The following is a 54,597-nucleotide window of genomic DNA, read 5'->3' on the forward strand; positions in this document are numbered from 1 at the left end:
GGTTTTGTACGTTCAAATTTTTCTTTAGACATTTAAAGAGTCCCTCTAAATAGACACGGTTATCGATGGGTAAATTAAACCACATTAACCAATAAAATCATTACTATTTAATAAGGAGAGAGGAATTTGGAAGGCTGGTGCTGATAGGCGGATTTGAACCGCCGACCTCACCCTTACCAAGGGTGCGCTCTACCAACTGAGCTATATCAGCGTTTGGAGCGGGCAGCGGGAATCGAACCCGCATCATTAGCTTGGAAGGCTAAGGTAATAGCCATTATACGATGCCCGCAGTCCTAAATTCATCTGTCCCATCAGAATTCATTTAGAAAATGGTGGAGGGAGAAGGATTCGAACCTTCGAAGGCTGAGCCAACAGATTTACAGTCTGCCCCCTTTGGCCGCTCGGGAACCCCTCCACGCTAAATGAATACTTGTTTACTAAAGGATGGTGCCGACTACCGGAATCGAACTGGTGACCTACTGATTACAAGTCAGTTGCTCTACCTACTGAGCTAAGTCGGCGTGTTGTAAGCAAGTGAGGCGTATTATATGGAAAATTTTATGCCTGACAAGTTTTTTTTATGAAAAATGCGTTTTTTTTAACTATTCGTCTAATTTACAAGCAAAAAGCCACATTCTTGCTTTAAAACTCACCACTTTTAATAAAAAACGATGATCACAACTCATTTATAGGGTATATTTTGTCCAATTTTTTCACTCTAGATATAAAGCACCGTGGAAATTACCGAACAACTAACGCCCTTTCTGAACTTTAGCCGTCAGCAATGGGCTGAATTAAGAAAATCTGTTCCGCTAAAATTAACGGAGCAAGATCTCAAACCGCTTTTAGGCTTTAATGAAGAGCTTTCTCTCGATGAAGTGAGCACCATTTACCTGCCACTTGCACGTCTCATCAACTACTATATTGATGAAAACCTTCGGCGCCAAACGGTTTTAAATCGTTTTCTTGGCGGACAAAGCCCTAAAGTCCCTTACATCATTAGTATCGCGGGTAGTGTTGCGGTTGGGAAAAGTACATCGGCACGTATTTTGCAATCTTTGCTAACCCACTGGCCTACCGAACGAAAAGTTGATTTAATCACTACTGATGGTTTTCTTTATCCATTAGAGAAACTTAAAAAAGATGATTTGCTACAGAAAAAAGGCTTCCCTATTTCTTATGATACGGCCAAATTAATTCGTTTTTTAGCTGATATCAAATCAGGCAAGCCATCTGTAAAATCGCCTATTTACTCTCATCTGACTTACGATATCGTTCCTGATAAGTTCGATATTGTCGATCAACCGGATATTTTAATTTTAGAAGGACTAAACGTTCTCCAAACAGGTTCAAACAAAGCCAATCAAACCTTCGTATCTGATTTTGTGGATTTCTCCATTTACGTTGATGCAGACGAGAATTTACTTAAAGAATGGTACATTAAGCGATTCTTAAAATTCCGTCAAAGTGCTTTCACCAATCCGGATTCCTATTTTAAACATTATGCGAATCTCTCTGAGCAAGAAGCCATTGAAACAGCCAGCAACATTTGGGATAACATTAACGGATTGAATTTAAAACAAAACATTCTGCCGACTCGTGAGCGCGCCAATCTCATTCTTAGAAAAGGTGAAAATCACGAAGTTGAATTAGTGAAATTAAGAAAATAAAAAAGAGCGGTCAATTTGACCGCTCTTTTTCCCTCTACCTTACGACATTCTTCCATTCTCAATGCCAATCACCTGATCGCAAATAGCCATGGTAGACTGGCGGTGACTCACGAGAATAATCAATTTTTCTGCCTTCACGTTCAACAATGATTTCAAAATCATCGCTTCGTTTAAGCTGTCCAAATTGCTGGTCGGTTCATCAAGTAAAATAATCGGTGCATTGTGCAAGAATGCACGAGCAATTCCAATACGTTGTTTTTCACCATCAGAGAGATTGCCACCCAATTCCGTCATTTTTGTTTGATACCCTTCTGGCAAGCTTAAAATGAAATCATGAATTGACGCTTTCTTCGCGGCTTCCATAATTTCTTCTAATGTTGCATCACGGCGTGCAAGGCGAATATTTTCCTCGATGGTTTCGTTGAAAATATAGGTTTGCTGAGTAATGTACGCCATATTGTCACGCAAACTACGGGTGTTGATGTTCGGTAAGGTTTCACCGTTAATTTTAATGCTACCTGATTTAGGATCGTAAAAACGCATTAGTAGTTTTAACAGGGTACTTTTACCACTGCCACTTCTGCCGTGAATACCTAAGATTTCACCTTTTTTTACTGACAAGCTGACATCCGATAAAATTTGTTCTTCACCATAGGCAAAACTTACATTCTCAACATCAATGCGAGAAACATCTTTTAAATCGACCGCACTTTCTACATCTTTTAATTCGGGCTCTTCTGCTAGCAAGCTCAATACACGCTCACCTGAAGCCAAGGTTTGTAACAAGTTGCTTGAAAGGTTACTTAACGCAATAACCGGGCCATAGCTCGACATCAATAAAATCACGCCGATTAAAAAGGCAGAAAAATCAATCTTATCTAGACTAAACAAAATTAAGCCGGTGAATAACATAATGATGTTAAACGCCGATACTGCCACTTCAGTGTAAACGCGAACTTTGGCTTCTTGGTCTTTAATGCGCTCAAAAGCCGTATCAATTTTTTGACTGCGTTGTTGAATTTCATCTAAACGCTGTTGTGCATAGCCAAAAAGTTGAATTTCTTTCATGCCTCGTACGCTGTCGAGGAAGAAATCATTCATTTCGCCTACTAATTCACGATAGCGTCTGCCATCTTCACGCGCCAATTTGGTGGTAATAATGGGTAGAATCACACCCACCGTTAAATAAGCAGCTAATGCCACAACCACAAACCAGCCAGAAAGATGAGCAAAGACCAACAATAAAATCGCAGAAGTAAAGAACGCAATCATAATCGGTGCAATAGTGTGCGCATAGAACACTTCGAGCAATTCAATATCATTGGTGACTAATGACACTAATTGCCCCGCTTGTTTATCTTGCAACTTCACAAAAGCCAAGCGACGTAAAGAATAAAACACTTTATCGCGCAATAATGCCAATAATTTAAAAGCAATGTAGTGCCCTGACATTTGCTCTAAATAACGCAATGCGCCACGAGCCACCGCTAACACGATAAGTGCGGTCAAAATGCCAGAAAAACTTAAATGGGTGTCAAAGTTTAATAAATTTACTAAACCCATCGCCCCAAGCACCATAATAAAGATGGCAGCTAGGAAACCGAGCGTTCCCATGGTGACAGTAAACGCCATGATATGAGCCAATGGGGTCACTAATTTCAACAAATGCCCCATCACAACAAAACCATTTTTACGCATTTGCCACCTCTCTAATTTGTTCTAAATCTTTTTGTTGTTGGAACATTTCAGCATACGCACCTTGTTTTGCCATGAGGTCTTTATGCGTGCCTTGCTCAATCAATTTGCCTTGTTCAAGCACATTAATGCAATCAGCATTCACGGCATTCGCCAAGCGGTGAGAAATCATCACAATGGTTTTTTGTTGTTTAAATTGCTGAATGAACTGCAAAATAATTTCTTCGCTTTCCACATCAATATTACTGGTCGCTTCGTCAAAGATATAAAGCGCCGCATTGTGTAATAACGCGCGTGCTAAAGCTAAACGTTGAATTTGACCGCCAGATAAATTTGCGCCACGACTTAATAACGGCATATCTAATCCACCGTTATCTCGAACGAATTGCGCCAAATTGACTTGTTCTAAACACGCGTAAATTTGCTCATCTGTGGCATCAATTTTCGCCATCGTCATATTTTCACGTAGCGTACCTTTAAACACATAACTGCTATGGCTCACCAAAGAGACTTTTTCATAAAACGAATGACGAGCAATCTCTTGAATTTCTTGACCGTTGAATAGAATTTTGCCTTGTTGCGCTTTATTAAAGCCCATTAGCAATGAAACTAAGGTAGATTTACCACAACCACTTTTACCTACAAATACCGTAAGCTGATTTGGTAAAATGCTTAAATCTAAGCCAACAATCGCAGGTTTCTCTTCGCTGTAAGCAAAATGCAGATCTTGAATATCCACTTGAATAGCATTTTTCGCTGCAAAATCGACCGCTTGTGTTTGAGTTTCCACTGGCGTATCTAACAATGTGAAAATCTTATCTGAAGCAGCTTTACCATTCATCGCTACATGGAAGAAAGAACCCAATAAGCGAAGCGGAATAAAGAATTCAGAAGAAAGCAGAATAAATAAAATGACACCTAATACGGTTAATTGATCCGCTTGGAATTGCAACAAAGCCGTTAAAATCCCGATTGCCGCACCGCCGTAAGCAAGTAAATCCATCAGCGATACTGAGTTAAGCTGCATGGTGAGCACTTTCATGGTAATTTTGCGGAAATGTTCCGCTTCTTCATCCATCGCTTTCGCTTTATAAGCATCATCTTGATAGATTTTCAGCGTAATTAAACCCTGTAGGTTATCTAAGAAACTGCTGCCTAAACCCACATAAATAGACCAATATTTTGCCAAGAGTTTTTTCGCAATTTTATTCACTGCAATGATCGACATCGGAATCAACGGCACACAAATCAGCAAAATTACGGCTGTTTTAAAGCTGAAAAAGATCAGAAAAGCGAAGAGTGTGAGCGGGGCAAGCAAGCTATAAAAAAGCTGAGGCAAATAACGCCCAAAGTAGATTTCAAGCTGCTCCACACCTTCTGAAGCCACTTGAATAATGCTTGAAGTAGATTGTTGATTCACTTGGTTAAGCGGCATTGAAGCCAATTTGCGATAGATGAGGCTACGCAGCTCATGTTTGACTTTCGTACTGGCAAAATAAGAGGCCTGCACCGATTTTTTACCTGCAAAGGCGCGCAACGCCAAAGCAGCAATTAAAACGATCCCCAAAATGACCGCACTTATTGGCCCCAATTCATTAAAATAAGCCGCCTGTAAAATATAAGAGAACACGACGGCACTAATAATCCCACCAATTAACGCCACCCAATTCCATAACACCGTGATGCCAATCCATTTTTTACTGTCGGCTACCGTGTTAATTAGGCGTTTATCTATCATCATAATGATTGCTCCTAAAAACAAAAAAGAAGTACGCACATTACTATGCGTACTTTGCTACCAATCTAACAACCAAAAAACGAGTCTATTTCGTATTATTGTCTTTAAGCGATATAAGTCGTAAAAATTATAGTCAAGAATATAAACAAATAATAGATCTAATTGAAAATTATTTTTATTTATATATTAAGTAAAAAAATACCGCACTTGGTTTCCCTAAGTGCGGTCATTTTTAGTGATATTTTTGAATGTTAGACTAAACGTCTAAGTTTGCTCGCAAGGCATTCATTTCGATGAATTCACGACGAGGCTCAACTTCATCACCCATTAATGTGGTGAAGAGTTGGTCTGCAGCGACAGCATCTTTAATTGATACTTTTAACATACGACGAGCATTTGGATCCATGGTGGTTTCCCAAAGTTGCTCAGCATTCATTTCACCCAATCCTTTATAACGTTGGATTTCTAAACCTCGGCGAGATTCTTTCATCAACCATTCAACAGCTTGTTCAAATGATTGAACTGGTTGAGTTTTTTCACCACGAGTGACATACGCCCCCTCTTCGAGCAAGCCATTGACTTGCTGGCCGAATGTAGAAATCTTCGCAAATTCATTGCCTGTCACAAAATCAAAGTTAATGAAGTAATCGGTATCAATACCATGTTTACGAACGGTAATGACGGCTTCATATACTTGACGCTCGCTGTTAAATTGCGTTCTTGCTGAATATAAATGTGCTTCCGTTTCTTTTTCAGTTAAGTACGCAACAAAAGCATTCGCCCAATTTTCGACCGCACTTTCATTACGCATTAACTCAACGGTTAATTGTGGTTGGTAAACCAAACCTTGCAATAATGGCTCCGGATAGTAACGACTTAAACGAGTAATTAATTTCTGAACATTGTTATATTCGCCTACTAATTTCTCAAACACTAAATCATTCATTGCTGGTACATTAGCACTGATATGTAACGCTGCGCCATCAAGTGCAAGCATTAACTCATATTGCACCATTTCGTCGTTATCTTTGATGTAACGCTCTTGTTTACCTTTTTTCACTTTATAAAGTGGCGGCTGAGCAATATACACGTAACCACGCTCAATTAATTCCGGCATTTGACGATAGAAGAAGGTCAACAATAACGTACGAATGTGTGAACCATCCACGTCCGCATCGGTCATGATAATGATGTGATGGTAACGTAATTTATCCGGATTATATTCATCACGACCAATTCCACAGCCAAGCGCTGTAATTAATGTGCCCACTTCTTGAGAAGAAAGCATTTTGTCAAAACGTGCTTTTTCAACGTTAAGAATTTTACCTTTTAATGGCAGAATCGCTTGGGTTTTACGATCACGACCTGATTTTGCCGAACCACCCGCAGAATCCCCCTCCACGAGATAAAGTTCTGAAAGTGCTGGATCTTTTTCTTGGCAGTCTGCTAATTTACCCGGAAGGCCTGCAATATCTAATGCGCCTTTACGACGGGTCATTTCGCGGGCTTTACGTGCTGCTTCACGCGCGCGCGCTGCTGTAATAATTTGATTTACAATGATCTTCGCATCAGCTGGATTTTCTAATAGATACTCCTGCATACGCTCATTCATTGCAGATTCAACCGCACTTTTCACTTCAGAAGACACTAATTTGTCTTTTGTTTGTGAAGAGAATTTAGGATCGGGCACTTTCACCGAAATAATTGCCACCAAACCTTCACGTGCGTCGTCACCTGATGTGCTCACTTTCTCTTTTTTCAGTAACCCTTCGCTTTCCATATAGTTATTTAAGCTACGCGTTAATGCGCCACGGAAACCGGCTAAGTGAGTACCACCATCACGCTGTGGAATGTTATTGGTAAAGCAATAAACGTTTTCGTTTACGCCATCATTCCATTGCAATGCGACTTCCACGCCAATGCCGTCTTTTTCAGCTGAAAAATAGAATGGTTTTGGGTGAATTGGATTTTTATTTTTATTTAAATATTCAACGAACGCTTGAATACCACCTTCGTAATGGAAGTGATCTTCTGTGCCATCACGTTTATCGATTAAACGAATTGATACACCAGAGTTTAAGAATGAAAGCTCACGTAAGCGTTTTGCTAAAATTTTGTAATCGAAAGTTGTAATTGCAAAGATTTCTGGACTTGGCCAGAAACGCACCGTTGTACCCGTCGTTTGAGTTTCACCAATAATAGTTAAAGGCCCTTGAGGCTCACCTAAGTGATAGAATTGCTCGTACACATGACCTTGGCGACGAATGGTTAATTGCAATTTATCAGAAAGTGCATTTACTACCGAAACACCCACGCCGTGTAAACCACCTGATACTTTATAAGAGTTATCATCGAATTTACCGCCCGCATGAAGCACTGTCATGATTACTTCTGCTGCAGAAACACCTTCTTCTGGGTGAATATCTACCGGAATACCACGGCCGTCATCTTGTACGGAAACAGAATTATCATCATGAATAGTAACGATAATATCGGAACAATAGCCAGCAAGCGCTTCATCGATCGCGTTATCCACTACCTCAAACACCATATGGTGTAGGCCTGTTCCATCATCGGTATCCCCAATATACATGCCCGGACGTTTCCGAACCGCATCAAGCCCTTTTAAGACTTTAATACTTGATGCACCATAAGCATTTTCTGTAACCGGTGTTTCTGACATAGTTTTTCTCTATTTTGTAATGAAAATTGTGCGGAATTATAGCAAAAAACTGACTATTTTGCGAAATAAAAGTGCGGTCAAAATTTTCGGTGTTAAAAAAATAAAATTACATAGCATATAAAACAAAAAGACGAGTTTATTATTTAGACTCGTCTTTTTTATTACATTAACACTTATTTCCAAATATGGTTATTTAACCCGAGTTCTTTCACCATATCTGTAAAGCCTTTGATACTCGAAATATAATCACGAATCGTATTGTCTTCTAACAATGACTTTTCAAAGGACGGTTCAAAACTATTCTTTCCTAAATTAAGTGCAATAATCACTTCTCGGTTACGAAGTACCATCGAAATAGGGCAATTAAATTTCTCTTTCAATCCACAAAAACGTTCCATTAACTTAGGCGATAAAGCATATCTGGCTAAGATTTGATCTTCAGTAAACACATCAAAGTAACGATTAAAAGACGGATTATCCATCAAGGCAATTTCACCTTCTTTTCTTAAACCTGCTTCTTTCTTATCACAAACATAAACCCAATGAGCCAGCTCTTTAGGGAAAGTGGCTTTAAATAAAATGCCTTGGAAATTCTGAGCACCTAATGCTTTAACGGATTTCTCTTTCAACGACATGTTAAATGCTGAAAAATCACAGATTTCAACTTCAGTTTGATTAAACTCACCAAAGATTAAATCCTCACTACGGAATGTCGCGGGACCACTATCATAAACGGAGAGGAAATCACTAATATTCAGTCCTCTATCTGCGCTAAAGTGGAAACCAAATTCCTGGACAATCGTATTAATCACGCGCGTTTTAAATTCTGCGATAAAACGCTTATATTTAAAAAATAAATGACGAAAAGAATAAATGAGCACACCAAGGATTAAAGCTGTACTTAATAGATACCCATTCCCTATCGTTCCAATGAGGAAAAATAACCCAACGCATAGCATAATAATCCATTTATTGATGAGGGATTTTATGGCTAAACGTTCCTCATCTAACTTTTCTAATCCCAGAAAACGAATCCCTTCAATCTCTTTTGGTGTATTCATGGTTTTTCCACTTATTGTTTAAATAAATTACCCACATTAGGGACTTCAGCTTCATTTTGAGGAATATCGAAAAATGTTCCTTTCTGGAAATTAAACAAATTTGCAATTAAATTTGACGGGAACATTTCCACTGCATTGTTATACTCTTCAACTGCTGAATTATAAGTACGTCTTGCTGCAGAAATTTGCTCTTCCACGTCACTAAGTGTGGTCTGAATTTGCAAAAGATTTTGATTGGCTTTGAGATCCGGATAATTTTCTAGACGAACCTGTAAATTACGCAACAAACCCGAAATCTCATTATTGAGTTGGAATTTCTCACTTGTAGAATCGGCTGATTTAGCACTTTCGCGTAACGTCACGATACGCTCAAGCAGGCTACGCTCATGCGACATATATTCCTTTGCGGTGGCGACAAGGTTTGGTAACAAATCATAACGACGCTTTAACTGAACATCCACACTGGCTTCAACACTACTCACCTGATTACGTTTTCTAATCAGTTTGTTATACATTGAAATAGTGAAAGCTAAACCTAGAAGGACAATACCCATAACTATATTCATCATTATTTCTCCATAGAAAATTTTCCCTACTCAGTATAGGGAAAAGCACAATAAAATCTATTCGCTTAGACAATATTTTGTTGATAAAAATCAATAAAACCAAGAATTTAGTTTTATCCACTTCCCCCATTCATATCACCCAGAAGTGCGGTCAATATTCATGAAGTTTTTCATAGCCCAAATCCTTACTTTATTATTATGATTTAGTGAACAAAAAATGCACTCTAAGTAAATATGACACCAACAAATAACAATCATTCTCAATAAACAAGTAAAAACAATCACTTACCCACTTATTTTGTAAGGAAAATAAGGGTATTTTTGATTACGATCAAATAAATTTCCTGCATCAAGGCATATCATAGTTAAATTAACCATACAAGTAACATGCCAATTGGAGTGATTATATGCAACGAAGTGATGGATTATTTTCTGCTTTAGCAGAAGTTTCCCGTCGGGATTTTATGAAGTTATGTACCGCACTTGCGGCGACTATGGGGTTAAGTTCAAAAGCGGGGGCAGAAATGACCGCTGCTTTAACCGAACCTAAACGTCCACCAGTTTTATGGATTGGTGCGCAAGAATGTACGGGTTGTACTGAATCCTTGCTACGCGCCACCCACCCAACAGTAGAAAACTTGGTATTGGAAATGATTTCCTTAGAATACCACGAAACCCTTTCTGCAGCCTTCGGGGAACAAGCTGAAGATAACAAACACAATGCAATTAAACAGTATTATGGAAAATATGTTTTAGTCGTAGATGGATCTATTCCGGTGAAAGACGGCGGCGTCTATTGTATGGTAGCAGGTAAACCGATTGTAGAACACATCCAAGAAGCTGCTAAAGGGGCTGCGGCGATTATTGCGATCGGTTCTTGTGCGGCATGGGGTGGCGTACCTTCTAGTGGTGGCAACCCAACTGGCGCAAGCAGCTTATCTGAAGTCTTACCAAAAGGCACGCCAGTGATCAATATTCCTGGCTGTCCACCAAATCCACACAACTTCCTTGCAACTGTCGCTTATATTCTTACTTATAAGAAACTACCCGCAATGGACAAATTAAATCGTCCATTATTCGCTTACGATCGCTTAATTCATGAAAACTGCTATCGTCGTCCTCACTTTGATGCAGGACGTTTTGCCAAAGAATACGGCGATTATGGTCACCGCAACGGTTGGTGTTTGTATCATCTTGGTTGTAAAGGACCAGAAACTTACGGCAACTGCTCTACCTTAGAATTCTGCGATGTCGGTGGTAATAACTGGCCGGTCGGTATCGGGCACCCTTGCTATGGTTGTAACGAAAAAGGCGTCGGCTTTACCAAAGGTATTTTCCAATTAGCAGGCGTAGAAAATCCAACACCACGCGTTGAAAAACCAGACGTCAACAACACCGAAGGTTCAGGTGCAACCATGACGGCTATTGGTTTATTAGGCGGTGCAGCTGCAATCCTAGCAGGCGTGAGTGTTGTGACCTTACGCGAATTAAGTGCTCAACATAAAGCCCGTTCTGAAGCTAAAGCTGCTGAGAAAGAAGAACATACAGGTAAATAAGATGGATAGACGAAAATTTCTAAAAGCGGGTATGCTTGGCGGAATCGCATCTACTTTGCCTGTATCAAATGTGCAGGCATCGGAAGCGGTTGAGCCTATTCCCGGCGCACTAGGAATGCTTTACGACTCTACCCTTTGTGTAGGTTGTCAAGCATGCGTGGCAGAATGTCAAAACGTAAACCACACTCCAGTAAATCCAAAAGGTGATCAAACTTGGTCAAATAACGACAAACTCACGCCATTTACTCGTAACGTGATTCAAGTCTGGAGTGATGGTGACGGCACAAACAAAGACAAAACAGAAAATGGCTATGCTTACGTGAAAAAACAATGTATGCATTGCGTTGACCCTAACTGCGTTGCCGTTTGCCCTGTTCAAGCACTCACCAAAGATCCAAAAACGGGTATCGTAAAATATGATCCCGATATTTGTACTGGTTGCCGTTATTGCATGGTGGGTTGTCCTTTTGATGTACCAAAATACGACTATGACAATCCATTCGGTGAAATCAGCAAATGTGAACTCTGTAACCAAAAAGGTGTTGAACGTTTAGATAAAGGCGAATTACCTGGTTGCTGTCATGTTTGTCCAACTGGCGCCATTATTTTTGGTACACGTGAAGAATTATTGGCAGAAGCGAAACGTCGTTTAAGCTTATTACGTGGTACTGAATATGATTACCCACGTCAACACGTCAATAGCACAGATAAATACCGTGCTACCGTACCGGCATATCAATATCACATCTACGGTGAAAAAGAAGGTGGTGGTACACAGGTGCTCGCCTTAAGTGGTGTACCTTTTGCTAATCTTGGTTTACCAGACTTAGATGAAGTCGCGACAGGTTCTCGTGCGGCGCATTTACAACACTTCTTGTATCGCGGTTTAGCCTTACCGTTAGTGGCACTTGCCGGTTTAACCTTTATGACTTACAAAAATATGCATGGCGATAAAATCGCTGAGCGTATTGCAGCACAAAAAGAAGCCATGCGTCAGGCACGCAAGGAAATCGAAGAAGCGGAGGATGAGCATCATGAGTAATCCACGTCCGGTAGGCGGTCGCCTTGTTTCTGCCGCTATTCTCTTTTTTGCACCACTTGCCGTGCTTTGCGTTTTATTAATTTTAAAACGTTTAGTGTTTGGTATTGGTTCCGTGACCGCACTTAATGGTGGTTATCCTTGGGGTTTATGGATTGCCTTTGACTTACTTGTTGGTACAGGATTTGCCTGTGGCGGTTGGGCTCTCGCTTGGACCGTGTATATTTTCAATAAAGGGAAATATCACGCTCTTGTTCGCCCAGCATTGCTTGCAAGTTTATTCGGCTATTCCCTTGGTGGTTTATCTATCACCATTGATATGGGGCGTTATTGGCATTTGCCATATTTCTACATTCCAGGTCAGTTCAACACGAATTCCGTTCTATTTGAAACGGCATTTTGTATGACGGTGTATATCATCGTGGTGACCCTAGAGTTTGCCCCTGTATGGCTTGGTTTCTTCGGCTTGAAAAAATGGTTTAATAAACTGAATAAAATCATGTTTTTCATTATTGCCTTGGGTGCCTTGTTACCAATGATGCACCAATCTTCAATGGGTTCCTTGATGATTGTAGCTGGTCACAAAGTCCATCCGGTATGGCAAAGCTATGAAGCACTACCAATTCTCTCCTTGCTGACAGCTTTCATTATGGGCTTCTCTATTGTGATTTTTGAGGGTTCTTTAGTTAAAGCGGGTCTTGCAGGAAAAACACCAGATGAACGTCATTTATTTACTCAATTGGCACGCGTTACCGCAGGATTAATTTTCTGTTTCTTAGCGGTGCGTTTTGGTGAGTTGATTTATCACGACAAACTGCAAATGGTTGTGGGTTTCGATAAATTAACTAAATTTGAAGCATGGATGTTCTGGATGGAAGTCTGGTTGATGGTATTACCATTACTAACCCTCTTCCTTGGGGAGAAAAAATCAGATTCCCGTTGGTTATTTATTTCGGCATTAAGCATGTTACTCGGTGCAGCATTATGGCGTATGAACTACTCGCTTATCATGTATAATCCGGGCAACGGCTATCAATATTTCCCATCTGCGGAAGAATTGCTTATTTCAATCGGTTTCGTTTCTATTGAAGTATGTGCCTATATTTTAATCATTCGTTTATTCCCTGTATTACCGGTATTTAAAGAAAAACATACCGAAGACTCAGAAAAAATTATTGCCGAAAAAGCGGCATTCAGCAAAAAAGTTAGCGGAGCAGAATAATGTCAGAAAAAAAACGTATCTCAATTGACCCAATTACCCGTATTGAGGGTCATTTACGTATTGATTGCGAAATTGAAAACGGTGTTGTCACCAATGCTTGGTCATCAGGTACCATGTGGCGCGGTATGGAAAATATCGTAAAAGGTGCCGACCCACGTGATGCATGGATGATTATGCAACGTATCTGTGGCGTATGTACCACAGTACACGCGATTATCAGCGTACGTGCCGTAGAAGATGCTATTGGTGCTAAAGTTCCCGTCAATGCACAGTACATTCGTAACATGATTCTTGCTGCCCACAGCATTCACGACCATATCGTGCATTTCTATCAACTCTCCGCAATGGACTGGGTGGATATCACCGCTGCACTAAAAGCTGATCCTGAAAAAGCGGCAGATATGCTAAAAGGTGTCTCTACATGGTCATTAAACAGTGCTAACGAATTCCGCAACGTACAGAAAAAAATCCAAGCATTAGTGGATAGCGGACAACTTGGTATTTTCGCTAACGGTTACTTCGGTCATGCAGCAATGAAACTTCCACCAGAAGTAAACCTCATCGCAGTCGCGCACTATTTGCAAGCCCTTGAATGTCAACGTGATGCTAACCGCGTGGTGGCATTACTTGGTAGTAAAACACCACATATTCAAAACTTGGCGATTGGTGGCGTAGCAAACCCAATTAACTTAGATTCTCAAGCAGTACTAAACCAAGAACGTCTCATGTTCGTGAAAGCTTGTATCGACCGCTTAACTGATTTCATTAACCAAGTGTATAAAGTAGATGCGGCAGTATTTGCCGCTTACTATCCTGAATGGTTAAGCTTAGGTAAAACATCAGGCAACTACTTATCTGTACCAGAATACCCAATTGATGCAGATAACTCTAAATTCATGTTGAAAGGTGGTTATATCGAAAACGGCGATTTATCGACTTTCCGTGCAATAGACCAACAAAAAGATGAGTTCGTTGTAAAAGGCATTAAAGAAAGTGGTAAACACGCTTGGTACGAAGATGATGAACCATTAGAACCTTGGGCGGGCTTAACTCGTCCGAAATATACCGGCTGGCAAGATGATGGTAAATACTCTTGGGTAAAAGCACCAACCTTCTACGGTAAAGTTGTCGAAGTGGGTCCTCTCGCCTATTTAATGTGTGGTTTAGCTTCAAATGACACGCCAACTGTTAACCACTTCAATGAATTAAAAGGCATTTATGAAAAATTGACTGGTAACACGTTAACCACCGATCAATTACATTCTACCCTTGGACGTATTATCGGTCGTACCGTGCATTGCTGTGCGATCAACGACATTCTAAGCGCTCAATGGCAAATGCTCATTGATAATATCGCTAAAGGTGATATGACGGCGTATATCAAAACAGATATCCCTGCAAGCGGTGAGTTCCGTGGTGTTGGCTTTGGTGAAGTACCACGTGGTATGCTTTCTCATTGGGTTGTCATCAAAGATGGCCGCATTGAAAACTATCAAGCCGTTGTACCATCTACATGGAATGCTGGCCCGCGTAACGAACAAGACCAAATGGGTCCTTATGAGCTTTCTATTATTGGTACACCGGTGGCAGATCCAACTAAACCATTAGAAGTGGTCAGAACCATTCACTCTTTCGACCCTTGTATGTCCTGTGCCGTACACGTAGTTAATACCGAAAACGGCGAAGTGACTGAAGTGAAGGTGTTGTAATGAAGCCGTTAATTCTTGGCGTTGGCAATATTTTGTTAAGCGATGAAGGTGTCGGTGTGCGCGTTGTGCAGGAGCTTGAAAAACGCCCTGAAATTCAACCGCACTTTGACGTCATCGATGGTGGTACTTGTGGCATGGAATTACTGGATGCGATGGCAAATCGCGAGCATTTGATTATTGTCGATGCCGTGCTTGCTAACAAACAGCCAGGCGAGATTATTGTGTTACATGACGAGCAGGTGCCCACCTTTTTCTCTCGCAAAATTTCACCACACCAACTCGGTATTTGTGATGTACTTTCTGCAATGAAATTAACGGACGAATTCCCAAAACACCTTTGTCTCATCGGCATCCAACCAGAATCGCTAGAATCTGGAATTGGCTTGACGGAAACAATACAAAACGTATTGCCAAAGGTTTTTGAAACGTTAAATCAAGTGATTGCTGAATATGGTTTGAATCTAGACTCCCCTCTTTAGAAAAGAGGGGAACTTTCTTTAAGATTTCACCTGCTATGCTTTAATCTTATTAATATTGAAAAATAAACCATGTATCGACACGAAAAAACACCTGAAAATTCTACCGCACTTTTAACCTCTGTCACTGGCTTTGAAGAAAACCCAACGGAGATTTTCCTTACTGAAATGCAAAACATTGTGCCTGAAATGCAAGATCTCCCTTTCTTTCATAAAGGCATCGAGTGTTTCTGCCCTAAATTTGTTTTATTTGAAGACCAATGGATCGGCACAGTATTAACGCCATGGATGATGAGTGTGGTGATTCTACCTGGCCCTCAACAACAATGGGAACCGCGTGAATTAGGTGATAAACTCACCGTACAACTGCCTTATAAGGCGCTCACTTTCACCGTCAGTAGCGTTGAAAATGTACCGCAATATTTAAGTTGCTCTTTACATTCACCACTCGACCCGAACCTAACTAACGAGCAAGCGGTTCAACTGACGCAAGACTGTTTGCGTATGATTTTATCCATACCAACCGCACAGCCGACATTTAATTCTGATCGCCGTAATCTATTTAAGGCGATGATGAAATAAATGTACGCTACAAACCGTTGTTAATAAAAATGGGCAAAGTAAGATAACCTACTTTGCCCATTTTACGTTCTATCCCACATAAAGTGCGGTTAGTTTTTGCTTAATTTATCAAATTAATACAGCACACGTGCTTTGATTGTGCCTTCAATCTCACGAAGTTTAGCTAATAACGGAGACGCATCATCTGTTTCGATATCAACGACGACATAACCAATTTTTGGATCGGTTTGTAAAAATTGCGCCGCAATATTGAGATTAGCTTCAACGAAAATTTGGTTCAATTTGTTTAATACACCTGGACGATTTTCGTGAATATGAAGTAAACGTTTTGTACCAACGTGTTCTGGCAAGGATACTTCAGGGAAATTCACGGAAGAAAGGGTTGAACCGTTATCTGAATATTTCACAAATTTACCCGCGACTTCAAAACCAATGTTTTCTTGAGCTTCCGCTGTAGAACCACCGATATGTGGGGTTAAGATCACATTATCAAATTTACGTAGTGGAGAAACAAACTCTTCATTGATTGATGCAGGCTCAACAGGGAATACGTCAACCGCTGCACCACGAACTTTACCTTGTTCAAGCGCAGCTGCTAAAGCATCAATATCCACTACCGTACCACGTGCTGCATTGATCAAAATTGAATCTTGTTTTAATTGCGCAATACGTTCAGCACTCATTAAATTACGAGTTGAAGGTAAATCTGGTACATGAAGCGAAATCACATCACAAGAGCCCAATAACTCTTCAAGTGTATGTAATTGTTTTGTATTACCCAATGGTAATTTATTTTCAATATCGTAGAAATATACTTCCATCCCTAGAGATTCCGCAATAATACTTAATTGCGAACCGATATGGCCGTAACCCACGATACCTAATTTTTTGCCGCGCACTTCATGAGAACCCACTGCCGATTTATTCCATAAACCACGATGCACATCGGCATTCGCTTGAGGAATATTGCGCATTAAGAGCAAAATCTCACCCAACACTAATTCAGCTACAGAACGCGTATTGGAAAACGGTGCATTAAATACTGGAATCCCACGCATTTTTGCTGCATTAAGATCCACTTGGTTGGTACCGATACAGAAACAGCCAATAGCAATAAGCTTCGGCGCAGCTTCAATCATTTCTGCAGTTAATTGGGTACGTGAACGTAAGCCAATAAAGTGCGCATCTTTAATGGCTTCTTTTAATTCATCACCATCTAAGGCTTTTTTGTAAAAGTCAATGTTGGTGTAGCCCGCCGCATGCAAGGTATCTAATGCACTTTGGTGCACGCCTTCTAATAGCACAAATTTAATTTTTGATTTGTCGAGTGAGACTTTGTTTGTCATGTTTGCTTCCTTATTTTTATTAATCAATAATTTTTGCGCCGTCTGGTGTACCAACAATCACAATATCCGCCCCACGTAAGGCAAAAATACCATTTGTTACCACACCGGCTATGTTATTCAATTCTTTTTCCATTTCCACTGGATTTAAAATGGCGAAGTTATGTACATCTAAAATCACGTTACCGTTATCAGTCACCACGCCTTCACGATATTCTGGCGCGCCACCAAGAGAAACTAATTTACGACCAACTTGTGAACGAGCCATTGGAATCACTTCTACTGGCAATGGGAATGTGCTGCCTAACACATCCACTTGTTTACTAGAATCCACGATACAAATAAATTTTTTCGCTAAAGCGGCCACAATTTTTTCGCGAGTCAGTGCCGCACCGCCGCCTTTGATCATCATTTTTTGTGGATTGATTTCATCTGCGCCATCCACATAAATATCTAAACTGGATACATCGTTAGCACTAAACACTTCAATGCCCTGTTTACGTAATAATTCTTCTGAGGCTTTAGATGCTGCTACCGCGCCTTGAATTTGATCTTTTAATTCTCCTAAGGCTTCAATAAAACAATTCACTGTTGAACCACTTCCCACGCCAACAATGGTATCGGGCTTAACATATTTTAACGCCGCACGTGCTGCTAATTTTTTCATTTCTAATTGGTCCATTTTTCTCTCCCTTTTAAATCATGGATAACAACGTAAACGTTTGCTTTACTTTAATACGACACTATTAAATAAACAAGTGTAAAAATTTATTCATGATGATGAAAAAATTTTATTCATCTAAAAAAAGCGCTAACAGCTCGTTCAAGAACAATTTTCCGTGTTCGGTGACTTGCCAAAAATCCAGTGTTTCCACGATATAATTTTGTTGAATAGCAAAATCAATTTGATTTTTGACCGCACTTTGCGAAAGTCCCGTGTAATACTCAAACTCTTGTTTAGGCACCGCTTCCAATAAACGAAAACGATTCATAAAGAACTCAAAAGCGCGGTCATTTTTTTCCACGTTTTTTTCTTCATAAAGGTATTCACCACGCAAGTAGCCTTTTGGATGCTTCGTTTTAGAAAAACGTAAAATATCGCCATCAGGAAAAGTAAGTTTTCCATGAGCACCGCAACCTATCGCCAAATAGTCTCCGAATCGCCAATAATTCAAATTATGCTGACATTGAAAACCTGGTTTTGCATAAGCAGATGTTTCATATTGTTGATAACCGGCTTCGGTTAAAAGCTGGTGGCCTTGCTCAAAAATATCCCAAAGCTCATCATCATCCGGCAACTTAGGTGGACGATAAGCAAACATGGTATTGGGTTCAATGGTGAGTTGATACCAAGAAAGGTGTGGTGGAGCAAGCTCAATGGCTTGTCGCAGATCATCTAAGGCTTCTTCAAGCGTTTGGTTTGGTAAGCCGTGCATTAAATCCAGATTGAAACTTTTCAAGCCCGAAACTTTCGCCAAACTGACCGCACTTTTAGCTTCCGCCACATTATGAATACGCCCTAAACGTTGTAATTTATCATCATTAAAACTTTGAATGCCCATGGAAATACGTGTTACGCCAGCATCCACATAACCTTTAAAACGCTCTGCTTCCACGGTGCCTGGATTGGCTTCCATGGTAATTTCTATATTCTCTGAAAAAGGAATGCGATGTTGAATTTCTGCTAATAACAACTTGATACTTTCCGCTGAAAATAAACTCGGCGTGCCACCACCAATAAAAATTGAATGAAGTGGACGATGTTGAATACTAGCCTGATATTTCTCTAAGTCTGCTTCAAGATCAGCGATCAGATGTTGCACATATTCTTGTTCAGGAATTGTGCCTTTCTGTGCATGCGAATTGAAATCACAATAAGGGCATTTCTGTACACACCAAGGAATATGTACATAAAGGGAAAGAGGGGGAAATTTTTGCATAATTAAAAGTCAAAAGGGCTTGTTTTCACAAGCCCTAAAAAATAAGTCATTAATTGACCGCTCTTGCTGTTTTAGTCGCAGCTTTACGGCGTGGTGCTTTCGCTTTCGTTTCCACTTTCACAAATTCAATGCCTTCTGGTGGATTCTCTAACGCTAAGCCTAACACTTCATCAATGGTTTCTACCGCATGAATCGCAAGATTTTCTTTTACGTTATCTGGAATTTCTTCCAAATCTTTCACGTTATCTTTTGGAATCAATACGGTTTTAATGCCGCCACGATGTGCCGCTAGTAATTTTTCTTTCAATCCGCCAATTGGTAATACTTTACCGCGTAGGCTGATTTCACCAGTCATCGCGACATCGGCAAGCACTGGGTTACCCGTTAAGCAAGAAACCAATGCGGTACACATTGCGATACCTGCACTTGGACCATCTTTCGGTGTCGCACCATCTGGCACGTGAATGTGAATATCACGTTTTTCATGGAATTCAGAATTGATACCCAATTTTTCAGCACGTGCACGGACTACGGTCATCGCTGCTTGGATAGATTCTTTCATCACATCGCCTAATGAACCAGTGAAGGTTAATTTGCCTTTACCTATCACTGAAGCGGTTTCAATGGTCAGTAAGTCACCGCCCACCTCTGTCCACGCAAGGCCTGTTACTTCGCCTACACGGTTTTGCGTATCTGCTTTACCGAATTCAAAACGTTTCACACCAAGATAGTCATGCAAGTTATCTGAATTAACGGTAATGGATTTTACTTTTGGATTGACCAATAAATTCTTCACCGCTTTACGACAGATTTTAGAGATTTCACGCTCTAACCCACGCACACCGGCTTCACGGGTGTAATAACGGATAATATCTAAAATGGCGTTTTCTTCGATGGTTAATTCGCCTTTTTTCAATCCATTACGTTCAATTTGTTTTTGCAACAAATGACGCATCGCGATATTCAGTTTTTCATCTTCGGTATAACCAGAAAGACGAATGACTTCCATACGATCTAACAATGGGCCTGGAATATTCATGGAGTTTGAGGTTGCCACAAACATCACATCTGACAAATCATAGTCCACTTCAAGATAGTGATCGTTGAAGGTGGTATTTTGTTCTGGATCAAGCACTTCTAACAAAGCTGATGCTGGATCACCACGCATATCCGAAGACATTTTATCGATTTCATCAAGCAAGAAGAGTGGGTTTTTCACACCAACTTTTGCCATTTTTTGAATCAATTTACCCGGCAATGCACCAATATAGGTTTTACGGTGACCACGGATTTCTGCTTCATCACGAACTCCACCTAATGCCATACGCACATATTTACGACCTGTTGCATTTGCAATAGATTGACCCAGTGAGGTTTTACCTACCCCTGGCGGCCCCACTAAGCAAAGGATTGGACCTTTGATTTTGTTTAAACGTGCTTGTACCGCAAGGTATTCTAAAATGCGTTCTTTCACTCGTTCTAAACCATAGTGATCTGCATCTAAGACTTGTTGTGCTTTTGCGATATCTTTCTTCACTTTAGTACGTTTATGCCATGGTACTTGAAGCATCCACTCAACATAGCTACGCACCACCGTTGCTTCCGCAGACATCGCTGACATCATTTTGAGTTTTTGTAACTCACTTTCTACTTTTTCACGCACATCTGCCGGCATACCTGCCGCTTCAACCTTTTGACGAAGTTGTTCAACTTCATCAATGGTATCTTCGCTTTCGCCTTCGTCCATTTCTTTGCGAATTGCTTTAATTTGTTCGCTAAGATAATAGTTACGCTGGCTTTTCTCCATTTGTTTTTTCACTCGGCCACGGATACGTTTTTCAACTTGAAGAATATCCGCTTCAGATTCCATCATGCCGAGCAAGTATTCCAAACGCTCTTGCACATCTGCCAGTTCTAACACGCTTTGTTTATGGCGAACGGTCACTGGAATATGCGCCGCCATGGTATCTGCTAAACGATCGGCATCATCAATGCGTTGAAGCGCACCTAAAACATCAGCAGGAATTTTTTTATTAAGTTGCAGATAGCTTTCAAATTCATTTAAAACGGCTGCCTTCACCACATCTAATTCTTTTTCATCGCCAAATGTGGTTTCAATCGGCGTGACTTCCGCAGAAAAATGGTCTTCACAATCATTTAATTGATTGATTTTTGCGCGTTGTTGACCTTCCACCAACACTTTCACTGTGCCGTCTGGCAATTTTAATAATTGAATAATATTCGCAATCGTCCCAACATCGAATACATCATCAACGGTAGGTTCTTCTAAATCAGCCTGCTTTTGTGACACCAATAATAATTGTTTGCCCTCATTCATGGCTTCATCAAGGGCGCTAATGGATTTTGCGCGCCCAACAAAAAGTGGCATCACCATATAAGGGAAAACGACGACATCCCGTAATGGCAATACAGGGAGTGTACGTTGTTGAGTTCTTTTGGCGTTCATAATTATCTCTCTTACATCAATTCTATAATTTTATTGAATATGGGGATGAGTTGCATAAATTCAAGGTAGGATTTGGCATATTAAGGAGAAATCGAAAAATAGGCAAGTAAAGAACCACCTTTATTGATGGTTAATTGGAAAAACTATGGAATACAGGTACAATAAGTGCGGTTAAAAATCAGCATGATTTTACCCAATAAAAAACGTTTGAAAAAATAACCGCACTTTATCCATTATGACAGCAAAACAAACTATTACTTTCGCGACCTTTCAAGAATTACTGCCCGATTCTTGTAATCATCCATTAAAAAAACAATTAAGGGACAAAGCCCGTTATTACGGACGCAAATTTTTATTTAAAAAACAATGTGATGCATTGGTTGATTTCTTGAATACTCATCAAACCTGGATTCCACTTTTTCAACAAAATCCATATCGTTTTAATGCATTGCTCGCGACCTATTGTGACAAACGTTTTTCTGCAACAGATCGACTCAATGCCATTACCAATAATCTGCTAATGCTTGAAGAAAAAATGGGCGTAGAATTTTGTAAAAAATTGCTACAAGAAAAATCCCTTTTATTAGCACAATTAACGGATCAACTTGGTATCTATTTCAATATCAACCAGATTGACCCTTTTGAAGGTTATTTTTCCATTAACTTAAAAGACAATGATGGGCGTAGCATTTATGATGCTTCTTTCACCTTCTTAAAGCCAAATAAATTACTTATCGCCTCAATTCAAGGCCCTTCTTATGAAGAGGCGCAAGAAGCTGTGAAACAAGCCACAAAAGAATTACACGGTGTTCGTCCAATGTTTATGTTGATGAATGTTTTTCGCTTGTTAGCTAAAAAATGGCAATGTGAATTAATCGGTATCCCTCACACTTCACAAGGTAAATACCGTTTATCTGCTCGCAGTAAAATTCTATTCAACTATGATGAATTTTGGCAGGAAAACCAAGGGCAATTAAAAGGTCAATATTGGCAATTACCGCTTGAAAGTGTCCGCAAACCGCTGGAAGAAATCGCCAGCAAAAAACGTTCCATGTACCGAAAACGTTATGAAATGTTAGATGATTTGAGTGAAAAAATTACTCAATTTTCCTAAATAAAATAGACTTAAGCCAGGCTTAACCAGATCTAGGCCTGGTTTAAGTAAACGATTGCCAACCTTGCTATTATTGCATTCTTTCAAAAATCACACTTTGCTTTTTTGCTCATTTTGTGTAGAATACGCGCTCGGCTTATTGATTAATCCGAACACAAGGAGTTCTCCATAATGGAAGCATCAAAGAAAAAGATGAAATTCCCTTCCGCATTTAGCATTCTCTTTATTATTCTTCTTATTGCTATTGGTCTTACTTGGCTTATTCCCTCAGGGTCCTACTCTAAACTTTCCTACGACACCACCGAAAATCATTTTATTGTCAAAACTCACGGAATTCCCGATCAAAGCTATCCAGCAACAGAACAAACCCTTAATCAACTCAATATCAAAATTCAACTTTCTAATTTCACCAACGGCATTATCAAAAAGCCAATTGCTATCCCCGATACCTATCAACGCATTGAACAACACGAAAAAGGCATTACCGATATGATTCACGCCATGGTGGATGGCACCATTGAAGTCGCGGATATTATGATTTTTATCTTCATACTCGGTGGAATGATTGGTGTGATAAACAAAACAGGAGCATTCAATGCCGGATTAATGTCTCTCACCAAAAAAACGAAAGGAAATGAATTCTCCGTTGTCTTTGCTGTCTGTGTGTTAATGCTGTTAGGCGGTACGGCTTGTGGTATTGAGGAAGAAGCGGTAGCCTTCTACCCAATTCTTGTTCCTGTCTTTTTAGCCTTAGGTTATGATTCTATTGTCTGTGTTGGTGCCATATTCCTTGCCGCATCAATGGGTACAGCCTTCTCTACAATCAATCCATTCTCCGTTGTTATTGCTTCAAACGCGGCAGGGATTCCATTTACTGAAGGGATGGGATTTCGCACACTGGGACTTATTCTTGGTGGAACCTGTGTAATAGCTTACATGTATTGGTACTGTAAAAAACTGCGTGCCAATCCTGAATTTTCTTATACCTATGACGATCGCCAAGCCTTCTATGATCTCTATATGAAAGATATTGATCCGAATGCAACCGTTGAATTTACCTTTAGAAGAAAACTGATTCTGATTCTATTTAGTGGCGCCTTTCCTCTCATGGTATGGGGGGTGATGTTTGGTGGTTGGTGGTTCCCTCAAATGGCGGCTTCCTTCCTGGCCATCACCATCATTATTATGTTTATCAGCGGACTGCCTGAAAAAGATGTCGTAAATGGCTTTACTCACGGTGCTTCTGAATTAGTTGGCGTCGCATTGATTATCGGACTTGCTCGAGCAGTTAATATCATTCTGGAACAAGGAATGATTTCAGACACGATTCTCGATTATATGACACATCTTGTCGGTGGAATGAATGGCGGCGTCTTTATTATTGGTCAGCTCATTGTCTTCATATTCTTAGGATTGGTTGTACCTTCATCTTCAGGTCTTGCCGTACTCGCCATGCCAATTATGGCTCCGCTGGCTGATACCGTTGGCATCCCAAGAGACATTGTTGTATCGGCTTACAACTGGGGACAATATATTATGTTGTTCCTCGCACCGACAGGATTAGTCCTTGTCACGCTACAAATGCTTGGTATTCCATTCAACAAATGGTTGAAATTTGTCATGCCAATCGTAGGTTGTCAGTTTGTTATCTCATCGATACTTCTCCTCGCTCAAGTATTTATGTATGCGCAATAAGCAATAAAATAAAAAGCCACGCAGTCTTGCGTGGCTTCTTTTTCTCATCTGATGTTATTTAACAAACTCATCAAACTCTAACTCATAATCATCACCATCTCTGGTGTATTTGATATAACGTGGAAATTGTTCACCTGAGAATTTCTTCACCATAATATCCTTATTACCTGTTTTAAATGAATAAGTGATTTCCGTGACAGTTTGCTTGTTATATTGAATCTGTTTTTCTACTTTCTTCACATTCACATTTTCCATTGGGTAAAGTTTTTTACCATTTGTAATTTGGAAACTGGTTGGCAATTTATCGTAATAACTCAACTGAAATGCCATGGTGAATAAATCAAAAGTTGGTAATTTTAACGGCTCGGTTTCTAATCCATTTTTCACTTTACCGTATTCAATTGTTGTTGGTGAAATTTTAGAAATGGCATAAGGCTTGCCATTACGCACATCTTGATAATTCACCATTTTAAATTGACTCGCAGTTTGTGAACCACGAGAAGTAAACACAATGTTGTACAACGGAATATTAATTTTCGCATTGACTGAATACTGTGAACCATCAGCTTTAAAATGCACATACGCCGGCATTAAATAATTGGAACTGTATTTAATATTATAATCCACCGCAGACCATGCTGTTGGCACATAAGCAATTAATGCAGCAAAAAGGATTTTAAATAACTTCATTGGTTGTCCTTATATATAAAAATAGGTTGCCCTTTAGAGTATCACAGCGAGAAGAAGTTCCCCATTAAAAAACCATCTTATCCGCAGACAAGATGGTTTTATTTATGTTAGCTTAATGGGAGATTATAAAACTGCACCCGCCATTAAGAAACCGAATAATACAGATAAGCTAATTGCAATCACACCCGGTACTAAGAATGGGTGGTTAAATACATATTTACCGATACGAGTTGAACCAGTATCATCCATTTCTACTGCTGCAATTAAGGTTGGGTAAGTAGGAAGAATGAATAATGCTGATACTGCGGCAAATGCTGCAATCGCGGCTTCCGGAGAAACACCTAATAAAATTGCAGTTGGGTATAATGCTTTTGCAGTTGCAGCTTGTGAGTAAAGTAAGGTACTTGCGAAGAACAAGATTACCGCTAAACTCCAAGGGTATTGTTGTAAGAACTCAGCTGATACCGCTTTAATTTGATCGATATGACCTTCAACGAAAGTATTACCTAACCATGCTACACCAAGCACACAAATTACCGCTGACATACCAGATTTAAAGGTTGCTGCATTGGTAATTTTTGCGGTATCCACTTTACATGCCATAGTGATAATAGCTGCAGTTGCAAGCATAAAAGAGATAATGGCGTTATCACGAGAAAGAATTGGGTTTTGAATTAAACCAACTGTTTTACTGATTGCAGTTGCATAAAGCATGACCACTAAAATCGCGATAAGGAAAATTGCAACAGAACGTTTTGCATAAGGTTTGATCTCAATTTGCATTTCACCACGCATAGTAATTAAACCTTTTGCTAGACGATCTTGGTAAACTTCATCATCTTTCAAATCTTTACCAAGGAAGTTACAAATCACCGCAGTAATCATACATGCTGCGTAAGTAGTTGGGATCCAAATACCTAATAATTGTAAGTAACTTAAACCAAAGTTTTTCTCTAATTCAGCAGAAAGGAATACCACCGCAGCAGAAATTGGAGACGCTGTAATCGCAATTTGTGAAGCGATAACCGCAATAGAAAGTGGACGTGAAGGACGAATACCTTGTTCTTTTGCCACTTCAGCAATCACTGGAAGTGTTGAGAACGCTGTGTGACCAGTACCCGCAAGTACAGTCATAAAATAAGTCACTGTTGGTGCGAGGAAAGTGATGTATTTTGGATTTTTACGTAGGATTTTTTCAGCCATTTTTACTAAGAAATCCATACCACCCGCAACTTGCATTGCCGCAATCGCCATGATTACAGACATGATAACTGAAATTACATCAAACGGAATGGCGCCCGGTTTTAAGCCAAGTAGTGAAAGTGCAACAACACCCATACCACCCATGAAACCGATACCAATACCGCCTAATCTAGCCCCTAGGTAAATAAAGAGTAGGACGACTAAAAGTTGAGCCCAAATCATAATATTTTCTCCATATTAATTTTAAAAATAATTCCGGAACATATATTAACAACAAACTAGTGCATTATCTATATTTATTACTTAGATTAGTCTATTTTATCCGAAAGTGCGGTTAAAATTTGATTCAAATTCTGACCGCACTTTCAATGACTTTCCTAGAAATCCTCAAAGTATTGTTGAATCACTTTTGGATCTTTTGTTTGTGTTAAGGCTAATTGTAATAACACACGTGCTTTTTGCGGATTCAATGTACCTGAAGCCACAAAACCATATTTAGAATCATCTACTTCAGCATCACGTGTGGTGTAACCCGTTGGTACACGAGATGAACGCACCACTACCACTCCATCTTTCGCGGCTTTTTCTAAACGTTCTAAGTGTGCCGCATTCACGTTACCGTTACCCACACCCGCTGAAACAATACCTTGATAGCCCGCATCCAATAATGAATTTAATGGTTCAATTGGTGCATTAGAATAAGCATATACAATGCCTACTTTCGGCAAGCTGTCTAATTTATCTACGTTAAATGGTGTGTTTACGGTATGTTTACTTTCAGGCGAACGTTCGTAATCCACTTTACTGTTATGGATATAACCCAAGGTACCATAGTTTGGTGAGTGGAATGTTTGTACTGCAGTGGTACTCATTTTGGTTACATCACGTGCACCTAATACTTCACCATTCATCGCCACTAATACACCACGGCCGGATGATTTTTTATCGGTTGCCACGACGACGGCGTTATAAAGGTTTAACGGACCATCCGCACTTTTTTCTGTTGCAGGGCGCATTGCACCCACTAATACAATTGGTTTTTCACATTTTGCTGTAAGATCTAAAAAATAAGCGGTTTCTTCCATGGTATCGGTACCATGAGTAATCACAAAACCATCAGTATCTTTACATTGTGCATTAATCGCTTTGGCTAATTTTAACCACACATCATCGCTCATGTCCTGTGAACCAATTTTCACAATTTGCTCACCTTTTACATTCGCAAGTTGCTTAATTTCAGGCACGGCATCAATTAATGCATCAACATTGAGTTGCCCTGCTTTATAAGCTGAAGAAACTGCAGTTTCACCACTTCCGGCAATCGTGCCCCCTGTCGCTAAAATTGTAATGCTAGGTAATTCCGCAGCTTGTGCGACCGAAAAACCGAATCCGAGCATCATAAGTGCCGTTAATTTTTTTAATTTCATGTGCGTCTCCTTTCACGTTTAATCATCTAAGTTTGGCTATTCTCTACTTAATTAGGTGTAGAATAAACACAAAGATAATATATTTATGATCCCGATCACATTTTTATCGATCCGATTGTATAAGCTTTCGCCAACGTTGCGTTTCCTTGATAATTTTTTTGAAAGATAACTAAAGTGCGGTTATACTTAAAGCCTTATTTCATCTGAAGATAAACTCTTATTCATAATCAAAATTAAGTTGAGAACAACATGCAAGAATTTATGCCTCAAGCAATTGAATTTGCTCAAAAACACACTTTTTTAACGATCGCATGGTTTGCTGTCCTTTTTATGACACTTTTCACCTTTTTTAAAAGTGCGACACAAAAATATCGCGTCATCACCAACCCTGAAGCCGTTCATTTAATGAATAACGAAGAAGCGGTGGTGATTGATTTACGCCCTATCGATGAATTCCAACGCGGTCATATTATAGGCAGCGTGAACTTGCTTCCAACTGAAATCAAAAATCACAATGTAGGCAAAATCGAACATCACAAAGAAAGACCGGTTATCATTGTGGATGTTAACGGTGTTTCTTCTACCACCTCTGCAGAACTTTTAACTAAACAAGGCTTTGAAAAAGTCTATGTATTAAAAGACGGTTTAGCTGCTTGGGCGGGTGCAAATTTACCATTAGTAAAAAAACATAAGTAAGGATCCTCTATGTCTGAACAAAATCAACAACCTGAAGTAGCTGCTGAAGAGCAACAAGAAGCCGTACTTCAAATTCAACGTATTTATGTAAAAGATGTTTCTTTTGAAGCACCAAATCTTCCTCATATTTTCCACCAAGAATGGAAACCAAAACTTGGCTTTGATTTAAGCACTGAAGCCGTTCAAGTGGGTGAAGATTTATACGAAGTGACGTTAAACATTAACGTGGAAACCACCATGGAAGATTCTGGTGATGTGGCGTTTATTTGTGAAGTGAAACAATCTGGTGTATTTACAATCAGCGGTTTAGAAGATGTTCAAATGGCACACTGCTTAACATCTCAATGCCCAAATATGCTTTTCCCTTATGCTCGTGAATTGATTTCTAACTTAGTAAATCGCGGTACATTCCCAGCATTAAACCTTTCTCCGGTAAACTTCGATGCGTTGTTCATTGATTACATGAACAAGCAGCAAGCTGCGGCCGAAGCGGAAGAAAATCAAGAAACCCAACATTAATTGTGATAAGGGCAGGCGATACCGTCTGCCCTTTTATTTTAAAGGTGATTGAAATGAACGCATCCCAATCTCCAATTACCATTCTTGGTTGCGGTTCTTATGGAACAGCACTCGCTATCTCATTTTCTCGCAATGGTTCTCCAACCTATCTTTGGGGGCACAATCCCGATCACATTCATCAAATGCAACAGGAACGTCAAAATCGCCGTTTTCTGCCTGATATTGAATTTCCAGAAAGTTTACATTTAGAATTAGATTTGAAAACTGCACTTGACCAATCGAAAGATATTTTAATTGTAGTGCCAAGCCATGCTTTCGGTGAAATTCTCTTAAAAATTCGACCGCACTTAAAACCTGATCATCGTTTAATTTGGGCAACCAAAGGATTAGAACGCAACACCGGCCGATTACTACAAGAAGTAGTGGAAGAAACCTTAGGTAAAGCAATTCCGACGGCGGTGCTTTCTGGTCCTACTTTTGCGAAAGAATTGGCTCAAGGTTTGCCAACGGCGATTACGCTTGCCTCTTGTAATGAAAAGTTTGCCTTAGAATTTCAAGCGAGAATTCATTGCAGTCAGCATTTCCGAGTGTATGTAAACCAAGATATGATTGGCGTTCAATTAGGTGGCGCCATTAAAAACGTAATTGCGATTGGCGCAGGTATTTCAGATGGTATGGGATTTGGTGCCAATGCCAGAACGGCATTGATTACCCGTGGGATTGCGGAAATTACTCGCTTAGGTGTAGCCATGGGAGCGAATACACAAACCTTTATGGGCATGTCTGGTTTAGGTGATTTAGTGCTCACTTGTACCGATAACCAATCCCGTAACCGCCGATTTGGTTTAATGCTTGGTAAAGGAACTGATAGTCAACAAGCCATGGATGAAATTGGTCAAGTGGTGGAAGGGTTTTATAACACCAAAGAAACTTATTTATTAGCACAACGACAAGGCGTGGAAATGCCGATTACAGAACAAATTTACCAAATGCTCTTTTGTGGTAAAAGTGCACAAGAAGTCGCACTGAGCTTATTGGGTCGTGAACGAAAAGGCGAATAAGGAGAAAAAATGACGTTAGAAGTATGGCAACACATTCGCCAAGAGGCAAAAGAATTAGCAGAATGCGAACCAATGCTCGCAAGCTTTTTCCATTCCACTATTTTAAAACATCAAAATCTTGGCAGTGCCTTGAGTTATTTGCTTGCGAATAAACTGGCTAACCCTATCATGCCGGCCATTTCGCTGCGTGAAATTATTGAAGAAGCCTATCAAGCCGAGCCCAATATCATTGATTGTGCTGCTTGTGATATTAAAGCCGTTCGCCACCGCGATCCCGCTGTGGAATTGTGGTCCACACCATTGCTTTATTTAAAAGGTTTTCACGCCATTCAAAGCTATCGCATTACCCATTATTTGTGGAACCAAAATCGAAAAGCACTCGCGCTTTATTTACAAAATCAAATTTCAGTGGCTTTCGATGTAGATATTCATCCTGCCGCCAAAATTGGGCACGGCATTATGTTTGACCATGCTACTGGTATTGTAGTGGGTGAAACCTCAGTAATTGAAAATGATGTGTCTATCTTGCAAGGCGTCACCCTTGGTGGTACAGGTAAAGAATCCGGCGATCGTCATCCAAAAGTACGAGAAGGTGTGATGATTGGAGCGGGCGCAAAAATTCTCGGCAATATCGAAGTGGGAAAATACGCCAAAATCGGCGCCAATTCTGTTGTACTTCAACCTGTACCTGAATATGCCACTGCTGCAGGTGTACCTGCTCGTATTGTCGGCAAAGACAAAGCGGCAAAACCAGCTTTTGAAATGAACCAATATTTTATTGATGATGATATAAATTTGAATATTTAAAAATATTTATAAGAAAGGCAAACATATGATAGAGGAAAAAAAGTATCCAAAACTTTCGATGAATGAGTTTTTTTTCACGTATAGTTTCATATTTGTTTTGCTATTATTTATATCTGTAGTTATTTTTTTTAACGATGTTCCAATAACTAACTTTGAAATATTTATCGATAAATATCTAGTCAAGGGAAGAGGAGTATATTCTCATATATACTCCTTTCAATCTGAAATAATCTCAAATTTGTCGATGATTATTGCTCCACTGTTTGCTATTTATCTAGCATTAACTTTGAAGCTCACTTACTCGTCGGAAAATGAAATTATTAATAGTGGAAGGGTAATAGAGAAAAGTGTAAAAAAAACTATATTAATGAAATTTTGCTTTATTATATCAGCACTGCTTCTTGTAACGATGTGTGTGTTTTTAACATACATATATAATTGGGATCTTGAAGAATCTAAAACTAATACATTATTTGTTAGGGATAATGTAATATGGTTGCTATCCTTAACTTATATAATTTATACAGGGACATTCTTTACACTTTTTGTGCTGTTGAGCGTAATACGTCACCCAGTATCTTCATTAAAGTATCATATATACCGACCAAATTGAAATAAACCAATATCTTATCGATGATGATATAAATTTGAATATTTAAAAGGTTAATATACTTACAAATACTTAAAATTATTGTAATGAATTTTAAAAACTTTCATTTTGACTTTAAATGATGAATTGTTAGACAATTAACATATAAAAATGTAGCATCAAACTAAGTTTAACCGTTTTTAGCAATTTATTGAGGGAAATAATATGTCTAGTTTTGCTATGCGTGTTAATAACGGTAATTTAAGTATAGCAGATTATCTTGAAAAACTTAATAAGATGGGATCTATATGAACGGAGATAAAAAATATCCAAAATTTTTGATAAATGAGGATTTTTTAGTATATGGTAGTGTTTTTATATCAGTATTGTTTGTTCTCATAGTCATTTTTTTTAATAATATTCCAATAACTGATTTTGAAGTATTCATTGATACGTATTTAATAAAAGGGAATGGAGTATACTCTCATATATACTCCTTTCAATCTGAAGTGATTTCAAATTTATCAATGATAATAGCCCCTTTGTTTGCTATTTATACTGTATTGACTTCAAAGCTTACTTATTTATCTGAGCGTGAAATGATTGATTCTGGTATTACAATAGAGAAAAGTATAATAAAAACCATACAGAGAAAACTAGTCTTCATCATATCATTACTGCTTCTTGTAGCAACATTTATATTTTTGACATACATCGATAGCTGGGATCTTCAAGCTGTAGGAACTAATACATTATTTATTACCGATAATGTTGTATGTTTATTGTTCTTAAATTGTGTATTTTGCATCGGAACGCTTTTCGCTCTTACTTTTCTATTTAGTGTAGTATTACACCCTATAACTTTTTTAAGATATCATTACCAATCTCCTTTTAATTAAAGACAAAGCGGCAAAACTAGCTTTTGAAATGAATCAATATTTTATTGATGATGATTTAAATTTGAATATTTAAGACCAAAATATGATTAACAAAGATACCCAACTTTGCATGTCTCTTTCTGGCAGACCGGGCAATTTTGGTACAACATTCCATAACTATCTGTATCAAAAATTAGGGCTTAATTTTATCTATAAAGCCTTTACCACCACAGATATTGAAAGCGCTGTCAAGGGCATTCGTGCACTTGGTATTCGAGGTTGTGCCGTTTCAATGCCATTTAAAGAAAGCTGTATGCCATTTTTAGATGAAATTTCACCTTCCGCACAAGCCATTCAGTCCGTGAATACCATTGTGAATGATCAAGGTTTTCTTCGTGCTTACAACACCGACTATATTGCCATTGTTAAACTTATCAAAGAATATCAATTAGATAAAAATAGTCGCGTGATTGTACGAGGCAGTGGTGGTATGGCTAAAGCGGTCGTCGCGGCCTTTAAAAACAGCGGATTTGAGCATCTGAAGATTTTTGCTCGAAATGAAAAAACAGGTAAAAATTTAGTCGCACTTTATGGCTACGAATATATTTATTCTTTAGATAATCAATCGGCAGACATTTTAGTCAATGTCACACCAATTGGGATGAAAGGTGGGAAAGAAGAATTTGATCTCGCCTTTCCTGAAAATCTTATTCAACAAGCTCAAACCGCTTTTGATGTGGTGGCGATTCCTGCTGAAACACCCTTTATCCAATTTGCTCAACAGCAAGATAAACAAACAATTTCTGGTGCAGAAGTGATAGTGCTACAAGCTGTCGAACAATTTGAGCTCTACACTGGGGTTCGACCTGATAACCAATTAATCGCCGAAGCCGCCACTTTTGCCCGAAAAAACAGTTAAAAAATAAACCGCACTTCTAAAAAGTGCGGTTCTTTTTATCTGAGTTTTACGCTAACAATTTTCTTGCAGCTTCCACTACGACTGATACTGCTTTGTCTTCTGTATCTTTCATGGTGGCTTCATTTGGAATTTCTTGTTGCGTACGGTTCACAATCACACCTGCCACCATACCAGCTCGTAAGCCAAGAGCGTTACACATGGTGAATAACGTCGCGGATTCCATCTCATAGTTCATCACATTGAGATCTTGCCATTGTTTTAACAAGCCTTGGTAATCACGATATACTTTACCGCTGTAAGTATCATAACGTTCTTGACCTGGATAGAACGTATCTGAAGAGGCTGTAATTCCTACAAATGGCTCAATGCCTTTTTCTTTAGCCGCATTGAAAAGTGCCGTGGTACATTCAAAATTTGCTACCGCTGGATATTCAATTGGGGCAAAATGACGACTTGCACCATCAAGACGAACAGCACCCGTTGTAACAAGAACATCACCCACATTAATGTGTGGTTGAATTGCGCCTGTTGTACCAATACGTAAGAATGTACGCACGCCAAGCTGAGCCAGCTCTTCCACACAGATAGACGTAGAAGGGCCACCAATACCGGTTGAACACACCACCACCGGTTGACCATTTAAATAGCCCAAACAAGACGTGTATTCACGGGTACTTGCAAGAAACTCAGGGTTATCAAGTTTTTTAGCAATACGTTCGCTACGCGCAGGATCACCTGGCACGATAGCTAATGTTGCACCTTTCAGTTGTGCTTTAGTTAGGTTTAAGTGAAATACATCAGACATAACAATCTCCTTTTTATCATTATTGCCGCAAAGTGCGGTCAAATTTTCGTTATTTTTTCAATGCCCCTAAGATACCACGCATGATTTGTTTGGTCACTTCATTACGAATATTGCGACCAACTGATTTTGCCACGCTATTCACAATTTGTTCTGTCGGAGAAAGTTTATCCCCGCGTTTTTGTGTTCCAAAAATCATACGGCTTAAGCTACCAAATAAACCGCTCTCTTCCTCTTGCTGTGCTTGTTCAGCTTGTTTTTGTTGCACTGCGGCTAAATCCGCTTGCGCATTTAACACTTCGAAAGCCGACTCATTATCCACATAATCTTTATAGAAGGCATAAAGCTCATCGTCTTTCACCCACGCAGCACGCTCTTCTTCAGTAATCGGTGCAAGTTGGCTTTTCGGCGGGTAAACATACGCCACTTCAACTGGCGCAGGCATACCTTTTTCATCTAAGAATGAAATCAATGCTTGCCCCACACCTAAGGTTGAAATGGTTTCAACCACATTGACAGCTGGATTTGAACGGAACGTTTCTGCCGCGGATTTCACTGCTTTTTGATCTCGTGGCGTAAAGGCACGTAACGCATGTTGCACACGGTTACCTAATTGCCCTAACACGGTATCCGGTAAATCTAATGGATTTTGGGTCACAAAATAAATACCCACACCTTTAGAACGGATCAAGCGAACCACTTGTTCCACTTTGTCCACCAACACACTTGGTGCACCATCAAAGAGTAAGTGTGCTTCATCGAAGAACATCACAAATTTTGGTTTATCTGGATCGCCCACTTCCGGCAATTGCTCAAATAATTCAGACATTAACCAAAGCAAGAACGCACTATACATTCTTGGGGAATTAATTAATTTTTCAGAATTTAAAACATTGATCACACCACGACCATCACGGGTTTGTAACCAATCTTCAAGATTTAATGCAGGTTCACCAAAAAGATTGGTTGCCCCTTCATTTTCAAGGGTCAGTAAAGCACGTTGAATCGCGCCCACACTCGCAGCTGATACGTTGCCATATTCTACTTGGAACGATTTGGCGTTTTCTGCTACAAATTTAAGCATTGCACGTAAATCTTTTAAGTCGATGAGTAACAAACCTTTGTCATCTGCCACACGGAATACGAGGTTTAATAAGCCTTCTTGAGTTGCGTTTAAATTTAATAAACGGGAAAGTAATAATGGTCCCATTTCAGAAATCGTGGTGCGAAGTGGAATACCGGTTTCACCGAATACATCCCAAAATGACACAGGATAGCCATTTAAATAACTCTCGCCACCTAAATCAAATTGCTCAATGCGTTCCGCCACTTTGCCACTGAATGTGCCCGCTTTGACTAAACCAGACAAATCGCCTTTTACATCAACTAAAAAGACCGGCACGCCATCATCACTGAACGCTTCTGCCATTTTACGTAATGTTACGGTTTTCCCCGTCCCTGTTGCCCCTGCGATCAGGCCATGACGGTTTGCCATTTTTGCGGTAATACCAAGGGTTTGACCTTGTTCGGTACGCGCGAGAGAATATTGCATAAAGATTCCTTTGTTTTGTTGGTTTTATTTAAACGAATAATAAGGAAAAAACGAAGTGCGGTCAAAATTAAAGTGATTTTACGGTATAATTTATCAAAACTAACTCAAAGTAGGAAAAATAGATGTCAAACGCAAAAATTCTTATTATTAAAACAGGATTGATCGAAACCTTAACATTCCCAGATGGTAGCTCATATGAAAGTGCCATCCGTAAAAAACCGGTATCGATGGTAAAAGTGCACACGCTGGGTGCTGAAGGTAACGATGTGGGTTTAAAAGCCCATCACGGTGGTGTAGATAAAGCCTTGTTTTTTATGTCTGATGTGTCTTTCGACGCTTTAAACGAGCTACTTGGTGAAAAGTTTGATTTTCACGGTAGCGCGATTTACGGTGAAAACTTTGTGGTATCCGGCTTACATGAAGATAATGTTTGTATAGGCGATCGTTACAAAATTGGCACCACGCTTTTAGAAGTGTCACAACCACGTAAACCTTGCGAACGTTTATCTCATAATACCAAGAATGAGAATACAAGAGAGGTAATTCGTCAATCTGGCTGGACAGGTTGGTATGTTCGCGTGATCGAAGAAGGTGAAATTCATCAAGGCGATGAACTTATCTTGCAACACCGTCCTTATCCAGAATGGACTATTCGTCGTTTAAACACGCTACTTTCGGCTCCTTCAAGTGTCGCAGAATTAGAAGAAGCCTTAGCCATTGAGGAATTAGCGCCAGCGTTTAAACGTTCTGTTAACTCACAATTACGTAATTTACAGCAGGCGGGCTAAAATGTCGGCTAAAACGACCGCACTTTGTCCGTGCCAATCTTCGCTTTCTTACGAAGATTGTTGCGGACGTTTTCATTCAGGCAATCTGTTTCCAGAAACAGCGGAACAACTTATGCGTTCCCGCTATTCCGCGTTTGTGCTCAAAAATATTCCTTATATTGTGCAAACCACTGTGCCAAGCCAACAAACCTTATTAGATGAAAAAGCCCTGCAAGATTGGGCTAATGAAACGCAATGGCTCGGTTTAGAGATTGTCAAAGCAGAAACCTTAACCAAAACACAAAGTGCGGTTGAATTTAAGGCTCATTTTCAAGGTAGCGAACAGCCGCAAGTACATCACGAACATTCTATTTTTGTAAAAATCGATGGCCGTTGGTATTTTGTTGACCCCACTGTGCCACTCCCAAGTAATAAACAACCTTGTGTTTGTGGTTCAGGGAAGAAATTTAAACATTGTTGCGGAGGCTTGCTCTAATGACCTTAACGTCTTTTCTCGCATTATTCTGGCAGCGTTCTCAAGAAAACAAATTAACGCAAGCTGCTGGTTCACTCACCTACAGCACCATGCTCGCCATTGTGCCATTAATTATGGTGGTGTTTTCGATTTTCTCCGCCTTTCCTGTTTTTAACGAAGTAACCGGGGCATTGAAAGAATTCATCTTCACCAATTTTGCCCCTTCCGCAAGTGATGTTGTGGGGCAATATATTGATGAATTCGTCCATAATTCCAAGCAAATGAGTGCCGTGGGGATTGTGAGTTTGATTTTAGTGGCATTAATGCTCATTAACTCCATCGACCGTACACTTAATGGCATTTGGCAAGATACCAGTAATCGCCCGATCTTTACGTCATTTGCTATTTATTGGCTCATTTTAACGCTCGGTCCACTTTTAATCGGTACCAGCATTGCTGCGAGTTCTTATGTCAAAGCCATGTTCGAGCAATCGGAAACGCTCTCTTTTGGTTTAAAACTCCTCAGCTTTGTACCATTTCTTTCAACTTGGTTTATCTTCACGCTCATTTATATGGTCGTGCCAAATAAGAAAGTGAGCATCAAACACTCTGCAGCAGGTGCATTAATTGCCGCGATTTTCTTTACCTTAGGAAAACAGGCCTTTGCTTGGTACATTACGACATTCCCGTCTTACCAATTAATTTACGGTGCCATGGCAACACTACCCATTATGTTATTGTGGATTCAAATCAGCTGGACAGTGGTGTTATTCGGCGCACAATTAGCCGCAGTACTTGCAGAAGAGCGGTCAATGGATCAAACGAATTTAGAGGAAGTAAAATGATTGCGTTAATTCAGCGTGTTACGCAAGCTAAAGTGGAAGTTGAAGGTCAAATTGTGGGGCAAATCGGCAAAGGATTATTGGTTTTATTAGGCGTGGAAAAAGAAGATGACCAAGCCAAAGCGGATAAACTCGCCGAGAAAGTATTAAACTACCGTATTTTCAGCGATGAAAATGACAAAATGAATTTAAACGTGCAGCAAATCGGTGGCGAAGTGCTTGTGGTATCCCAATTTACTTTAGCCTCTGACACGCAAAAAGGCCTGAGACCAAGTTTCTCAAAAGGTGCTGCACCAGCATTGGCTAACGAATTGTATGGCTATTTTTCACAAAAATGTGCAGAAAAAGTTACCGTTGCTAACGGACAATTTGCAGCAGATATGCAAGTAACGCTGACCAATGATGGCCCGGTTACATTTTGGTTAAATGTCTGAATAAAGAGAACAATCACTATTTTTTTCAAAGCAAAGGAAACTCTTTCTTTGATCCCATTGTCGTATTAACGCTCAAATGCATATAACAATTTCAAATCCCATCCATAATTGCATTGGTAATCCCTTTATTTTATAGGTAAACTAAGGCGGTTTGATGTGGATCTTCTTAAAGTTTAGCTTGTAATAAAATGAAAAAAATTTCGTTAAAAACAACCGCTCTTTTGCTTGGATGGATGAGTTTTTCAGCCCTTGCAGAACAAACCGTAGATATTGAGATCCGCGGTATCAAGGGTGAACGTGCCATTCGCAATACTGATATGAATGTCAAACTCATTGATAAAGGTGAGATGGACGGCTCAGATCGGTATAAACAATTAGTTTCAGATGCTGTCGATAAAGGCCTTCGAGTCTTCGGTTATTATGGTTCTTCAGTCACCTTTGAATTGAAAAAACGCAAAGGTCAACGAGACTTACTTATCGCCAATGTAAAACCCGGTGAACCAAGCAAAATTGCCGGAACAGAAGTTGAAATTATAGGCGAAGCGGCAGAAGACGAAAACTTCACAGCACTCCGTAAAAACTTGCCAAAACAAGGTGAGTTAGTTGAGCATCAAAAATACGATGACTATAAAAGCAGCATTTCAAACCTTGCCCTTGCTCGTGGTTATCTTGACGGAAAATTCCAAATTTCTCGCTTAGAAATCAGCCCTGAAACCCATGAAGCATGGTGGCGTATGCTGTTTGATAGTGGCGTGCGTTATCATTACGGCAACATCACATTCAACCATTCCCAAATTCGCGAAGACTATTTGCAAAATATGCTCAACATTAAATCGGGCGATCCTTATTTAGTCAGCGATTTATCTGAATTAACTAACGATTTTTCTTCTACCAACTGGTTTAGCTCAGTGCTTTTACAGCCTCATGTCCGCGAAGAAGAAAAATTAGTGGATATCGAACTGTTGCTTTATCCACGCAAGAAAAACGCAATGGAGCTCGGGGTCGGTTTTGCAACCGATACGGGCCCTCATGTCCAAATTGGTTGGACAAAACCTTGGATTAATAGCCGAGGTCATAGTTTCCGTACAAATCTTTACGTCTCTGCGCCAAAACAAAACTTTGAAGCCACCTATAAAATGCCATTGTTGAAAAATCCATTAAATTATTATTATGAATTTTCAACCGGTTATGAAAAAGAAAATAAAAACGATACGGACACCAAAGCCCTCACTTTCGCTGCATTACGTTATTGGAATAATAGCGAGGGTTGGCAATATTTTGCGGGTCTTCGTGTCCGTTATGACAGCTACACACAAGCTGATTTCACCGATAAAACCTTCCTGGTTTATCCAACTGGGGGCTTTAGCCGTACCCGTTTAAGAGGTGGCCAATTCCCAACATGGGGAGATACCCAAAAAATCACTGTCGATTTAGGAAATAAGCTTTGGATGTCAGAAGCTAATTTCTTTAAAGTTCAAGCTTCCACCGCATGGATTCGTACTTACGCAGAAAATCACCGTTTTATTACCCGTGCAGAAATTGGTTATTTAAATACCGCGGATATTCGTAAAATTCCACCTGCACTACGTTTCTTTGCGGGGGGGGATCGCAGCGTGCGAGGTTATGGTTATAAGAAAATTTCGCCGAAAAATAAAGAGGGGAAATTAGTCGGCGGCTCTCGCTTAGTAACAGGTAGCCTTGAATATCAATATCAAGTTTACCCAAATTGGTGGGGAGCCGTATTTGCGGATACAGGTTTAGCCGCAGATGCTTACAAAGCAAATGAGTTACGCTACGGCGCAGGTTTCGGTGTGCGTTGGGCATCGCCAGTTGGCGCTATCAAATTTGATATTGCGACGCCAATTCGAGATAAAGATAACAGCAAAAACATTCAATTTTACATTGGCTTAGGGGCTGAAATTTAGGGTATGACTATGTCTGAACAAGAAAAACAACCAGATAACCAAACCACACAACCCGTCAAAAAGAAAAAGACCTGCCGTAAAATTTTATGTGTCGGAAGTGCGGTCATTTTTGTCCCTGTTTTAGGCTTAGTCACAGCACTTTCTTTTGATAGTGGGCAACGTGCAATTATTCAACTCGCCGATAAAATGCTCGATAGCTTATCTATTGAGCAAGTCAGCGGTGGCTTACAAGATGGTTTAGTCTTAGAAAATTTACGTTTTCAAACAACCGGCGTAGATGTGGCTCTTCCTAAAACGCGCTTACAACTAAATTTAGCTCGTTTACTGTCGGGAGATATTATTGTTGATGATCTCAGCTTAACGCGGCCGAAAATTGCCATTGATACCAGTGTTATGCCGCCTTCCGAAGAGAAAGAAACAGAAAGTGGTCCAATGGAAAAAATCCATTTACCGGTTTCTGTAAAAGTGAAAAATGTGGCGATTACTGACTTTGATATGAAACTCGATAAAAGCAATATTACGTTTTCGTCATTTCAAAGTGCGGTCAGTTTAAATAATGAATCTGGCCTGACCCTTGAGCCCACCACGCTTTCAGATGTGCTTTTCTCAACGGTCTCCCAAACTCAACCGAATCCCCCTCAGTCTGAGCAAAAAGAACCTGCAAAACCCATTGATTGGGCGCAAATTGAGCAAACACTCACACCGGCTTTTTTAGGTAATTTAAATACGGTGAACTTGCCTTTTGATATGCACATTCCAAGTGTTTTGGGTACAAACTGGCAATATCAATCGCTCAATGAAAAAGGCGAAGAAACACAAAAAATCACCGTGCCTAAAGTAGAATTACAAGCGGATGCCACCGATCATTTAGTGAAATTACAAAAACTCGAAATTGACAGCTCTCTCGGTACACTTTCTAGCAAAGGACAACTCCAGCTCAATGAAGATTTTCCTGTTGATCTCACATTAAAATCGGATCTCCAAGCGTTTAAATCAAAAGATAAAACCATTCTGCCTGCCAGCAAAGTTGATCTCAATTTATCGGGTTCATTGAAAAAAACAACTGCACTTTCGTTAACCACACAAGGCGTACTTGATGCGACCTTAACGGGTGATGTGAAACTAGCTGAAGATAAAATGCCATTAAATCTGCAATTAAAAGCGAAAAAAGGTCAATACGCCTTCGCTGATAGCCTGGCGCCACTTAAAATTAACGATGTCGATATCAAGCTCACGGGCGATTTGTTGAATTATCATGCAGAGGTTGTCGGTGGTGTGGACGGTATGGATCATATCCCTCACACCCATATTGATTTGAATGCAGACGGTAAACTCTATGAAGTTACCCTCAACGAATTAAAACTTGCTGCCCTAGATGGTACGGCACGTTTAACGGGCTCCTCAAACTGGAAAGATGGCGCGCAATGGGATGTAACTGCTGATTTAAACAAAATGAACATTCGCCCTTATGTGCCGGCCATGCCAGCCGTATTATCAGGCAAAGTGAGCTCAAAAGGTTCCGCTGATTCCAATCATTGGAAAGTAGATGTGCCAGCCGTGGATTTAACGGGTAGTCTCTCTTCTCGCCCATTAAGCTTAAAAGGAAGTGCCTTTTTAAGTAATGAAACCTTATTAAACATTCCTGATTTATTGCTGAACTATGGCGAAAACCGCATTGCGGCAAAAGGTATATTAGGTGATAAATCAAACCTAAATTTAGATATCAACGCACCAAGCTTGCGTGGTCTGTGGCAAGATTTAGCGGGCTCCGTGGTCGGCAGAGCACAGATCTTAGGCAAACTTACTGCACCAACCATTAATACTGATTTAACCGTACAAGGCCTGCACTTCCAAGGGTTAGACTTATCTAAAGCCTTAATTAAAGGTAATGTTGTGAGTGAACCGCAAGTGAAAGGTGAACTTAACGTCAAAGCGGAAAACTTCCGCTATGGCGACAGCATTAAATTGCATAATATTGATTTGAATGCATCGGGTGATGAAAAACATCATACGCTTAACTTAAAATCCAAAGGTGAACCTGTTGCAGCTGATTTACAAATCACCGGTAATTTTGACCGCACTTCTCAGCAGTGGAAAGGTAATTTAAGCCAAGTGGGCCTAAGCTCACCTATCGGTGATTTTAAAGTAAACCAAACCATTCCGGTGACTTATAATAATAAAAAAATCCAAGCCACCATTGGTTCACACTGCTGGATTAACCAAGACTTAGATCTGTGTTTCCCTCAACAATTTACAGCAGGGAAAAACGGCGAAGTCCCTTTTGAGCTTAAACGCATTAATTTAGATTTAGTGAATAAACTGATGGGACAAGACACGCTCAAAGGCCAGTTACAAAGCCGAGGTAAAGTAGCGTGGTTCAGCGATAAACCGTTACAACTGAATGTGGCAGTAGAAGGTAATAACATTAGTGTGGCACAAAAATTAGACTACCGCACCTTTAAGCTAGATATTCCTAAATTAAGTGTGAATGCCGATATTCAAAATAACAATTTAACCTTGAAATCAGACATTAACGTTCAGAATCAAGGTCGAATCGGCACGGACTTAAAAATTAATGATTTAAGTAAAGGCCGTCAATTAGGTGGTACCTTTACCATTGAAGGTTTACGTTTATCCTTAGCGAATCAACTTTTCTCTAGCGGGGAAAGCATGGATGGTGAAGTGGTTTCTCGCTTAAGTTTCGGTGGCAATTTAGAAAAACCATTATTAAACGGTAATTTCGATATTCGCAATATAAAAACGAAACTGAAAAGCCTGCCTTTTGATGTCACTGATGGTCAAGTGGCAATCCGCTTTAATGGTACCTCTTCAACCTTAAATGGCTATGTTCAAACACCAGATAGTAAGCTGAATATTAATGGGCAAGCTAACTGGGCTAACATGAATAACTGGACAGCAGAAGTTAGAGCGAAAGCGGATAACTTCAAAGTCGATATTCCGTCTATGGCGAAATTAAAAGTCAGCCCGAATGTGGTTGTCAAAGCCTCGCCAAAACTCTTAGATTTGAGCGGAAACGTGGATATTCCATGGGCAAGAATTGCCATTGAAAGCTTGCCGGATAATGCCGAGCCTGTGAGTGAAGACGAAGTGATTTTAAATGGCCCGAGAAAAAGTAAAGAAGAACTCATCAATCGCCAATTTGCAACCGAAACTAAATCGGGCATGCAAATTCAATCTGATTTAAAAATTAAAATCGGCGACGATGTGCATTTAGATGCCTATGGTTTAAAAACCAATTTGAACGGCTTACTTTCTGTGAAACAGGATAAAGGCAAATTAGGTTTATTTGGTCAAATTAACCTGAAAAATGGTCGTTATGCTTCTTTTGGACAGGATTTATTAATTCGTAAAGGGCAAATCAGCTTCGCCGGTTTACCTTCACAACCGATGTTAAACATTGAAGCGATTCGTAACCCAGAAGCCATGGAAGACAGTAAAGTGACCGCAGGGGTAAAAGTGATTGGTATGGCATCTAGCCCACAAGTCACGATTTTCTCTGATCCAGCCAAATCTCAAGACCAGGCACTTTCTTATTTATTAACCGGTCGCTCATTAGAAAACAGCGGTGAAGCAGGCTCTAGTGGTTCTGTGGGTGCGGCATTACTTGGCTTAGGTTTAGCGAAAAGTGGTAAAGTCGTCGGCGGTATTGGTGAAGCCTTTGGTATTCAAGACTTAAACTTAGGCACTGCCGGTGTTGGGGATAGCTCCAAAGTACAAGTTAGTGGTAATATTGGTAAACGCTTACAAGTAAAATACGGTGTAGGATTGTTTGATGGCTTAGCCGAAGTGACTTTACGTTACCGCTTAATGCCGCAACTTTATTTCCAATCGGTTTCCAGCACAAACCAAGTTTTTGATTTATTGTATCAATTTGAATTTTAGGAAAGGACATGCATAACGACAAGCAACTGGCTCAACTCGCAGAACCTCATCACCGAGGTGAGGCCCGGGAGATTGCCGCCATTGATTTAGGCTCAAACAGCTTCCACATGATTGTGGCACGGATTATCAATGGCTCGATTCAGGTGCTTTCTCGTTTAAAACAAAAAGTGAGACTTGCCGATGGCTTAGACGAGCACAATGTATTAAGCCAAGAAGCCATTGAGCGCGGTGTAAATTGCCTTGCGCTTTTTGCTGAACGCTTACAAGGCTTTGCGCCAGAAGATGTGAATGTCGTCGGCACTTATACCTTACGAAGAGCGGTCAATAATGACGAATTTTTACGTCAGGCAGCCACTGTCTTTCCTTATCCCATTAATATTATTAGCGGTCAAACGGAAGCCAAAACCATTTATGCGGGTGTTTGCCACACTCAACCCGAAAGCGGACGTAAACTGGTCATCGATATTGGTGGTGGCTCGACCGAAATGATCATCGGTGATGATTTCACCCCATTAGTGGCGGAAAGTCGTCACATGGGCTGCGTGAGCTTTGCCAAAAAATTCTTCCCAAATGGCGAAATTTCCAAAGAAAACTTCGAGCAAGCTCGCCAAAGTGCGGTCAATAAAATTGAAGATTTAAGCTGGGAATATCGCAAGCTCGGGTGGCAATCGGTATTAGGCTCATCGGGCACGATTAAAACCGTCTATCAAGTGATTACCGCAACGCTTGATCCGAACGGCATCATCACGGCTGAACGCTTACAAAATTTAATTGAACGAACCTTACAAGCATCCCATTTTGAAGAGCTCAATATCGCGGGATTAAACCCTGATCGCGTGGATGTATTTGTGCCAGGCCTAGCCATTTTAAGCGCCGTTTTTGACGTTTTTGGCTTAGAAAATATGCGCTATTCTGACGGCGCTTTGCGTGAAGGGGTGATTTACAGCTTGGAACAAAACTTCCAAGTGTCAGATATCCGTACACGCACCGCGTTAGGACTTGCCGAACAATTTAACTTAGATTTGGCGCAAGCCGATCGCGTAGCCAATAGTACGAAAACTTTGATTGACCAATACACCCATTGGCAAAAGCCTCATCTTGCTGATGAAATGAAAAATCTGTTGATTTGGGCGGCACGCTTATTAGAAGTCGGTATTGTCATTAATCATCGCAATGTACAAAAACATTCCGCTTATATTCTGCAAAATATGGAATTACCGGGTTTTGATCGTGAACAACAACGCTTATTGGTGAATTTGGTTCGTTATCACACAGGTGCATTTAAAAAGAATGATTTACCGATTTTTGCTCGTTATGCGGATGAGGATGTCCTTGTTTTACTTATTCTTTTACGCATTGCAGTGATTTTAAATAAATCTCGCCAGGCGACAGATAGCACCGATAAAATCAATCTCAGAATTGACCGCTCTTTGCAGACTTGGGAACTGACTTTTGAGAAACATTACTTGGATAATAATCCGTTAGTATGGAATGATTTGCGCTTAGAAAGCAATTTACTCAAAGATTTAGAACTCAGTTTGATTTTTAACTGATAAAATAGGGGCTTTCGTGCCCTTATTTTTTATCTTGCTCCAACAGCAAGCTATAAATATTGGCAAGATAATAGCTCTGCTCGGCTTCGGGAATTTCTTGTGGAATAAAAGAAAGCAAATCGTGGTGAATTTCTAAAACATCAGGGAAAATGACCGCACTTTGCATTTCATCATAAAAAGTTTGATGAAGCGGAGAAACGCAACCGCCTCGTTTTAAGCGAGCAAGGCTGTTAGCAATATGCAATAAGAGTGTGATGACGGTCGGAATAGACACATCTATGCGCCAATGATGCTCAAGGCGACTTTGCAAAGTCAGAATAATATCAATAACGTCCTGATCAATCTGACCGCGAATTTTCCAACGGGTTAATTGTTTGAGTAACGACATAACATTCCTTTTTTGAGATAGGATAACTTTACCGCTATTTCATAAAATTACCAGTGCACAGATCACAAAATTGAAACAAAGTGAAAAAATTTACTAACTAGGAAAGCAATAAATGATAGATAACAGACTTTTTGAAAAATATGATGGCCTGATTTTTGATATGGATGGCACCTTAATCGACACCATGCCGGTACACGCCCGCGCGTGGAACATGGTGGGAGAACAATTTGGTTACCGTTTTAACAGCCAAATTATGTATGATTTAGGTGGCGCAACCGTGAGCACTATCGCCTCTGCCATTATGCAAGATGCCGGTATGCCACAAGAACGTTTAAATGAAGTCATACAAGCAAAACGCAAACTTTCTTATGAATTGATTCCAACAGAATCAAAATTACTTCCAACCTTTGAAGTGGTGCGTCATTACTATCAACAAAAGCCAATTGCGCTTGGCTCAGGTTCAAACCGCCAAATGATTGATATGTTGATGCAAAAATTAGATATCAAACATTACTTTAACGCTATTGTCAGCGCTGACGATGTGAAAGAACATAAACCGCATCCAGAAACCTTTTTACGCTGTGCAGAACTGGCAAAAGCCGAACCATCTCGTTGTATCGTCTTTGAAGATGCCGATCTCGGTGTAAAAGCAGGATTAAATGCAGGAATGGATGTGTTTGATGTCAGAACAAGAGAGATTATTAGAGCCTAATGTGGGACATTTTCTCTTTCAGCTTTTGGGCTGATTTTTGGCAAACCCATGGCTTATGCCTGATGTTTTTCAGCGCTTTCTTAAGTGCCACCATCTTGCCGGGTAATTCAGAAATTGTGTTTGTCTCCCTGGCTACGCCAAAAGTATTAGTCGGGTCATTATTAAGTGCGGATATTTTTTGGCTTGTTTTTCTGGCAACCGCAGGCAATACGCTAGGCAGCCTCACCACTTATTGGATTGGACGATGGTTTCCGAAAATTGACAGTAAAAATGACCGCACTTTATGGGCGATAAACAAAATACAACGCTATGGCTCCATCACTTTATTATTGAGCTGGTTGCCTATTATCGGGGATGTGTTTTGTGCGGTAGCCGGTTGGCTTCGATTAAATTGGCTAAGTTGCTTGATTTTTATGACGATTGGAAAAGGACTACGTTATATTGCCCTGCTCTTTTTCAGTTTACCTTTCGTGTCATAGCCATGAATAGCCTTTGTGCATAATGTGGTTGTGGGCTAGAATAAAGACGAATTAATATTCAACAGATAAAAAAACGCCCCTTATCGAGTAAGGGGCAAATAACCTAAGGAACCAATTTTATTAAAACAACTGCAAGTTGCTTGTTCTATAAGACCGACGCTAAAAAGAAAAGTTCAAAGAAATTGTAAAAAAATGTAAAAAAATTTACAAAAACTTGCAATTAATTTACAAATCACTGATTTTCAAGGAAATAAATATGCCATTACTCGACAGTTTTAAAGTGGATCACACCCGTATGAACGCACCTGCCGTGCGCATTGCCAAAACGATGCGTACCCCAAAGGGCGATGACATCACCGTTTTTGATCTTCGTTTTTGCATTCCAAACAAAGAAATTCTCCCACCAAAAGGGATTCACACCCTTGAGCATTTATTTGCGGGCTTCATGCGTGACCATTTAAACAATGACAATGTAGAAATCATCGATATTTCCCCAATGGGCTGTCGCACAGGTTTTTACATGTCATTAATTGGCACACCAAACGAACAACAAGTGGCTGATGCATGGTTAGCTTCCATGAAAGATATTTTAACCGTGCAAGATCAAAACCAAATTCCAGAATTGAACGAATACCAATGCGGAACTTACACCGAGCATTCTTTAGAAGAAGCACATGAAATTGCTAAAAATGTGATTGCTCGCGGTGTAGGGATTAATAAAAATGACGATTTAGCACTTGATGAATCTTTCTTAAAATAAGGACACAACATGACAACCCTAGGTACAGCATTAACCCCGAATGCTATCAAAGTGATGATGCTTGGCTCTGGTGAACTGGGCAAAGAGGTGGTGATTGAATTACAACGTTTAGGCGTGGAAGTAATTGCCGTCGATCGTTATGAAAATGCCCCAGCACAACAAGTGGCACATCGTGCTTATACGATTTCCATGCTAGATGGTGCAGCACTCAAAGCCTTAGTGGAAAAAGAGCGCCCAGATTACATTGTGCCGGAAGTGGAAGCCATTGCGACTGATACGCTAGTGGAATTAGAACAAGCGGGTTTTAATGTTGTACCTACTGCCAAAGCCACCAAGCTTACGATGAATCGCGAAGGTATTCGCCGTTTAGCCGCTGAAGAGCTTAAATTGCCAACTTCGCCTTATCAATTTGTCGATAACTTTGCTGACTTCCAAAGAGCGGTTGAAAAAATCGGTATTCCTTGCGTAGTAAAACCGATTATGTCCTCTTCTGGCCACGGTCAAAGTATTTTAAAATCCAAAGACGACTTACAAAAAGCCTGGGATTACGCTCAACAAGGTGGTCGCGCAGGCGCAGGACGCGTGATTGTAGAAGGGTTTGTTAAATTCGATTATGAAATCACTTTACTCACCGTTCGCCACATCAACGGCACCAGCTTCTTAGCGCCAATCGGCCATCGCCAAGAAGATGGCGACTATCGCGAATCTTGGCAGCCACAAGCCATGTCTGATGTAGCGTTGAAAAAAGCACAAGACGTAGCAGAGAAAATTACCACTGCATTAGGTGGTCGCGGTATTTTCGGCGTGGAAATGTTTGTGTGTGGTGATGAAGTTATCTTCAATGAAGTTTCCCCACGCCCACATGATACTGGTATGGTCACGCTAATTTCTCAAGAATTATCCGAATTCGCCTTACACGCCCGTGCAATTTTAGGCTTACCTATTCCGGAAATCACCCTCATTAGCCCATCGGCTTCCAAAGCCATTGTGGTGGAAGGTCAATCGAAAAACGTGCAATTTGGCAATATCGCCGAAGTATTGGCTGAACCACACACCAATATTCGCATCTTCGGCAAAGGCGAAGTCAATGGCCATCGCCGTTTAGGTGTCTTACTCGCTCGTGATATTTCTGTGGAAAAAGCATTGGAAAAGGTAGAGCGCGCTTATGCGAAGTTAGATGTAAAGCTATAAGATTTGCTTAAAAATAAGCAGCTCTAAAAATACAAAAAGTGCGGTCATTTTTTGAGAGGTTTAAAAACTCTTTGAAAATTGACCGCACTTTGTATCGAGTTAAATTGTACTCTGCTTAAAATACTTCTGTATTATTTATCCCCAAGGCTTAGCATCAGGTTTGCTATGTTTTTTTCGCCATTGAATACATGCAGGTCTATTCCACATTGTTTTTTCTTCACAGATTGGTCCGCCTTTTAAATACCAGCCTTTTTTCTCTAAACAAAGATTCACCTCCGGCTCATCACTTTCACCTGTAACAAAATCCATACCACAATCCGACATATCTTTTTTTCTTCTAGCAAGAAATTTAGTTAAAACATTAGGATCTGAATCAGGAAATAATGCATCTGCATTATGTAAGCGCCAATGATCATGTGGTGGTGGTGGTTGAAATCCTCCAAAAGAACAAGCATTAATTGTTAGCAAACCAAATATAAAAAATAGAATCTTCATATCATTCTCCTTTTGATTTATTTAAATTAAAAATGGTTTTCTCGTTTCCCATTTTAAGATCTCCCTCAGTTCGATATCCATCAGTAATACATTGTCGTTGCCCTAGTCCATGGCAATTATGTACTGATGAACGTTCATGACTAAATATATCTGCTATTCGCTGTAACCAGCTTTTATTCAGATTATTTTCAGATGTCGTTGCAGGATTTCCCCCCAATAAAATTGGCATACTACCTACTGGGTCACTAGCATGATTCTCAATCCGAATTGAACCATCAGAAGCCGTTCTTTCTTTACCCGTTTGCAATTGACTTAAATAGCCATCCGCTCTTGTTACATCTGCTGCAGGACCAACCATTTTAATTGTTGTACCCGAAAGTAACTTTTTAGCTCGGTTATCTTCCGTATTTAGCGCTTTTAATGCATTACTTAATGTTAATGTGCCACGACTATGAGAACCAAGGTATAAATCATCTTTACCATACTGCTTCATAATATTCATCGCTTGTAAACTTGAATTATCCATACCTAACAGGTTTCCAAAAGAAGTTTCAAACATTTTCTCATAACCCGCCACTAAGAGCTCTGACAAACCATTTTTCGCTTCAGGATGGTGAACAAAATAAACATCTTTATATACCTTTTTATTTATATTGCCTGTTTTATCATCCGTGCCCGCAATATAGTTTTGTACCGCAAATTTTGCTGCTGCATTATGATCATTAAAGATACCATTGAATGCAACGACATATTTACTCTCTGTTTTCCCTGTTTTTGGATCAGTATAAGTAACTTTTTGTAATTGATTACGCTCTTGATCGGATAATTCATGCAATTGATAAATATTACGTCCTTTATCCAATTGTTCTTGAAGATAGTCTTTTCGACTTACTCCCTTAGCATCCGCTTCTTCATTTATTTTTTTCAGAATTTCTGGATCCTCTATAGGTTTTCCTTTTTCATCCACTTTATGAGTAAACATCCGATGTTCTGCGATAAACATTGTTCGATAAGCTTCATCCGTGGCACCACCAACATTCTTCGCAAAACTCTGAATTGTTGCAACATCCTGCTCAACTTCCTTCTGAAGTTCCGCATGATCCACTTTTTCAAGTTTATTTGCGTCTTGCTCTGTTGATTTCTTGATAGTCTCAATATTCTGTTTGCCCTGCATACTCGCAATATTAAAGTTACCATCACTAATCACAGCATTAGTTGTACTCTGATTATTTTCACTTTGACTGCTATTGCTCGCTAAATTAGCTAGACCAATTTTTGCTGCAGCGTATAAATCTGTACTATGAACATCATTTGTGCCTAAACCAAATTTTACTGGCAATTGATTTGCTTTATTTGGATTCGCCTGTTCAAAGGTTTCGCCTTTTCTATCCTCACCACGATAAATTTTATTTAAAGCTTTATCCTCATCAGAAGTTTGATCACGATCTACAGAGAAACCTCCCATCAATCCCATCGCAGATGATTTAGCATTAGAATAATTTTGAATATTTGAATATTCGAAATCTTGTGCTGTCATTTGATTTTTCTCTTTTTCAGCACTCGAAATGATAGCGCCGCCAACCGAAGAAACTTTATTTTTTACATTGATATCATAACCATCATTACCTGCAAAAATTCCTGCCTGTTCATTTACACTCGCATAGTCTGTATTGACTTTCGATTTATTGAAACTACCACCCGCAGCAAAACCATAACCTACTGTCACACTAGCACTTACATTCATTTGCTTACCGTGATAGCTAGATTTATCTTGCAAGCTTTCAATTTTCAGATTTTCTGCATCTAATTCGACACCTTTACCTTTAACTTGACTGCCCGCAAGGGTTACATCTCCGCCTGCTTTAACCACTGTTTTACTTTGGCTATCTCCCACATGGCTTGCAACATAAGTGGTTTCATCACCATTACCGTAACCTTTTCCGTAATTACCGCCTGCAGTAAACCCTGCAGCCACACCATTACTAACTTTAATGGCTACCCCAGCATTAAAACCGCTAGATTTATTAGTGCTGCGTTCTTGGTGGTTTTGTTCTGCTGCTTTGATATTTACTTGATTGTCTGCCATCAAAGTCGTGCCTTGTTTACCAGAAATATCCGAGCCTTCAATATTAATATTAGAATCCTTTCCGGCACCCGTTGCCACAATATTCACTTTACCGCCCGAATTAACTTGAGATTTGGCAGCTGTTTTCCCTTCAGTATGAGTGTGAGATTCGCTCTTCTGTTGGCCATAAGTGATTTGTACACCGATCAAGGAGTCGACATTCCCTTCACCATTCATAAAATCTTTGACATCGGTTACAGCTTTTTTTCCAGATTGATAGGCACGATAAGCCTCAAAACCAGCATTAGCTGCCGCCATAGTATTCACTCGGTCATGTTTACTATCACCAACTTGTTTAGTGGATTCGATAGCCCCTTGTACTGCCTGAATGGCAGAAATAATAGGGGAGGTAATAGCAATAGTTAAACCTTTTTGTTGAAAAGTTTGTTTATTATTGGTTTCGTATTTATCATCTGCTGCTTTAATATCTGCTTTTTTTGCCAGAATATTTACATCACCTTTAATGGCACTCACTATACTTGCTGTCTGAGTATATGCACTCTCTGCAACCATTGTGGTATTGTTATTAAGACTTCCAACTTGGCTGCCGCTAGCATAAAGGCGAGTTTGATCATTTTCTAAGGTTTGTTTTTGAGAACCAAAGGTTACTCCAATACCACCTCCCAACATGCCTGATTTTTTCTTACTATAATAATCATCAGAGTAAACTCGGTTCTCAGCTTCACGAATATCAATATTCTTAGCCTTCACCGTTAAGCTATCATCACCCACAATATCTGAGCCTTGCACTGTGACATTACCATCTTGAGAGTAAATCACAACGCTCTTTCCATCAATTTCACTACCTTTACTCAAATCGTAATTATGCTTATGTTTATATTCTTCAGTAATGCTCGTAAACGCACCTTTAGATTTTTGCTTATTACGGGTATCTAGATGTTCAATATCTCGCCCTTCTTCAATTCGAACACCTCCTTTAGAGGCAACCATTACTTTGCCATTAGCACTCGTTACCTCAGCTTGACGAAGTGTGGTTTCTTCTTGTCCAATTAAACGTACACCATCTTTACCCTCAATAACAGAGCCTACTTCACCTTCTTTATCTAAGTGATAATGATGGTTATCGCTAAAGTCATAGTGTTCTTTACTGCTTTGCTTCTCAGTCGTCACCAAAAGTTTACCTTTGGCATTTACATCAACCGTGCCTGCCGATTTCACATTTGCTGCTTTTATCGTGATATCACCACCACTTTGAATGGATAACTCACCACCTTTGCCTGTTACCTTCAATTCACTTTGACGATCGACTTGTTTATTACCCGTTTCTGTTCGGCCTAATTGGCTTTGTGTTTCTGTTGAGGTGGCACCAAGCTCTACGGATTTTCCACCGTATAGAGACAAGCTATCTGCAGCCACAATCTTACCACCAAGGTTCACTAATTTTTGCTCAGCGTTAAGATTGACATTATCTGCTAAAACCAGACCTTTGTTCTCTAAATCTTGACCGTATAAATTTACTAGGTTCGACGCAAGTACCGTCCCTTCATTACTCATTTTGGTCACCGAACCTACAATGCTATCCCCCGAAATCACAGAGCCTGTAGGGGTAACTTGAGTACGATTAGAAGCTAAATAAATCTTAGGCGTTAACACATTGAGTTTTTTACCACTTGGTAAAGTGATTTCTTGGTTCACCATCCACACTAAATCAGTGGTCAGCTCCGCCATTTGTTCTTTGCTTAAGCCAACACCCGGCACTAAGTTAAATTGTTTAGCATAACGTATGCCGTTGTCCATCAAACCTTTATATTGCTCTAAGGCATTTTGATATCCATCAAGATAACGACGACCGGTTAACTGATTAATTTGTTCATTCACTAAACGCAACTCATAAAAACCATCCCCCAAACGTTTCAACATATTATTTGAGTCGTAGCGTAATGCATTGAACATATAATCCGAACTCAACCATTTTTGCTTATTCGCAAAACGTGGGTCAGTTTCAATCACATAGCCTTTTGGTGCATTAGGATTCACATTATAAAGAGAAGATTTATCCAATGATTGCGTTAGGCGGTTTAATACCACATCACCCACATCACCTTTATTAGCCACACCATTATTGGTGAATTCAGGTGCGACATTTTCTTTATAAGCAAATACCCCTAAATCTTTCACACTTTTATTTTGTTTGTAATAAATACTGGTATCGCTTTTAGTGGTATCGTAATGATCAATACATTTACCAAATACTTTTTTGGCACATTCACTCCCTTTATAACGCGCAGTCACGCGGCCAGCATCCGTTACAATAGTACTACCTTTAAATTCGTCATTATGTAATTGACCTTTCGCGATTTCAATTACGCCACCGGCAATCACCTTACTGTCTTGGTTATCCACATGAGCATCATTAAAATCAATACCACCACCGCTTAAAATCTTCCCTTCCTGGTATTTTGGGTTAAGTACCACGGTTTCATTCACTGTGCGGGTATAATCATACTCATGCCAGTTATCACTTTCGATTTTGCCGTCCGGTGAAAAAATATGGTAAAGATCTCTTATTTTTCGGTTTAATCCCCAGCGACCACTCTTGTTATCTTGTTTTACCTTATAAACCCCGGAGTCTTTACCGTAGATAGTCGAATCATTCCCAATACGATACTCAAAAACCGGCGTAGACGAGGTATCCACATTTTCCGTTTCAAGGAAGAAGTGTTTATTTTCTACTTTACCTGTATTGAAGCTAATCGCTTTGCTTTTCGCATTGTCGTAAAGGTTTAACGCTTCAATCACCCCATTGTAGTTGCGAACATACGCTGATTTACCCGTAGCTTGGTTGTTTTCATCTAACGCTTTACCCACATAAATCTTACCCATACTTA

General features: G+C 39.8%; 43 protein-coding genes and 4 tRNA genes. 26 read left to right on the plus strand and 21 right to left on the minus strand.

Annotated features, from left to right (window positions below; genetic code table 11):
• Nucleotides 1–135: 135 nt before the first annotated feature.
• From HMPREF2750_RS00020 to HMPREF2750_RS00035, 4 genes are all read right to left on the minus strand, one after another.
• Nucleotides 136–211, minus strand: a tRNA-Thr gene (locus tag HMPREF2750_RS00020).
• A gap of 3 nt (nucleotides 212–214) precedes the next feature.
• Nucleotides 215–289, minus strand: a tRNA-Gly gene (locus HMPREF2750_RS00025).
• Between the two features lie 41 nt (nucleotides 290–330).
• Nucleotides 331–415 (minus strand) — tRNA-Tyr (locus tag HMPREF2750_RS00030).
• A 30-nt stretch (nucleotides 416–445) separates the two neighbouring features.
• A tRNA-Thr gene (locus HMPREF2750_RS00035) sits at nucleotides 446–521 on the minus strand.
• A 213-nt stretch (nucleotides 522–734) separates the two neighbouring features.
• Here HMPREF2750_RS00035 and coaA point away from each other — a divergent pair.
• Nucleotides 735–1,670, plus strand: coding sequence for a type I pantothenate kinase (gene coaA / locus HMPREF2750_RS00040; protein ID WP_005695046.1), 936 nt, complete (start codon nucleotides 735–737; stop codon nucleotides 1,668–1,670).
• Nucleotides 1,671–1,709: 39 nt separating this feature from the next.
• On the opposite strand, the gene HMPREF2750_RS00045 is transcribed toward coaA, so the two are convergent.
• From HMPREF2750_RS00045 to HMPREF2750_RS00065, 5 genes are all read right to left on the minus strand, one after another.
• Nucleotides 1,710–3,368 carry an ABC transporter ATP-binding protein gene (locus HMPREF2750_RS00045; protein WP_070582104.1) on the minus strand — a complete coding sequence of 553 codons (1,659 nt, stop codon included), beginning with the start codon at nucleotides 3,366–3,368 and terminating at the stop codon, nucleotides 1,710–1,712.
• Nucleotides 3,361–5,106: an ABC transporter ATP-binding protein/permease gene (locus HMPREF2750_RS00050; protein WP_070582105.1), complete on the minus strand. Its 1,746-nt coding sequence runs from the start codon at nucleotides 5,104–5,106 to the stop codon at nucleotides 3,361–3,363. The genes HMPREF2750_RS00045 and HMPREF2750_RS00050 overlap by 8 nt, the downstream gene beginning before the upstream one ends.
• 253 nt (nucleotides 5,107–5,359) lie before the next feature.
• Nucleotides 5,360–7,786, minus strand: a complete 2,427-nt coding sequence (gyrB, locus tag HMPREF2750_RS00055; RefSeq protein ID WP_070582106.1) for a DNA topoisomerase (ATP-hydrolyzing) subunit B — start codon at nucleotides 7,784–7,786, stop codon at nucleotides 5,360–5,362.
• A gap of 173 nt (nucleotides 7,787–7,959) precedes the next feature.
• Nucleotides 7,960–8,847 carry a DUF3137 domain-containing protein gene (locus tag HMPREF2750_RS00060; protein ID WP_070582107.1) on the minus strand — a complete coding sequence of 296 codons (888 nt, stop codon included), beginning with the start codon at nucleotides 8,845–8,847 and terminating at the stop codon, nucleotides 7,960–7,962.
• Between the two features lie 11 nt (nucleotides 8,848–8,858).
• Nucleotides 8,859–9,416: a LemA family protein gene (locus HMPREF2750_RS00065; protein WP_232086104.1), complete on the minus strand. Its 558-nt coding sequence runs from the start codon at nucleotides 9,414–9,416 to the stop codon at nucleotides 8,859–8,861.
• Nucleotides 9,417–9,820: 404 nt separating this feature from the next.
• Between HMPREF2750_RS00065 and hybO the strand changes: the two genes are divergently transcribed.
• The 6 genes from hybO to hybE all read left to right on the plus strand — a co-directional run bounded on the left by hybO (nucleotide 9,821) and on the right by hybE (nucleotide 15,997).
• Entirely contained in the window at nucleotides 9,821–10,969 is a 1,149-nt protein-coding gene (gene hybO / locus HMPREF2750_RS00070) for a hydrogenase 2 small subunit (protein ID WP_049380266.1), read from the plus strand.
• A 1-nt stretch (nucleotide 10,970) separates the two neighbouring features.
• Nucleotides 10,971–12,011 (plus strand): hydrogenase 2 operon protein HybA, encoded by a 1,041-nt coding sequence (hybA, locus tag HMPREF2750_RS00075; RefSeq protein WP_049383968.1) that lies wholly within the window; start codon nucleotides 10,971–10,973, stop codon nucleotides 12,009–12,011.
• The gene (gene hybB / locus HMPREF2750_RS00080) at nucleotides 12,004–13,230 is read left to right on the plus strand and encodes a Ni/Fe-hydrogenase cytochrome b subunit (RefSeq protein ID WP_005695037.1); all 1,227 of its coding nucleotides are present in this window, start codon (nucleotides 12,004–12,006) and stop codon (nucleotides 13,228–13,230) included. The genes hybA and hybB overlap by 8 nt, the downstream gene beginning before the upstream one ends.
• Nucleotides 13,230–14,939, plus strand: coding sequence for a hydrogenase 2 large subunit (hybC, locus tag HMPREF2750_RS00085; RefSeq protein ID WP_070582108.1), 1,710 nt, complete (start codon nucleotides 13,230–13,232; stop codon nucleotides 14,937–14,939). The genes hybB and hybC overlap by 1 nt, the downstream gene beginning before the upstream one ends.
• The gene (locus HMPREF2750_RS00090) at nucleotides 14,939–15,418 is read left to right on the plus strand and encodes a HyaD/HybD family hydrogenase maturation endopeptidase (RefSeq protein WP_070582109.1); all 480 of its coding nucleotides are present in this window, start codon (nucleotides 14,939–14,941) and stop codon (nucleotides 15,416–15,418) included. Before hybC ends, HMPREF2750_RS00090 begins: the two co-directional genes overlap by 1 nt.
• Nucleotides 15,419–15,487: 69 nt before the next feature.
• Nucleotides 15,488–15,997: a hydrogenase-2 assembly chaperone gene (gene hybE / locus HMPREF2750_RS00095; RefSeq protein WP_070582110.1), complete on the plus strand. Its 510-nt coding sequence runs from the start codon at nucleotides 15,488–15,490 to the stop codon at nucleotides 15,995–15,997.
• Between the two features lie 113 nt (nucleotides 15,998–16,110).
• Here the strand turns inward: hybE and serA are convergent, their stop codons facing one another.
• From serA to lon, 4 genes are all read right to left on the minus strand, one after another.
• A complete protein-coding gene (serA, locus tag HMPREF2750_RS00100) occupies nucleotides 16,111–17,343 on the minus strand; it encodes a phosphoglycerate dehydrogenase (protein WP_070582111.1) in 1,233 nt (410 codons plus the stop codon).
• A gap of 19 nt (nucleotides 17,344–17,362) precedes the next feature.
• The gene (gene rpiA, locus HMPREF2750_RS00105) at nucleotides 17,363–18,022 is read right to left on the minus strand and encodes a ribose-5-phosphate isomerase RpiA (protein ID WP_070582112.1); all 660 of its coding nucleotides are present in this window, start codon (nucleotides 18,020–18,022) and stop codon (nucleotides 17,363–17,365) included.
• Between the two features lie 109 nt (nucleotides 18,023–18,131).
• Nucleotides 18,132–19,280 carry a radical SAM family heme chaperone HemW gene (gene hemW / locus HMPREF2750_RS00110; protein ID WP_070582113.1) on the minus strand — a complete coding sequence of 383 codons (1,149 nt, stop codon included), beginning with the start codon at nucleotides 19,278–19,280 and terminating at the stop codon, nucleotides 18,132–18,134.
• Nucleotides 19,281–19,329: 49 nt separating this feature from the next.
• Complete coding sequence (lon, locus tag HMPREF2750_RS00115) at nucleotides 19,330–21,747, minus strand: endopeptidase La (protein WP_070582114.1); 2,418 nt, start codon at nucleotides 21,745–21,747, stop codon at nucleotides 19,330–19,332.
• Nucleotides 21,748–21,982: 235 nt separating this feature from the next.
• On the opposite strand from lon, the gene HMPREF2750_RS00120 reads away from it, so the two are divergent.
• Both HMPREF2750_RS00120 and HMPREF2750_RS00125 read left to right on the plus strand, forming a co-directional pair.
• Nucleotides 21,983–22,861 (plus strand): VirK/YbjX family protein, encoded by an 879-nt coding sequence (locus HMPREF2750_RS00120; RefSeq protein WP_070582115.1) that lies wholly within the window; start codon nucleotides 21,983–21,985, stop codon nucleotides 22,859–22,861.
• A gap of 171 nt (nucleotides 22,862–23,032) precedes the next feature.
• Nucleotides 23,033–24,556, plus strand: a complete 1,524-nt coding sequence (locus HMPREF2750_RS00125; RefSeq protein WP_070582116.1) for a YfcC family protein — start codon at nucleotides 23,033–23,035, stop codon at nucleotides 24,554–24,556.
• Nucleotides 24,557–24,610: 54 nt separating this feature from the next.
• On the opposite strand, the gene HMPREF2750_RS00130 is transcribed toward HMPREF2750_RS00125, so the two are convergent.
• The 3 genes from HMPREF2750_RS00130 to ansB all read right to left on the minus strand — a co-directional run bounded on the left by HMPREF2750_RS00130 (nucleotide 24,611) and on the right by ansB (nucleotide 27,876).
• Nucleotides 24,611–25,246, minus strand: coding sequence for a hypothetical protein (locus HMPREF2750_RS00130; protein ID WP_049372982.1), 636 nt, complete (start codon nucleotides 25,244–25,246; stop codon nucleotides 24,611–24,613).
• Between the two features lie 123 nt (nucleotides 25,247–25,369).
• Nucleotides 25,370–26,671: an anaerobic C4-dicarboxylate transporter gene (locus HMPREF2750_RS00135; RefSeq protein WP_049365060.1), complete on the minus strand. Its 1,302-nt coding sequence runs from the start codon at nucleotides 26,669–26,671 to the stop codon at nucleotides 25,370–25,372.
• A gap of 155 nt (nucleotides 26,672–26,826) precedes the next feature.
• Entirely contained in the window at nucleotides 26,827–27,876 is a 1,050-nt protein-coding gene (ansB, locus tag HMPREF2750_RS00140; RefSeq protein ID WP_070582117.1) for an L-asparaginase 2, read from the minus strand.
• 249 nt (nucleotides 27,877–28,125) lie between these two features.
• Here ansB and HMPREF2750_RS00145 point away from each other — a divergent pair, with 249 nt between their 5' ends.
• The 6 genes from HMPREF2750_RS00145 to HMPREF2750_RS00175 all read left to right on the plus strand — a co-directional run bounded on the left by HMPREF2750_RS00145 (nucleotide 28,126) and on the right by HMPREF2750_RS00175 (nucleotide 33,345).
• On the plus strand, nucleotides 28,126–28,572 hold the full coding sequence (locus HMPREF2750_RS00145; RefSeq protein WP_070582118.1) for a rhodanese-like domain-containing protein: 447 nt from the start codon (nucleotides 28,126–28,128) through the stop codon (nucleotides 28,570–28,572).
• A gap of 9 nt (nucleotides 28,573–28,581) precedes the next feature.
• Nucleotides 28,582–29,091, plus strand: coding sequence for a protein-export chaperone SecB (gene secB, locus HMPREF2750_RS00150; protein ID WP_070582119.1), 510 nt, complete (start codon nucleotides 28,582–28,584; stop codon nucleotides 29,089–29,091).
• A gap of 53 nt (nucleotides 29,092–29,144) precedes the next feature.
• Nucleotides 29,145–30,152, plus strand: coding sequence for an NAD(P)H-dependent glycerol-3-phosphate dehydrogenase (gene gpsA, locus HMPREF2750_RS00155; RefSeq protein ID WP_070582120.1), 1,008 nt, complete (start codon nucleotides 29,145–29,147; stop codon nucleotides 30,150–30,152).
• A 9-nt stretch (nucleotides 30,153–30,161) separates the two neighbouring features.
• Nucleotides 30,162–30,959, plus strand: coding sequence for a serine O-acetyltransferase (gene cysE, locus HMPREF2750_RS00160; protein WP_005695011.1), 798 nt, complete (start codon nucleotides 30,162–30,164; stop codon nucleotides 30,957–30,959).
• A gap of 897 nt (nucleotides 30,960–31,856) precedes the next feature.
• The gene (locus tag HMPREF2750_RS00170; protein WP_070582122.1) at nucleotides 31,857–32,447 is read left to right on the plus strand and encodes a hypothetical protein; all 591 of its coding nucleotides are present in this window, start codon (nucleotides 31,857–31,859) and stop codon (nucleotides 32,445–32,447) included.
• An 82-nt stretch (nucleotides 32,448–32,529) separates the two neighbouring features.
• Nucleotides 32,530–33,345 (plus strand): shikimate 5-dehydrogenase, encoded by an 816-nt coding sequence (locus tag HMPREF2750_RS00175; RefSeq protein ID WP_070582123.1) that lies wholly within the window; start codon nucleotides 32,530–32,532, stop codon nucleotides 33,343–33,345.
• 46 nt (nucleotides 33,346–33,391) lie between these two features.
• Here HMPREF2750_RS00175 and udp read toward each other — a convergent pair whose 3' ends face one another.
• Together udp and HMPREF2750_RS00185 are read right to left on the minus strand one after the other, a co-directional pair.
• On the minus strand, nucleotides 33,392–34,150 hold the full coding sequence (gene udp / locus HMPREF2750_RS00180) for a uridine phosphorylase (RefSeq protein WP_070582124.1): 759 nt from the start codon (nucleotides 34,148–34,150) through the stop codon (nucleotides 33,392–33,394).
• A 49-nt stretch (nucleotides 34,151–34,199) separates the two neighbouring features.
• Nucleotides 34,200–35,699 carry a helicase HerA-like C-terminal domain-containing protein gene (locus tag HMPREF2750_RS00185; RefSeq protein ID WP_070582125.1) on the minus strand — a complete coding sequence of 500 codons (1,500 nt, stop codon included), beginning with the start codon at nucleotides 35,697–35,699 and terminating at the stop codon, nucleotides 34,200–34,202.
• Nucleotides 35,700–35,821: 122 nt separating this feature from the next.
• On the opposite strand from HMPREF2750_RS00185, the gene HMPREF2750_RS00190 reads away from it, so the two are divergent.
• From HMPREF2750_RS00190 to ppx, 7 genes are all read left to right on the plus strand, one after another.
• Complete coding sequence (locus HMPREF2750_RS00190) at nucleotides 35,822–36,487, plus strand: MOSC domain-containing protein (RefSeq protein WP_070582126.1); 666 nt, start codon at nucleotides 35,822–35,824, stop codon at nucleotides 36,485–36,487.
• 1 nt (nucleotide 36,488) lies between these two features.
• Nucleotides 36,489–36,962 (plus strand): YchJ family protein, encoded by a 474-nt coding sequence (locus HMPREF2750_RS00195; RefSeq protein ID WP_070582127.1) that lies wholly within the window; start codon nucleotides 36,489–36,491, stop codon nucleotides 36,960–36,962.
• Nucleotides 36,962–37,786, plus strand: coding sequence for a virulence factor BrkB family protein (locus HMPREF2750_RS00200; RefSeq protein WP_070582128.1), 825 nt, complete (start codon nucleotides 36,962–36,964; stop codon nucleotides 37,784–37,786). The genes HMPREF2750_RS00195 and HMPREF2750_RS00200 overlap by 1 nt, the downstream gene beginning before the upstream one ends.
• A complete protein-coding gene (dtd, locus tag HMPREF2750_RS00205; RefSeq protein WP_070582129.1) occupies nucleotides 37,783–38,217 on the plus strand; it encodes a D-aminoacyl-tRNA deacylase in 435 nt (144 codons plus the stop codon). The genes HMPREF2750_RS00200 and dtd overlap by 4 nt, the downstream gene beginning before the upstream one ends.
• Nucleotides 38,218–38,405: 188 nt before the next feature.
• Nucleotides 38,406–40,142 carry an autotransporter assembly complex protein TamA gene (locus HMPREF2750_RS00210; RefSeq protein ID WP_070582130.1) on the plus strand — a complete coding sequence of 579 codons (1,737 nt, stop codon included), beginning with the start codon at nucleotides 38,406–38,408 and terminating at the stop codon, nucleotides 40,140–40,142.
• A 3-nt stretch (nucleotides 40,143–40,145) separates the two neighbouring features.
• The gene (locus HMPREF2750_RS00215; protein WP_374110905.1) at nucleotides 40,146–44,045 is read left to right on the plus strand and encodes an autotransporter assembly complex protein TamB; all 3,900 of its coding nucleotides are present in this window, start codon (nucleotides 40,146–40,148) and stop codon (nucleotides 44,043–44,045) included.
• An 8-nt stretch (nucleotides 44,046–44,053) separates the two neighbouring features.
• The gene (gene ppx / locus HMPREF2750_RS00220) at nucleotides 44,054–45,598 is read left to right on the plus strand and encodes an exopolyphosphatase (RefSeq protein ID WP_070582132.1); all 1,545 of its coding nucleotides are present in this window, start codon (nucleotides 44,054–44,056) and stop codon (nucleotides 45,596–45,598) included.
• Between the two features lie 22 nt (nucleotides 45,599–45,620).
• Here ppx and HMPREF2750_RS00225 read toward each other — a convergent pair whose 3' ends face one another.
• On the minus strand, nucleotides 45,621–45,986 hold the full coding sequence (locus HMPREF2750_RS00225; RefSeq protein ID WP_070582133.1) for a hypothetical protein: 366 nt from the start codon (nucleotides 45,984–45,986) through the stop codon (nucleotides 45,621–45,623).
• Between the two features lie 112 nt (nucleotides 45,987–46,098).
• On the opposite strand from HMPREF2750_RS00225, the gene HMPREF2750_RS00230 reads away from it, so the two are divergent.
• From HMPREF2750_RS00230 to purT, 4 genes are all read left to right on the plus strand, one after another.
• Nucleotides 46,099–46,698: a beta-phosphoglucomutase family hydrolase gene (locus HMPREF2750_RS00230; protein WP_070582134.1), complete on the plus strand. Its 600-nt coding sequence runs from the start codon at nucleotides 46,099–46,101 to the stop codon at nucleotides 46,696–46,698.
• On the plus strand, nucleotides 46,698–47,177 hold the full coding sequence (locus tag HMPREF2750_RS00235; RefSeq protein WP_070582135.1) for a YqaA family protein: 480 nt from the start codon (nucleotides 46,698–46,700) through the stop codon (nucleotides 47,175–47,177). The genes HMPREF2750_RS00230 and HMPREF2750_RS00235 overlap by 1 nt, the downstream gene beginning before the upstream one ends.
• 256 nt (nucleotides 47,178–47,433) lie before the next feature.
• Entirely contained in the window at nucleotides 47,434–47,937 is a 504-nt protein-coding gene (gene luxS / locus HMPREF2750_RS00240) for an S-ribosylhomocysteine lyase (protein WP_054420054.1), read from the plus strand.
• Between the two features lie 9 nt (nucleotides 47,938–47,946).
• Entirely contained in the window at nucleotides 47,947–49,128 is a 1,182-nt protein-coding gene (purT, locus tag HMPREF2750_RS00245; RefSeq protein ID WP_070582136.1) for a formate-dependent phosphoribosylglycinamide formyltransferase, read from the plus strand.
• 135 nt (nucleotides 49,129–49,263) lie between these two features.
• On the opposite strand, the gene HMPREF2750_RS00250 is transcribed toward purT, so the two are convergent.
• Entirely contained in the window at nucleotides 49,264–49,623 is a 360-nt protein-coding gene (locus tag HMPREF2750_RS00250; RefSeq protein WP_070582137.1) for a hypothetical protein, read from the minus strand.
• 1 nt (nucleotide 49,624) lies between these two features.
• The coding region (locus HMPREF2750_RS00255) for a hemagglutinin repeat-containing protein (RefSeq protein ID WP_186821563.1) at nucleotides 49,625–54,597 on the minus strand (4,973 nt) is incomplete at its 5' end.

This window comes from Haemophilus sp. HMSC066D02 (assembly GCF_001810545.1).
Lineage (GTDB): Bacteria > Pseudomonadota > Gammaproteobacteria > Enterobacterales > Pasteurellaceae > Haemophilus_D.

What these genes read in the sequence shown, in the direction of transcription:
- HMPREF2750_RS00045 (WP_070582104.1), bottom strand. Translation starts at nt 3,368, where the DNA reads ATGCGTAAAAATGGTTTTGTTGTGATGGGGCATTTGTTGAAATTAGTG.
- HMPREF2750_RS00050 (WP_070582105.1), bottom strand. Translation starts at nt 5,106, where the DNA reads ATGATGATAGATAAACGCCTAATTAACACGGTAGCCGACAGTAAAAAA.
- gyrB (WP_070582106.1), bottom strand. Translation starts at nt 7,786, where the DNA reads ATGTCAGAAACACCGGTTACAGAAAATGCTTATGGTGCATCAAGTATT.
- HMPREF2750_RS00060 (WP_070582107.1), bottom strand. Translation starts at nt 8,847, where the DNA reads ATGAATACACCAAAAGAGATTGAAGGGATTCGTTTTCTGGGATTAGAA.
- HMPREF2750_RS00065 (WP_232086104.1), bottom strand. Translation starts at nt 9,416, where the DNA reads ATGATGAATATAGTTATGGGTATTGTCCTTCTAGGTTTAGCTTTCACT.
- hybO (WP_049380266.1), top strand. Translation starts at nt 9,821, where the DNA reads ATGCAACGAAGTGATGGATTATTTTCTGCTTTAGCAGAAGTTTCCCGT.
- hybA (WP_049383968.1), top strand. Translation starts at nt 10,971, where the DNA reads ATGGATAGACGAAAATTTCTAAAAGCGGGTATGCTTGGCGGAATCGCA.
- hybB (WP_005695037.1), top strand. Translation starts at nt 12,004, where the DNA reads ATGAGTAATCCACGTCCGGTAGGCGGTCGCCTTGTTTCTGCCGCTATT.
- hybC (WP_070582108.1), top strand. Translation starts at nt 13,230, where the DNA reads ATGTCAGAAAAAAAACGTATCTCAATTGACCCAATTACCCGTATTGAG.
- HMPREF2750_RS00090 (WP_070582109.1), top strand. Translation starts at nt 14,939, where the DNA reads ATGAAGCCGTTAATTCTTGGCGTTGGCAATATTTTGTTAAGCGATGAA.
- hybE (WP_070582110.1), top strand. Translation starts at nt 15,488, where the DNA reads ATGTATCGACACGAAAAAACACCTGAAAATTCTACCGCACTTTTAACC.
- serA (WP_070582111.1), bottom strand. Translation starts at nt 17,343, where the DNA reads ATGACAAACAAAGTCTCACTCGACAAATCAAAAATTAAATTTGTGCTA.
- rpiA (WP_070582112.1), bottom strand. Translation starts at nt 18,022, where the DNA reads ATGGACCAATTAGAAATGAAAAAATTAGCAGCACGTGCGGCGTTAAAA.
- hemW (WP_070582113.1), bottom strand. Translation starts at nt 19,280, where the DNA reads ATGCAAAAATTTCCCCCTCTTTCCCTTTATGTACATATTCCTTGGTGT.
- lon (WP_070582114.1), bottom strand. Translation starts at nt 21,747, where the DNA reads ATGAACGCCAAAAGAACTCAACAACGTACACTCCCTGTATTGCCATTA.
- HMPREF2750_RS00120 (WP_070582115.1), top strand. Translation starts at nt 21,983, where the DNA reads ATGACAGCAAAACAAACTATTACTTTCGCGACCTTTCAAGAATTACTG.
- HMPREF2750_RS00125 (WP_070582116.1), top strand. Translation starts at nt 23,033, where the DNA reads ATGGAAGCATCAAAGAAAAAGATGAAATTCCCTTCCGCATTTAGCATT.
- HMPREF2750_RS00130 (WP_049372982.1), bottom strand. Translation starts at nt 25,246, where the DNA reads ATGAAGTTATTTAAAATCCTTTTTGCTGCATTAATTGCTTATGTGCCA.
- HMPREF2750_RS00135 (WP_049365060.1), bottom strand. Translation starts at nt 26,671, where the DNA reads ATGATTTGGGCTCAACTTTTAGTCGTCCTACTCTTTATTTACCTAGGG.
- ansB (WP_070582117.1), bottom strand. Translation starts at nt 27,876, where the DNA reads ATGAAATTAAAAAAATTAACGGCACTTATGATGCTCGGATTCGGTTTT.
- HMPREF2750_RS00145 (WP_070582118.1), top strand. Translation starts at nt 28,126, where the DNA reads ATGCAAGAATTTATGCCTCAAGCAATTGAATTTGCTCAAAAACACACT.
- secB (WP_070582119.1), top strand. Translation starts at nt 28,582, where the DNA reads ATGTCTGAACAAAATCAACAACCTGAAGTAGCTGCTGAAGAGCAACAA.
- gpsA (WP_070582120.1), top strand. Translation starts at nt 29,145, where the DNA reads ATGAACGCATCCCAATCTCCAATTACCATTCTTGGTTGCGGTTCTTAT.
- cysE (WP_005695011.1), top strand. Translation starts at nt 30,162, where the DNA reads ATGACGTTAGAAGTATGGCAACACATTCGCCAAGAGGCAAAAGAATTA.
- HMPREF2750_RS00170 (WP_070582122.1), top strand. Translation starts at nt 31,857, where the DNA reads ATGAACGGAGATAAAAAATATCCAAAATTTTTGATAAATGAGGATTTT.
- HMPREF2750_RS00175 (WP_070582123.1), top strand. Translation starts at nt 32,530, where the DNA reads ATGATTAACAAAGATACCCAACTTTGCATGTCTCTTTCTGGCAGACCG.
- udp (WP_070582124.1), bottom strand. Translation starts at nt 34,150, where the DNA reads ATGTCTGATGTATTTCACTTAAACCTAACTAAAGCACAACTGAAAGGT.
- HMPREF2750_RS00185 (WP_070582125.1), bottom strand. Translation starts at nt 35,699, where the DNA reads ATGCAATATTCTCTCGCGCGTACCGAACAAGGTCAAACCCTTGGTATT.
- HMPREF2750_RS00190 (WP_070582126.1), top strand. Translation starts at nt 35,822, where the DNA reads ATGTCAAACGCAAAAATTCTTATTATTAAAACAGGATTGATCGAAACC.
- HMPREF2750_RS00195 (WP_070582127.1), top strand. Translation starts at nt 36,489, where the DNA reads ATGTCGGCTAAAACGACCGCACTTTGTCCGTGCCAATCTTCGCTTTCT.
- HMPREF2750_RS00200 (WP_070582128.1), top strand. Translation starts at nt 36,962, where the DNA reads ATGACCTTAACGTCTTTTCTCGCATTATTCTGGCAGCGTTCTCAAGAA.
- dtd (WP_070582129.1), top strand. Translation starts at nt 37,783, where the DNA reads ATGATTGCGTTAATTCAGCGTGTTACGCAAGCTAAAGTGGAAGTTGAA.
- HMPREF2750_RS00210 (WP_070582130.1), top strand. Translation starts at nt 38,406, where the DNA reads ATGAAAAAAATTTCGTTAAAAACAACCGCTCTTTTGCTTGGATGGATG.
- HMPREF2750_RS00215 (WP_374110905.1), top strand. Translation starts at nt 40,146, where the DNA reads ATGACTATGTCTGAACAAGAAAAACAACCAGATAACCAAACCACACAA.
- ppx (WP_070582132.1), top strand. Translation starts at nt 44,054, where the DNA reads ATGCATAACGACAAGCAACTGGCTCAACTCGCAGAACCTCATCACCGA.
- HMPREF2750_RS00225 (WP_070582133.1), bottom strand. Translation starts at nt 45,986, where the DNA reads ATGTCGTTACTCAAACAATTAACCCGTTGGAAAATTCGCGGTCAGATT.
- HMPREF2750_RS00230 (WP_070582134.1), top strand. Translation starts at nt 46,099, where the DNA reads ATGATAGATAACAGACTTTTTGAAAAATATGATGGCCTGATTTTTGAT.
- HMPREF2750_RS00235 (WP_070582135.1), top strand. Translation starts at nt 46,698, where the DNA reads ATGTGGGACATTTTCTCTTTCAGCTTTTGGGCTGATTTTTGGCAAACC.
- luxS (WP_054420054.1), top strand. Translation starts at nt 47,434, where the DNA reads ATGCCATTACTCGACAGTTTTAAAGTGGATCACACCCGTATGAACGCA.
- purT (WP_070582136.1), top strand. Translation starts at nt 47,947, where the DNA reads ATGACAACCCTAGGTACAGCATTAACCCCGAATGCTATCAAAGTGATG.
- HMPREF2750_RS00250 (WP_070582137.1), bottom strand. Translation starts at nt 49,623, where the DNA reads ATGAAGATTCTATTTTTTATATTTGGTTTGCTAACAATTAATGCTTGT.